This is a genomic window from Gilliamella sp. W8136 (assembly GCF_016101285.1).
GTDB lineage: Bacteria > Pseudomonadota > Gammaproteobacteria > Enterobacterales > Orbaceae > Gilliamella > Gilliamella apicola_N.
This window is the reverse complement of record NZ_JACFQU010000022.1, coordinates 1-46,462: the sequence shown is the minus strand read 5'-3', so window position 1 is coordinate 46,462 and position 46,462 is coordinate 1. Positions and strand designations below refer to the sequence as shown.

Annotated in this window: 38 protein-coding genes, 5 tRNA genes and 1 other RNA gene; 23 read left to right on the top strand and 21 right to left on the bottom strand. The window is 33.5% G+C overall.

What is annotated here, in order from left to right; translation table 11 throughout:
* Positions 1 to 2: 2 nt before the first annotated feature.
* From H3T96_RS13600 to H3T96_RS13560, 9 genes are all read right to left on the bottom strand, one after another.
* Positions 3 to 425: a hypothetical protein gene (locus H3T96_RS13600; RefSeq protein WP_144093545.1), complete on the bottom strand. Its 423-nt coding sequence runs from the start codon at positions 423 to 425 to the stop codon at positions 3 to 5.
* 387 nt (positions 426 to 812) lie between these two features.
* Positions 813 to 1,412 carry a hypothetical protein gene (locus H3T96_RS13595; protein WP_144093547.1) on the bottom strand — a complete coding sequence of 200 codons (600 nt, stop codon included), beginning with the start codon at positions 1,410 to 1,412 and terminating at the stop codon, positions 813 to 815.
* A 63-nt stretch (positions 1,413 to 1,475) separates the two neighbouring features.
* Entirely contained in the window at positions 1,476 to 2,114 is a 639-nt protein-coding gene (locus H3T96_RS13590; protein WP_144093549.1) for a hypothetical protein, read from the bottom strand.
* Positions 2,115 to 2,708: 594 nt separating this feature from the next.
* Positions 2,709 to 3,590 (bottom strand): hypothetical protein, encoded by an 882-nt coding sequence (locus H3T96_RS13585; RefSeq protein ID WP_144093551.1) that lies wholly within the window; start codon positions 3,588 to 3,590, stop codon positions 2,709 to 2,711.
* Between the two features lie 121 nt (positions 3,591 to 3,711).
* Complete coding sequence (locus tag H3T96_RS13580; RefSeq protein WP_144093553.1) at positions 3,712 to 4,197, bottom strand: hypothetical protein; 486 nt, start codon at positions 4,195 to 4,197, stop codon at positions 3,712 to 3,714.
* 121 nt (positions 4,198 to 4,318) lie between these two features.
* Positions 4,319 to 5,428: a hypothetical protein gene (locus H3T96_RS13575; protein ID WP_144093555.1), complete on the bottom strand. Its 1,110-nt coding sequence runs from the start codon at positions 5,426 to 5,428 to the stop codon at positions 4,319 to 4,321.
* Positions 5,429 to 5,554: 126 nt separating this feature from the next.
* Positions 5,555 to 6,427: a hypothetical protein gene (locus H3T96_RS13570; protein WP_144093557.1), complete on the bottom strand. Its 873-nt coding sequence runs from the start codon at positions 6,425 to 6,427 to the stop codon at positions 5,555 to 5,557.
* A gap of 439 nt (positions 6,428 to 6,866) precedes the next feature.
* Entirely contained in the window at positions 6,867 to 10,286 is a 3,420-nt protein-coding gene (locus H3T96_RS13565) for a hypothetical protein (protein WP_144093559.1), read from the bottom strand.
* Between the two features lie 25 nt (positions 10,287 to 10,311).
* Complete coding sequence (locus tag H3T96_RS13560) at positions 10,312 to 13,023, bottom strand: type VI secretion system Vgr family protein (protein ID WP_198248670.1); 2,712 nt, start codon at positions 13,021 to 13,023, stop codon at positions 10,312 to 10,314.
* Positions 13,024 to 13,857: 834 nt separating this feature from the next.
* Between H3T96_RS13560 and H3T96_RS13555 the strand changes: the two genes are divergently transcribed.
* Both H3T96_RS13555 and grxB read left to right on the top strand, forming a co-directional pair.
* Positions 13,858 to 14,478 (top strand): Pr6Pr family membrane protein, encoded by a 621-nt coding sequence (locus H3T96_RS13555; RefSeq protein ID WP_144093444.1) that lies wholly within the window; start codon positions 13,858 to 13,860, stop codon positions 14,476 to 14,478.
* Between the two features lies 1 nt (position 14,479).
* Positions 14,480 to 15,130 (top strand): glutaredoxin 2, encoded by a 651-nt coding sequence (grxB, locus tag H3T96_RS13550; RefSeq protein ID WP_144093442.1) that lies wholly within the window; start codon positions 14,480 to 14,482, stop codon positions 15,128 to 15,130.
* 160 nt (positions 15,131 to 15,290) lie between these two features.
* Here grxB and H3T96_RS13545 read toward each other — a convergent pair whose 3' ends face one another.
* The gene (locus tag H3T96_RS13545) at positions 15,291 to 16,325 is read right to left on the bottom strand and encodes a tagatose 1,6-diphosphate aldolase (RefSeq protein WP_172398385.1); all 1,035 of its coding nucleotides are present in this window, start codon (positions 16,323 to 16,325) and stop codon (positions 15,291 to 15,293) included.
* 245 nt (positions 16,326 to 16,570) lie between these two features.
* Between H3T96_RS13545 and H3T96_RS13540 the strand changes: the two genes are divergently transcribed.
* The 3 genes from H3T96_RS13540 (at position 16,571) to H3T96_RS13530 (ending at position 21,068) form a co-directional block, all read left to right on the top strand.
* Entirely contained in the window at positions 16,571 to 17,890 is a 1,320-nt protein-coding gene (locus H3T96_RS13540) for an MFS transporter (protein ID WP_144093440.1), read from the top strand.
* A gap of 499 nt (positions 17,891 to 18,389) precedes the next feature.
* Entirely contained in the window at positions 18,390 to 19,424 is a 1,035-nt protein-coding gene (gene adhP, locus H3T96_RS13535; RefSeq protein WP_086327346.1) for an alcohol dehydrogenase AdhP, read from the top strand.
* A gap of 195 nt (positions 19,425 to 19,619) precedes the next feature.
* On the top strand, positions 19,620 to 21,068 hold the full coding sequence (locus H3T96_RS13530; RefSeq protein ID WP_144093438.1) for an APC family permease: 1,449 nt from the start codon (positions 19,620 to 19,622) through the stop codon (positions 21,066 to 21,068).
* Between the two features lie 222 nt (positions 21,069 to 21,290).
* On the opposite strand, the gene rimL is transcribed toward H3T96_RS13530, so the two are convergent.
* The 4 genes from rimL to H3T96_RS13510 all read right to left on the bottom strand — a co-directional run bounded on the left by rimL (position 21,291) and on the right by H3T96_RS13510 (position 24,178).
* Positions 21,291 to 21,842, bottom strand: a complete 552-nt coding sequence (gene rimL, locus H3T96_RS13525) for a 50S ribosomal protein L7/L12-serine acetyltransferase (RefSeq protein ID WP_144093436.1) — start codon at positions 21,840 to 21,842, stop codon at positions 21,291 to 21,293.
* Positions 21,843 to 22,043: 201 nt separating this feature from the next.
* On the bottom strand, positions 22,044 to 23,411 hold the full coding sequence (locus H3T96_RS13520; RefSeq protein WP_086351371.1) for a PTS ascorbate transporter subunit IIC: 1,368 nt from the start codon (positions 23,409 to 23,411) through the stop codon (positions 22,044 to 22,046).
* Positions 23,412 to 23,431: 20 nt separating this feature from the next.
* Complete coding sequence (locus tag H3T96_RS13515) at positions 23,432 to 23,704, bottom strand: PTS sugar transporter subunit IIB (RefSeq protein WP_086326682.1); 273 nt, start codon at positions 23,702 to 23,704, stop codon at positions 23,432 to 23,434.
* 30 nt (positions 23,705 to 23,734) lie between these two features.
* Positions 23,735 to 24,178: a PTS sugar transporter subunit IIA gene (locus H3T96_RS13510; protein WP_144093434.1), complete on the bottom strand. Its 444-nt coding sequence runs from the start codon at positions 24,176 to 24,178 to the stop codon at positions 23,735 to 23,737.
* A gap of 328 nt (positions 24,179 to 24,506) precedes the next feature.
* Between H3T96_RS13510 and H3T96_RS13505 the strand changes: the two genes are divergently transcribed.
* Complete coding sequence (locus tag H3T96_RS13505) at positions 24,507 to 25,538, top strand: LacI family DNA-binding transcriptional regulator (RefSeq protein ID WP_086326684.1); 1,032 nt, start codon at positions 24,507 to 24,509, stop codon at positions 25,536 to 25,538.
* A gap of 125 nt (positions 25,539 to 25,663) precedes the next feature.
* On the opposite strand, the gene H3T96_RS13500 is transcribed toward H3T96_RS13505, so the two are convergent.
* From H3T96_RS13500 to tgt, 3 genes are all read right to left on the bottom strand, one after another.
* Positions 25,664 to 25,788, bottom strand: a non-coding RNA gene (locus tag H3T96_RS13500) — RtT sRNA.
* A gap of 40 nt (positions 25,789 to 25,828) precedes the next feature.
* A tRNA-Pro gene (locus H3T96_RS13495) sits at positions 25,829 to 25,905 on the bottom strand.
* A 60-nt stretch (positions 25,906 to 25,965) separates the two neighbouring features.
* A complete protein-coding gene (gene tgt, locus H3T96_RS13490; protein WP_086326685.1) occupies positions 25,966 to 27,114 on the bottom strand; it encodes a tRNA guanosine(34) transglycosylase Tgt in 1,149 nt (382 codons plus the stop codon).
* Positions 27,115 to 27,252: 138 nt separating this feature from the next.
* Between tgt and H3T96_RS13485 the strand changes: the two genes are divergently transcribed.
* Entirely contained in the window at positions 27,253 to 27,936 is a 684-nt protein-coding gene (locus H3T96_RS13485) for a M48 family metalloprotease (RefSeq protein WP_144093432.1), read from the top strand.
* An 89-nt stretch (positions 27,937 to 28,025) separates the two neighbouring features.
* Here H3T96_RS13485 and queA read toward each other — a convergent pair whose 3' ends face one another.
* Positions 28,026 to 29,069, bottom strand: coding sequence for a tRNA preQ1(34) S-adenosylmethionine ribosyltransferase-isomerase QueA (gene queA / locus H3T96_RS13480; RefSeq protein ID WP_086326687.1), 1,044 nt, complete (start codon positions 29,067 to 29,069; stop codon positions 28,026 to 28,028).
* Between the two features lie 186 nt (positions 29,070 to 29,255).
* Between queA and H3T96_RS13475 the strand changes: the two genes are divergently transcribed.
* Positions 29,256 to 30,011, top strand: coding sequence for a M48 family metalloprotease (locus H3T96_RS13475; RefSeq protein ID WP_144093430.1), 756 nt, complete (start codon positions 29,256 to 29,258; stop codon positions 30,009 to 30,011).
* Between the two features lie 376 nt (positions 30,012 to 30,387).
* On the opposite strand, the gene H3T96_RS13470 is transcribed toward H3T96_RS13475, so the two are convergent.
* Complete coding sequence (locus H3T96_RS13470) at positions 30,388 to 31,602, bottom strand: pyridoxal phosphate-dependent aminotransferase (RefSeq protein WP_144093428.1); 1,215 nt, start codon at positions 31,600 to 31,602, stop codon at positions 30,388 to 30,390.
* 145 nt (positions 31,603 to 31,747) lie between these two features.
* On the opposite strand from H3T96_RS13470, the gene H3T96_RS13465 reads away from it, so the two are divergent.
* The 7 genes from H3T96_RS13465 (at position 31,748) to H3T96_RS13435 (ending at position 38,725) form a co-directional block, all read left to right on the top strand.
* Positions 31,748 to 32,017 carry an ACT domain-containing protein gene (locus H3T96_RS13465; protein WP_086309053.1) on the top strand — a complete coding sequence of 90 codons (270 nt, stop codon included), beginning with the start codon at positions 31,748 to 31,750 and terminating at the stop codon, positions 32,015 to 32,017.
* Positions 32,018 to 32,054: 37 nt separating this feature from the next.
* Complete coding sequence (locus H3T96_RS13460) at positions 32,055 to 33,410, top strand: PFL family protein (RefSeq protein ID WP_144093426.1); 1,356 nt, start codon at positions 32,055 to 32,057, stop codon at positions 33,408 to 33,410.
* A 310-nt stretch (positions 33,411 to 33,720) separates the two neighbouring features.
* Entirely contained in the window at positions 33,721 to 34,197 is a 477-nt protein-coding gene (locus tag H3T96_RS13455; RefSeq protein ID WP_186279294.1) for a PTS sugar transporter subunit IIA, read from the top strand.
* A 9-nt stretch (positions 34,198 to 34,206) separates the two neighbouring features.
* A complete protein-coding gene (locus H3T96_RS13450; protein ID WP_086309056.1) occupies positions 34,207 to 34,485 on the top strand; it encodes a PTS sugar transporter subunit IIB in 279 nt (92 codons plus the stop codon).
* A 9-nt stretch (positions 34,486 to 34,494) separates the two neighbouring features.
* Positions 34,495 to 35,877, top strand: a complete 1,383-nt coding sequence (locus tag H3T96_RS13445) for a PTS galactitol transporter subunit IIC (RefSeq protein WP_144093422.1) — start codon at positions 34,495 to 34,497, stop codon at positions 35,875 to 35,877.
* A 93-nt stretch (positions 35,878 to 35,970) separates the two neighbouring features.
* On the top strand, positions 35,971 to 38,034 hold the full coding sequence (locus H3T96_RS13440) for a BglG family transcription antiterminator (protein ID WP_144093420.1): 2,064 nt from the start codon (positions 35,971 to 35,973) through the stop codon (positions 38,032 to 38,034).
* Between the two features lie 28 nt (positions 38,035 to 38,062).
* Positions 38,063 to 38,725, top strand: a complete 663-nt coding sequence (locus tag H3T96_RS13435) for a class II aldolase/adducin family protein (RefSeq protein ID WP_144093418.1) — start codon at positions 38,063 to 38,065, stop codon at positions 38,723 to 38,725.
* Positions 38,726 to 38,931: 206 nt separating this feature from the next.
* On the opposite strand, the gene dhaL is transcribed toward H3T96_RS13435, so the two are convergent.
* Positions 38,932 to 39,561 (bottom strand): dihydroxyacetone kinase subunit DhaL, encoded by a 630-nt coding sequence (dhaL, locus tag H3T96_RS13430; protein ID WP_086326828.1) that lies wholly within the window; start codon positions 39,559 to 39,561, stop codon positions 38,932 to 38,934.
* Between the two features lies 1 nt (position 39,562).
* Positions 39,563 to 40,567, bottom strand: a complete 1,005-nt coding sequence (locus H3T96_RS13425; protein WP_144093416.1) for a dihydroxyacetone kinase subunit DhaK — start codon at positions 40,565 to 40,567, stop codon at positions 39,563 to 39,565.
* 356 nt (positions 40,568 to 40,923) lie between these two features.
* Between H3T96_RS13425 and H3T96_RS13420 the strand changes: the two genes are divergently transcribed.
* The 8 genes from H3T96_RS13420 to H3T96_RS13385 form a co-directional block, all read left to right on the top strand.
* Positions 40,924 to 41,487, top strand: coding sequence for a hypothetical protein (locus H3T96_RS13420; RefSeq protein WP_144093414.1), 564 nt, complete (start codon positions 40,924 to 40,926; stop codon positions 41,485 to 41,487).
* Positions 41,488 to 41,765: 278 nt separating this feature from the next.
* The gene (tcdA, locus tag H3T96_RS13415; protein ID WP_144093412.1) at positions 41,766 to 42,569 is read left to right on the top strand and encodes a tRNA cyclic N6-threonylcarbamoyladenosine(37) synthase TcdA; all 804 of its coding nucleotides are present in this window, start codon (positions 41,766 to 41,768) and stop codon (positions 42,567 to 42,569) included.
* 313 nt (positions 42,570 to 42,882) lie between these two features.
* The gene (gene adhE, locus H3T96_RS13410) at positions 42,883 to 45,579 is read left to right on the top strand and encodes a bifunctional acetaldehyde-CoA/alcohol dehydrogenase (RefSeq protein WP_144093410.1); all 2,697 of its coding nucleotides are present in this window, start codon (positions 42,883 to 42,885) and stop codon (positions 45,577 to 45,579) included.
* A 153-nt stretch (positions 45,580 to 45,732) separates the two neighbouring features.
* Positions 45,733 to 45,808, top strand: a tRNA-Thr gene (locus tag H3T96_RS13405).
* Positions 45,809 to 45,841: 33 nt separating this feature from the next.
* Positions 45,842 to 45,926, top strand: a tRNA-Tyr gene (locus tag H3T96_RS13400).
* Between the two features lie 56 nt (positions 45,927 to 45,982).
* Positions 45,983 to 46,057, top strand: a tRNA-Gly gene (locus H3T96_RS13395).
* Between the two features lie 3 nt (positions 46,058 to 46,060).
* A tRNA-Thr gene (locus H3T96_RS13390) sits at positions 46,061 to 46,136 on the top strand.
* A 184-nt stretch (positions 46,137 to 46,320) separates the two neighbouring features.
* Positions 46,321 to 46,462: GTP-binding protein (locus tag H3T96_RS13385; protein ID WP_232356468.1), on the top strand; the 142-nt coding region annotated here is incomplete at its 3' end.

Genomic DNA, 46,462 nt, shown 5'->3' with positions numbered 1-46,462 from the left:
TATCACCTGAACAATATGAACAACAATATTACCAAAATGAAAAAATGATAGAGGTGGGCACTGTCTAATATTTTGGCGAGGATCACATTAAAACGATCTTTTTTGAGTTGATTATGCCCGATATAACCAATAAAATCACCACTTGAAATCGCAATCGGCGATTTTAATACCACAATGTCATTGAGTTTTTCAGGTTTAAACGTTAATGAAGTCAGTGAGGTTACCTTGACATAACCTTTATGTGGTGGGTCTGTACTGCCATTTTCTTTTACTAATAGGTTTGGAACGTCACAATCATTAATTTTACGAATTTTAGCGTATCCGTTTTCTTCTCCATCTAACTCAAATGTTGCCTTTGGTGGTAAATAAGTCAATTTTTGTTTGTCATCTGCAGCTTCGTATACCGCTATTCCCTTTACGTTCACTTTTAAAATGCCTTGTAATGACTTTTTTATAATTTTTCTATTTTTCAATGTGTTGAATTGATTATTGCGAATATAATGTGTTAACCAAATATTATGAAAGTCTTCTCTAATAGATGGTTATATAGAAAATCAGAAGACAAATATAATCTAAATTCCGCCTAGTAATAGAATTTTTATAAAAACTTAGAGCAATAGGGCAAGTTTACTTTTTTATAATACTTGAGTTCATTTTTAAAAGTATCTGCAATTGCATTGTTAATATTCTCTAACACAACCAAGCAACTAATTGGATAAATTAAGTCTTTTATGCTTTGATCTTTTTCATCCTATAAAATCATATATCGTAATAGCAATTAAGTTTTGAGTTGTTGATTTGATTTTTAATCATCATAACTTAATAAACTTTAAATTATCTTTATCTATTTTATAATGAATATTATTTATATCTTTAATATTTTCACCGTATTCTTTGAATGAAATTATGTAGATATCTCCGCTAGCATCAAAATAGTAGTATTGACTATTTAGGTAAAAAGCACGATCAGAATTATAAGAATAGCTTGCTAAACTTATCCTACTTTTAATTTCCTTTTTATAAACTAAAGATAAATTTATTTCATAAACTATGTCATGGATTGGATTATTATAATCATAAATTATTTTATTTTTTTTATCTGATTTTTGATGCTTTCTGTCCATAATAAGCTCAAAATCGCCATCACGATAGATGACTGTTTTTTTATCGATTAAATCATAGAGTTTATTAAAATTAAATTTAGTAGTATTTAAAGGGCAACGCTCTGCCTCCAATTTTCGTTCTTCATTTGTTAAATCTTGCCAATAATCATAATTAAAACCACATTCGGACATATCACCATCTTTCACAAATGGTGCACCTGTATATTTTTCATCAATAATATAGGTGTCACTATAACAAAATGATGTATATATTAATAATAACAAGCCTAAAGAATTAGATATTTTCATTGCATATTTCCCTAAAATCTTGATTAACTCTTTATTAATATTTAATTATTATATTCTTACGTTTTAATTATATCGGTCATAGATAATAGTTTCTTTGACCTTTTTAAAAATACCAGTTGAACTCATTTGATATATATTCTTTGTGAGAAAATGAATATCTCCATTCTTAAACTCCATATCATCATCAATAAGCATTTGCTCCATTTGATTGACTGTTATTTGTCCATTAGTAAGTATTTTAAAATCACTCCATCTTAATACCTCTCCCTCAGCTGAATATCTTTCATCTAACATAATTGCATCAATAAAATTACCTTTTTTATCATAACTATTTAATTGAAAATAAAATATTGGTTCATCATTATCGATATGTGTCATAAAGATAATACCTTTATAAGTAATATTTTTATAATTAAAATAAACAGCAGGAAAATAAAAAGAATATTTTAATGGGATTCTAACTAAGCTTGGTTTATAAGAGAACTCTTTAGCCGAAAATCTGAATGGCATTTTGGAGTTTGGTGATATATGTAATCCTCCTGCTTCATCTTCCCAATAATATTTAGTTATGTCATTAGAAGTGTAAGGTAGATCTATTTTTTTATAATGCTTGAGTTCATTTTTAAAAGTATCTGCAATTGCAATATTAACATTTCCTAACATAGCTAAGAAAAAAATAATGGGATAAATTAATGGTTTCATTCTTCGATTTCCTTAACTTTCTTCATATCATAATATTCAACATGTAAATGATGATCGTGATTTGTAGTTTCTTTTGGAATATGGTTTAAAAAGTATTTTTTTCCTTTTAAGGTATAACTCAAACCTAACATTTTTTATCACTTAATATTGAGTGACCTAACAAATTTAATTGTTGATTTAATCCTTTAACTGATAATAATCTGTTTTTTTACTAAAAAAGTAAATATTTTGTTTGGTCATAAAAATCATAAAATTTACTTTTTTATCAATTATGTATTTCCCCATTTTTATTAATGTAATAATAAATACCAAACCGCTTAATCTTAATCATATTTTATGCTTACACTGTTAAAATTATTATATATCATTTATAGTTATACTTTTTATTCACTACCAGATAATGATTAAAACTACAAATAGAATTGATTGTAGGTACTGAATAGTAAACAAAGTGGTACTAGATAATGTGAATATTTCATCTGTTAACCTTAATTATTTCCTTATTTTTGAAAAAGCTGCGTTTAAAATCACAACTTTTTCTCTGTAATCATTTAACTTTTTTATTATTTTATTCTTCCAAATCCAACTTCTTAGCTAGTGAGCAAGTTGTTTTTCTATATTGGTTATTTCTTGTTTATAATTTTGAATTAAACAAAACATAACTTTAGATAAATAAGGATCGGTATTTTCCCTATCACCAGAAACTGGAGGTGGTAATTCTAAACAATTTGAAGCCATGTTTTGCTGTAATTTTAAATAAGATTTTTTTATTGTATTGTTATTTTTATTCAATAAGTTAATTTTTTGTTTTAATCTACTATTGTAATGGTTATAAACATCTATATAGCAACTATAATATTCTTCTTTGTCATACTCATCTTCACATGATTTAAGTTCTTTGGGTTCGATTTTTGTGACTGGTTTATTCGAAATAATATTAAATTGATTTGGATAAATGATTTGATATTGTACACCATCTGTAACATTGACTAACATATCTTGAAGTACAAACTTCATTTTTTGATTATCAATTTTATAGTGTTTCCAAAACATTGGAGAAATACCTTCTTCATCCTCTATCAAATATAATGTATTTACCTCTCCCTCTGGGGATATAAAATAATGTTGGTAACCTACTGCAAGAAAATCATAATCAGGAAAAGAAATATGATTATTAGCCAAATAAATCCTATCTTTTACAATATTATCTTTAGCTATTGATAAAAATATATCACCTCCAAAAATAGTACTATCAGATTCAATATCATTACTTTTTGACATACTTAATGTCAGTTGAAAATCTTGTCCGTTATAGATAATTACCGGTTCTTTATAAATCAATTTATATAACTTTTTTAAATCAAATTTGAGATTAAATTTTCTAATAGGGCAAAGTTTATCTATTTTTTCTTGTTCTGATTCGCTCAATTGTCTATAATTTTCAGGATAAGTACAATCTTTATCTAATTTATTCATATCGATTTTTCTAAACAATGGGTCGCCACGATATTTGTCTTCTATTTGATAGTGCTGACTATAACAGTAAGTGCTAATTAATAAACATAATGATGCAAAATAATATGAGCATTTCATAATATTATTCCTCAATCTCTTTAATTTTGGTGAGTGAAAATTCTGCATGAAAATGACCGTCATGTAATCCTCCACCATTGGCAACGCCTTTTAATTTTCTAAATTCTTCAAAATGCACATTTTTGCCAACTAGAATTTTCTCAAAAAATAACCGCATCGCATTTAAAAAAGCTTCGTCATCTTTATATTGTTGAGAAGTATGTGGATGGTAATCACGCTCCCGAATTTTTTTACCGTTTATTTCGACTGTTTTGTACCCTTTATATGACTTGTAGGTAAAATCAATACTCATACCATTAATATGATTTATACTTGGAAAGCAAGAGCCCCACTTAAATGCACTCCCTGTGGTAGTAACGCTTTTATTATAAACCGCAATACTACCTAACATTGCAGCAAATAACCCAGGATTAGCATAACGACGTTGTGAGTCGCTAAAGCTATACTTAATATTGAAATTGTCAAATTGCTTATTTAGCGAATCGGGCATTTTAATCAGTTCAGTATCATTGGTTGTTGATTTAAATAATTGCTAACAATTTTCATGGTAACCAAAGTTAGAATGTAAAATTGAGATTTTTATAAATTCTATAGTTCTCTATATTCAAATTTTATTTACATTTCCAACTTGTTGGAGAATCACTACTAGGGCTATCATATTTATACTTGCATTCTATAGATTCAATTAATTTAAAATGTTTATTTTCATCAATTTGATAATGTTTCCAATAATCAATTTGTTTAACTTCATAAAAAGAGATTTCATTTGTTAGAGAACTATTTTCATACATTACAATTTGTAAAAGCCATAAATTTTGCAACTGATTATCAATATAATAATATTGAAATTTAGGTATCAATGTAGATCCACTTTCCTTGTATATAATAATGCTATCTATAACTTCACCTTTTTTTTCTATATTTAAAGTTATTTCAAGGTGATCAAGGTTATTTGAATCTGCTGGAATTTTTGATAATAAATAATATTCATAATCATTAACTCTATTTAGAGAAGATTTATATAATGGCGTTTTAACTTTCGAAAAAATATAAGGATAATAAACATACAGCTCATCGAAGGCACATTCTCCATATTTTAAAGATTTATCTTCATCAGCAAAAAAATTACAGTTTTTATTTATCTGATTGATAATACTTTTATCCTTAATCATTGGATGTCCAAATAAACTGAACGGTCGATGGCGTCCTTTATATTTACTTGATAACCGCTTTTTATCGGCTTGTTTTGAAAAAAATATTAAATATCCTTCGTTTGTTATGCTCACTAAATAATCATCAATTTTTATTAATTTGTTTAAAATTCCGGAACATGATTTATTCGATTCAGAAAAGTTAATAACATCTATTTTTTCCTTCAATGGTATGCTTTCTTTAATGAAAAGATTTTTATATAAATTTTTATTTTGACTTGATCCCCAATGATTTTTTGAACTAGTTGAATGAATAGAATATTCTGATAAACATTGATTATTAATTTTTAAATGACTATCTGTCAGCTCTATTATCGTATCGGCAAACTGTTCAATTATATCTTCTCTCTTCTGCAATAATTTATCTCTAGTTTCTTCTGTCTCTCCATAGACTGTACTTTTTGAAACTTTATAAAAATACCATGTTTCGGGCGGTTCGGTTGCATAGGCGATGTTGATTGATAAAAATAACACCGCAATAATTTTTAAAAAAATTTTTTTTAACTTCATAATGTTTCTTTCATTGGTAATCATTGATTAGGTATATTAAGTTTCATTTATGCCTATTTGCTTTTTAACTTATTAGTTGACGCCAATTTTTTAATTATTTTTATTCTTCCAAATCCAACTTCCTAGTTAGTGAGCGAGTTGTTTTTCAATATTGGTTATTTCTTGTTTATAATTTTGAATTAAACAAAACATAACTTTAGATAAATAAGGATCTGTCTCTCCTCTATTACCAGAAACTGGAGGTGGTAATTCTAAACAACTTGAAGCCATTTTTTTCTGTAATTTTAAATAAGATTTTTTTATTGTATTGTTATTTTTATTCAATAAGTTAATTTTTTGTTTTAATCTATTATGGTAATGTTTATAAACATCTACATAGCAACTATAATATTCTTCTTTATCATATTCATCTTCACATGATTTAAGTTCTTGTGAATCAATTTTTGTGACTGATTTATTCGAAATAACATTGAATTGATTTGGATAAACGATTTGATATCGTACCCCATTTTTAACATTGACCAACATATCTTGAAGTACAAATTTCATTTTTTGATTATCAATTTTATAGTGTTTCCAAAACATTGGAGAAATACCTTCTTCTACCTCTATCAAATATAATGTATTTATCTCTCCCTCTGAGGTTATAAAATAATGCTGGTAAGCAGCTGCAAAATCAGAAAGATTAATATAATTATTAGCCAAATAAATCCTATCTTTTACAATATTATCTTTAACTATTGATAGGAATATATCACCTTCATAAATAGTACCATCAGATTCGATATTATAATTTTCTGACATACTTAATGTCAGTTGAAAATTTTGTCCGTTATAGATAATTACCGGTTCTTTATAAATCAATTTATATAACTTTTTTAAATCAAATTTGAGATTAAATTTTCTAATAGGGCAAAGTTTATCTATTTTTTCTTGTTCTGATTCGCTCAATTGTCTATAATTTTCAGGATAAGTACAATCTTTATCTAATTTATTCATATCGATTTTTCTAAACAATGGGTCGCCACGATATTTGTCTTCTATTTGATAGTGCTGACTATAACAGTAGGAGCTAAATAGTAAACAAAGTGGTACTAGATAATGTGAGTATTTCATTTTTTAACCTTTTATCCTTTTCTTATTTTGAATAAGTTGCGTTTAAATAAATTGCAACTTTTCTCTTTGATATTTAAGTTATTTAATCATTTTCATTCTTGCAAATCCGACTTACTTGCTTGGAAGTAAGTTATATATTGCCATTATTTTTTACAAATTCTATTCACGGATAATACACAATTTTTACTTGTTATTAATTTTTCTCCAGAATATGAATTGGTTATTAAAATTTCTTTATTATTAGTCTGTGGCTCGACTGTTTCATGTTGCAATCAGTGAGTATTATAACTAATAGGATAATTAGTATATAATTGAAATTTTTTTATAATATTATTTCCTTTATAGAACCTGGTTTAAATTCTGAATGTAGATGAGTATTATGAAGATCCTTTTTTAAATCTTGTTTTGCATTATCAAATTTTTTCTTATTGTTACCTGTTATTTGTTCATTAAAATTAAATTTATGCATGGCATTAATAAATTTTTGTTCATCGTTATCATTTAAATAAAGAGTATCAATACTTTTTCCATTTACATGTTCAGAACTAGGAAAACAGGACCCTTCAGCAAAACAACTACCAGTAGTTGTTAACTGCAAACCTGTTTCAGCTAAAGCACCAATAAAACCAGCTAAAGGATCTGGTCCTGTATAGCGCCTTTTTGTATTGCTAAAGACATAACTAATTATTACATCGTCTTTAGTATAATTAATTTTATCTGGCATCCTAACTATTTCGATATTTTTATTTAATGCTTTATATCGTCGCCAAATCATGCCTAGATCACTATGTTTACCATATTCTGCAATATCTCCATTTTTAAATTTAACTCTTTTTTGGGTATCTCCTTCCTTTAAATTTTCTTTATATTCAATAATATTTGGATCTTTCCTATTCGGCGCACTTATTACTACACCATTTGCTTTTTCCTTAGTAGTATGCCAATCACAAATGCATATTTCATGTTCATTATTCTTTTCATCATGATAAACATACTTATATTTTTGCTCGTAGCCTTTCGATATTTCCAGTGGTATATGTTTTTCAATTTTTCCATCGTGGTAAATATGATATGTCACTATACCTGGACTTATAAATCTACCCATCACTGAGACTGGATGAATAAACCATGCTTTGCCATCAGCAGAAAGATTGCTTAGTGCGGGTGTTTGTGGTGTTTGGTTGTTTGATGATTGGGTTGCTTGAGATTGTGCTACTTCTCGCCACCAAAGGGAGGGTTTAATGCGTTGCTCTTTTTCCAGTTGCCAATGTATTTTGGTTTCCTCGTGTGCTTCATCGACACTGTTTAACGCTGAGTTTCGCTTAAAAGGCATCGTTATATTATTGTCATCTAACCATTTTTCAATTAATTTTTTCTGTTTCTGTGTTTCTTTCTCAAATAAACTATCTATTTCGTTCCATTTGGTTAGCGCTTCGTCTGCATGCCATTCACTTTCATATTTTATTATTAAGTGACCTATCATTTCGGCTATCCAACTGTTGCGTAAGCCATCTTTCAGAAATTCAACAGTAAAAGGTGGCAGTCCTTTTTTTCGCTGAACAGAATATAAAAGTGATTCAATTAAGATTTTATGCATAGCTTTCATTGAATCAGTATATTCTTTAATGTCCAATGTTCCTGCTCGGTTATCGTTTATTTTAGTATAAAATTCTCCCACACTAGCTTTTTCGATTACTGTCTCAAATCCTTGCCAATGCCAGGGACTGATTCGTTTAACGTGCTCTTGAGCATCTTTTTTGATGTTTACCCAACCTGTTATTGACCAACGCTCTTCATTTCCTGCGGTGACTTTTACCCAAATTGAATCCGTGCTTTCGTCTTCTATAGTGATTAAATTCTCATTACTTAATGAATCTAATGATACTGTCCGTGGAAAATGTACCGTGTTATCTTTAGTTGCAGGAGGTAAATTATCAAATGATAGCGGAAAATTATTCCAATAAGGAATTACGGTATTGAGTGTCCCATCTTGTCCAAATAAGTGAGAGACATCTTTTGACGCTATCCAATAATGTTTAGTATTCACACAAAAACGTATTTTGACAGATGAACTATTGTGATCAACTTCAACAAGTTCAACCTTATCCGGAATATCAGACTTGGTTAACTGCGGATAAGTTTCATTATATTTATTTTCTAACTGTTCTTTATTGTCGGCTGTTAAAGTAATTTCTATAGTCTTATTCGATAAGTCGTTATCATTTTCTTCAATTTTTTCATCAACTTTAGATTGTGCAGCCAGATTGTTATCAGCATAGTATTCCTTTGAATTTAAAGTATATTCCAGGTTAATTTTAACGTAATAATTATGTTTTTCACTGATAAACTTTATCCCTAATCCTGAATTTAAGTTTCCATCCGCTTTTGATGCTTGTATCAATCTTGCACCTTTTTCAACCAGAATTAAGTTTTTTTCACTTTCGGGTAAATTATTGGCTAAAGTACGGGTTTGGGTAATAAATGCTGATAAATCCTCACAGGTAAATAATTCAACATGTAACAAAGGCGGTAATTTTGTATCTGATGGTCGTTTTATTGTGGATATAGATGCTTGTGCAGGCTCATTAAAATGGTCTGTTTGCTGTTGATTATGTCCGATATAACCAATAAAATCACCACTTGAAATCGCAATCGGCGATTTTAATACCACAATGTCATTGAATTTTTCAGGTTTAAACGTTAATGAAGTCAGTGAGGTTACCTTGACATAACCTTTATGTGGTGCGTCTGTACTGCCATTTTCTTTTACTAATAGGTTTGGAACGTCACAATCATTAATCTTACGTATTTTAGCGTATCCGTTTTCTTCTCCATCTAACTCAAATGTTGCCTTTGGTGGTAAATAAGTCAATTTTTGTTTGTCATTTGCAGCTTCATATACCGTTATGCCCTTTACCTTCACATTTGACTTACCAACAGTGTTATTGTCTTCTTTTACAACTTCATAATCTTGATTGGTATCGGCTTTTTTTCCTGTTGGTTCGGGTGATACATCGCTATGCCAAACATAACCGGTAATAGTATCTAATTGCTGTTTAAATTCGGTTGAGGTGACCAATGTCCCTTCTGATATCGAAACAATTTTATACCAACCGGCTTTAGTTGCGTGTTTTTCACCTAAACGAATTTTGCTTCCTTTTAACAATAAGCCAACCGCTTTGGTTTTGCTGCCATTTTCTCTAATTACACTGCCGAAAACAGTATCCGCCTTATTTTCGTCAACTTTTCCTGAACCAAGTTGCCAATAGTGAGGATGCTGTGCTTTTGTTTGTTCATCTTTTATTTTTTCCTGATAGCCATACCAATCAAGCTGATGCATATACAAACTGTATAAGGTTATTGCCGGTTGCTCAGCTTTTGCATCCGTTGTTTTTGGCATTTGTAATAGGTGTCTTACTAATGTAAAACCAGTAGAAAAATAAGCAACATTTTTTAGAGAGCCTCGTAGTGCAGTAGGTACATTTTCGTCTGGATAGGTTATTTTAGGGTAGACTTCATTGATACGATAAGCTATGACTTCACCGTTAGCCATGCAACGTAATTGTTCATCATTACCAAGTTTGTTTAACACTTTTTTATCGAGATGAATTCCGCCATGCCATAAACCATTTTCTCCAAATGGATAAAAACCATGATTAGCTTCGGATAATGCCCTATAATAGGTATCTTGGTTTAATTCTTCATCACCAACCGGAAAAATGAATTTCGTTGTTTTTTTCATGGATATTTTATTATTCCTTTATAAATTATCCTGAAAAATTAACATAATGGCTGTTTATTAAACGTACTATAGCTACTTCAAGCATATTTTTTGTGAAACTTCGTTTCTCATTATCTAATGTACTAGGCCCCATTTTTTGTAGTGCACTACTTTTTATATAAACATTATCCGCGGTGCCCAGTTCAATCCCTGCACTGCTGATTTTGATGTATGAACCTCCGCACATTAACGTCAGCTCTTCACTTGCAGTGACCGTTAATTTTCCATCGACACTGTCTATTTTAATATCTTGCTTGGCAGCCATATTCAGGTTGGCATTTTGTGCCTGTACGTTAACATCACCTTGGTTGGCAAAGACTTTCATTCCCGATTTATGGGCAAACAGACCGATGGATTCACCGGATGAGACGGTTATGTTTTTTAACGCATTAATGTCAGTCTGGTTTTCACTGGTCACCGATACACTGTTTGACGTTGACAGTTGGATGTTTTCCGGACTGGTTAAAGCGATGCCCTCTTGTGCATAAGCAAGAATGCCACTTTGGGCTAATTGGGTTAATGTCGCTTTAAGTTGCTCTTGACTGTCGGTATCCGCACCATGGGCTTCAGAGGCAGTTGCTGCATTTTGCAGTGCTTTGGCAATTGATAACGCATTTTCAAGCTGAGTAATGGCACCTTGCATATCCAGTTGTTTACCCTGTGCCTTAGGCTCGGTCTGACTGGTCAGGTATAAACCTTTATTGGCAGCAATTGCTCCCCACTCATCGGTGCGCAGTTCAAATCCCTCACCACGCTGCTCTTTGTTTTGGTCAACTAAATGCCCGATGTTAAGCTGGGTTTTACCGTATTCGGTCGCTAACTTGATGTGCTCTTGTCCGCGCTTATCATCCATCCGCAGTTTGTTGTTAGCAGGGGTACGAATTACATTTCGGTGTTTGTTTATAGCGGTCACATGGTCAGGGTGAGTGCTGTCATGCATTGCATGTGCGATATAAGGTCGGTCCGGGTTACCGTTAGTAAACGCTACCGCAACTTCTGTGCCGTCAATCAGTGGAAAGTGAAAACCATAGGTACTGCCCGCATACGGTTTAGCCAGTCTTAACCATAAGCTCTCTTCACCGTTTCGCCACTCTTTTAAATCAAAGTTAAATTTAACCCGATAGCGCCCTTGTGTATCAATATAACCATAGGTGTCATTATTCGGACTGGTCACCCGTGCCGGTAAAGTGCCGTCAATAGTCGGAAAAGGAATCGGCTCCGGGCGGTAAGGTTTTAATGGCTGGTAAGGTATGGCGGTAAAGCTCAGTTCATAAGCCTCACTGCGGTTTCCTTGTCCTTGCACCGTTAATATCATTACCCCCTCATCTATTCCAGCAATCGCACTGCCTTTGATGCGGATATGTTGACCCGGAGCTAAATTGGCCTGATTGCTTTTACCCCGGATAACAATTTGACGGCTAATGGCATGTTCATGGCGAATGCGAGCATACCATTCTCCACTTTCAACACCATTACTCGCATTACCAGAATGAGTGCTAATATCACTGCTATTATCGTTATTATTGCCGTTACTGTCGTCGGTATCAATATCACCACTGTTTTCATCATCATTATTGTTGGTGTCACTATCAATTCCATTATTGCTGTCACCATTGCTACTTAACCCTTTATAGTGCTCATCATAACGGTAATCAGTACCGTAAGTGGTGTTATCTTTCTGTTGGCTGTTAACTTCACCCAGTAAATTCGCCTGCGCATCGCGATAGTTATAATCTTGTACTTGTACCGAAGATTCAACCATCTGACTGTGTAAGGTTATATCCCAGACACTTTCAACGCAGTTATCCAGTGTGCCGCTCGGTTGTTTGTACACAATATCAGCCACCTGCTGATAACCTTGTTCATAATCACTGATGACCATCACATCACAATTATGTTCACCATGCGTTTCAAACCGGAAATAGACCCCCACATCAGCAAGCAGTCTTTGAATAAACTCAAGGTCACTCTCCTGCCACTGGGTGATAAATTCACGTTCAGGGTATTGCTCTTTAAGGGCTAAACGATAATCAATCCCTGTATAACCATGACCACGCAAGACCTCTTCAACCACACTGATAACGCTTTGATTCTGAAAAATAGCACAGTTATGACTTAATGCCAGTTTGGCTAATTGCGATGACAAAACCACTTGATAACGAGCTTCATCGTTACTGACTGATAGTTGACTGAATTGAGTAACCACACCATAAAGAGTACGGGAGCCACCTTGAGATAATAGTGAGTTTAACGGATTAAGCGGATTAAACTGGGTTAAAGAGTTAAGTGAATCGAGTGGATTGGATTGTGTAAACTTATCTAACTGTTTTAATGGCCCAGACTGTTTTAATGCATCTAATGGATTAGCCGAAGTTAAGGAATTAAGTGCATTAAGTCCTTTGGCGGTAAAATCGCTTAAACTGCTAGAATTTGCAGGATTAAAACTCAAACGGGCATTTTGGTTAAGAAATGACTCAACAGAAAGTTGTTTATCCGAACTGGTGAAAGTAATCGTATAGTGCCAAGGCTGGTTAAGTTGCTCATTACCCTCAACCTGTAAGATTGAAACCTCAGCAGGCAAACCATCAATATTTAACGTATAACGATTATGTCCTGCTCCATTAACTAAACCTTGCTTTAAGCCACGACTTAAACCATTGCCCAACTGCTCCATCAAATTGGTTAATCTTTTATCCATGTTATCCTCGATATATTTCACGTGCACTGCAAATACAACTTTGTTTTATTGAATTATTTATTATTAATAATTTTTAGTATTATATTTTTAATAACAATTTGATTATTTGAAAATTTATTACAAATAAAACGCTTTTTTAATGAATTTAAGTTAAAAAATAATCTAAAAATGGTATAAATTACACTGTTTTGAATATTTTGCAATCTTTTTTTTACATTTCTTTAAATTTTAATTATGTATATAACTTACTGATATTATTAATAAATAAAATTAAATATCGTTAAAAGTTTGTCACCTAAACATGATCAAACAAGGACTAAAAGAATTTGGTTTTTGCGGATTTTTTATTGGATAATTTTTCACTGAATTTTATTAAGATTTATATACAATAATCATTTTTACTCAAACATAGCCATGACCTGAAACTTTTTGACAAAATAACTGATTGCACAGCGATAAAAAATAGTTTTTAAACTATCGATAGGATGTGAATAGGAGTTTAGTTTGAATAAATAATTGGGTAGAGTTTTATTTAAAAAATTAATTATATTAGTAAGTTATGATTTATTTTGTAAAAAATATTCAGGAGTCTATACCATTTCATAATAAAACATTCTAAATTTAAATTCTAAGCGCAATTTAACAGTGAACAGTGAGTAGAATTTAGGTTAAGATTTTATATCTAAAAAACGACTTTTATTAAAATACCCCAATAGGATAAAACGTTTTGACATTATTTTTATTAAAAATAACAAATTAATCTATTTTTATATTTTCTTTTTTTTAGGTTTACTGATATATACTGCAATACATTTTTTATTTTTTATGTTTGTTATGTTAAAACGAAATATTAATCTTTTTATCGCATTATATGTGCTGTTAGTTGTTGGAGTTGAAACTTATACTTATTGGCACATGCAGCTTCGAAGCTGGCAACCAGCAACATCAATAGGGCGTATGGTGTTTTATTATAGTTTTTTTACTGTATTATCTAACCTTATGTTGGCAATAAGTTGTTTATGGTTAGCTTTTAGTCCGAATTGTAATCGTTTTATTTTTCGAATTATTCGATTAAATGGGTTGGTAGGTGTAATTATAACAGCTATTGTGTATAACTCACTTTTACGTGGCATTCATGTTCCACCAAATATATTTATGCGATTCGCTAATGAAAGTTTACATGTTGTTATTCCTCTACTAGGCATATTGAGTTGGCTGATTTGGGGACCATTCCGACGCATTAGCTTTCGCGTCATTATAGGATCATTAACTACCATGTTAATTTATGCCGTTTATATTTTTGTACTAGGTTTTTTTACTCATTATTATCCGTATCCTTTTATCAATGTGACAAAAATCGGTTATCCACACGCATTGTTTAATGCGAGCGTTGTCATGCTGGTATTTATAGGGTTTGCCTATTTATTATGGGCTATTGATTGCTTAAGGAGGTAGAATGAAATTATATATTTATGAACACTGTCCTTTTTGTGTAAGGGCTAGAATGATTTTTGGTTTAAAAAATATCCCTGTTGAGCTACATGTCTTTTTGAGTGATGATTTTAAGTCTCCCGAAAGTATGATTGGTCAAAAGATGGCACCAATTTTACAAAAAGAGGATGGCAGTTATATGCCTGAAAGTCTGGATATTGTTGATTATGTCGATAATCATTATGGAGCAAAGCCTATCTTAATCGGCCCAAAATCGCCAAATATTGAAAAATTAATTAAACAATTACAGCGATATGATTATAAATTAGAGTGTCCACGTTATATCAAACTTGGCTTAGCAGAATTTGCAACTCAAAGTGCAATCAATTACTTTGTCACGAGTAAAACTAAAAAAATCGGCTCATTTGATGAATGTTTAGCACAAACTGATTCATTGGTATCTGAAATATTCAAGTTATTAAACGAGCTTGAACCATTGATTATCTCGCCACAAGCGTGTAATGGGCAATTATCTTTAGATGATATCTGTCTGTTTCCTGTTTTACGTAATTTGACTTGTGTAAAAGGATTACGTTTTCCGCCTAAAGTTAAGGATTATATCGAGTCAATGGCTAGATTAAGCAAAGTGAACTTATTTTTTGATAAAGCCATTTAAAATCATTCATGAAGTTTTAATTTAGTTTTTTTGGGTAGTCAATCTTGGCGATAAAATTTTTAGAGCTTTAAAAGAGAGTACAGGCAAATAGGATAAAACCCTGTACTCTATCTTTGCTTACTTATAATTTATAACTATTGGGAATAGGATTTGAGATTAATTAATCTCCTAATTTAATATCGATCACTTCTATGTTTTGTTCGCCACCATAAATATCGTACCAAGGTGTCGCATACTGTTTTAAAATTTTATTGAGGTGCTCAACATTTTCACGTCCAGTTTGGTCTAACCAGCGTTTTAAGCCTTCTTTACCTTCTTTGGCATACGCTGCAACACCTTCAAACCAAGTTGCACGTCCACCTAAAATACCACTGTATTTAGCGCCATTTTCACCCGCAAAAATTAATTCTTGATGGAAAGTTTTAGTTGGTACTCCGGCACTCAAATAGATAAATGGACGAGTTGCTACCTCACTGGCCTGTTTAAAGTAATCTGCTGCTTGTTTTTGGGTGTAAACAACAACATTATTATCATTAAATCCTTCAACATTTTTGAAAAGTACTGGAACTTCAACTTTTAGTACATCAATATAGTATTGATTTTTTGTGAACTCTTTAATGGTGTTAATGACTTTTTGAGGCTTTATTTTGGCAAATTCAGGGCTTTTATCATCAGTTATTACATTATCATAGACAATCGGCTCAACAAATAACGGGATATCTGCTGCTCTCGCTTCTGTACCGATACGTTCTAAAAATGCATGTTTTTTTTCTAGAATATCTTTTGGATCATCTGGATTATAATAAACCAAGACTTTTGCAGCATCGGCTCCTTTTTTTAATAACCGTTGTAGAGAGTCCTCTGGCAATACATCGGGTAGTCGACCTGGAGTATTGGCATCATATCCTGTTTTTTCATAAGATATAATTAATCCAGCATCTTTGTTTTTTTTAGTCATACCTTTAAAGCCATACTCTTCATCTAACAAGATTGCACTAACATATTTTGTTAATTCTTGTGAGACAAGCTCTTTAAATTCATACACCATATCTACATGATAGCGATCTTTACCGACTGCCGACTCCATCATTTTTACCATTGAACCGCGTTGGTCAATCGCTAATGCCGCAATAACGCCATCTTGGTTAGATAATTGTTGCATGCGTGTGAATTTACCTCGAGTAATACGTTTTATAGCCATTTTATAACTCTCCATTTAAAAAGATCTTTTGATTGTAGTTTTAATTTGTAAATATATATTAATCATTTAGTGCTGTTTATTTAATCAAATCGCTTATGTTTAAAAAAGTTTTTATCTAATGCCGATAATAAAATGTAGGTTATCGTTTTAATGGATATTATCTTTAAAAAAAAGTGGTGTTCAGGTATATTGATTCATTAAAATACACTATGTGTAAAAAATAATTTACAAGGAAGACCATGTCATATACAGCACCAATTACGCAAACGCGTACTTTAAATAAACAAGACTATAAAACATTAGCATTGTCTGCTTTAGGCGGGGCTTTAGAATTTTATGATTTTATTATATTTGTATTCTTTTCAATTACTATCGGCCATCTGTTTTTTCCAGATGATATGCCTGAATGGTTAAGTCAGGTACAAACATTCGGTATTTTCGCTGCAGGTTATTTAATTCGTCCTTTTGGCGGAATTATTATGGCACACTTTGGTGATCTGTTTGGTCGCAAACGAATGTTTACACTTAGTATTCTGCTTATGGCATTACCGACGTTATTTATCGGTTGTTTACCTACTTATACCCATATTGGAATTTTTGCACCTTTATTATTATTACTTATGCGATTATGTCAGGGATTGGCAGTAGGGGGCGAAGTACCTGGTGCTTGGACGTTTGTCGCTGAGCACGTACCAAAAGATAAAATTGGGTTAGCATGTGGAATTTTAACCAGTGGTTTAAGTTTAGGTATTTTATTCGGTTCATTGGTTTCAACTGTTATGAATAAAAGCGTCTCACCGGAACAATTAATCGATTGGGGATGGCGTATTCCTTTTATTATTGGTGGTATTTTTGGTTTGATCGCAATGTATTTGCGCCGTTGGTTAAAAGAAACCCCCATTTTTCTTGAAATTCAAAAACGTAAACAACAAGAATTATCAAATAAAATTCCTGTCGTTACCGTGATAACTCAATATTTACCACAGACAATATTATCAATGTTACTGACTTGGGTTTTGTCTGCCGGTATTATGGTAATTATGTTAATGACGCCTATTTTATTACAAAAATCATTTGATTATTCACCAATTGACGCACTACAAGGCAATACATTAGCAATAATAGGTCTGATTATAAGTTGTACTTTTTATGGCATGATGATGGATAAGTTTGCAATGGGTAAGGTCATATTGATTGGTTGTATTCTTGCAGCGCTTGCTATCGCTATTTTTTATTTATCATTAGATAATCATCAACTTTTATTTATCACTTATTCCCTAGCAGGGTTCTGCATCGGTATTGTTGGATCTTTTGCCTACGTTATGGTGAAAGTCTTTCCTACCCAAATTCGTTATAGTGGGGTGTCGTTTTCATTTAATATGGCGTACGCCATTGCAGGTGGATTAACACCATTACTCATATCGTTTTTGAGTGACTTTGTGAGCAAAATGGCACCGGCTATGTATGTGGTTGGGTTATTCGCACTTGGTGCATTAATTGGACTATTTTTATTGATAAATAATAATAGTCAAAAATACATTGCAAAAGATATTGGTTAACCATAATTTTTTTTATGTTAAATAAGGAACGAGTATTCAGGCTCGTTCCTTTAAAATATAAAAACACTTTCCTGTCCTTTATCCTCTATTTATTTCATGACTGAATTTTACAAAAAGCCTTATACCATCGTTAATTGCTCTAAAAATATTCATAATATGAATGTAAAATCGAGTTAAATACTATCGATTATCAATATCTAACTTACTTATAGTTAACAATTTATTTAGTCAAATCCCAATCAAGTTTATTGATATGGTTTATTGTTAAACTGGATAAAATAAAAAGTAGAGCAAGCAATCAATGAAGTTAATTAAAGACCTTTTTTAGGAATTCATAATTTGTTGTCAAAAAGTTTGAGGTTATATGTACGTTTCAATCGAGATTATTAAATAATCAATGTTTTTAATAATTTTGTGAAATAACTCATTTTTTTTAAGAATAGTTAGGATAAAATAAACCAAGTTATATTTTATTTTGAAATTATCTAGGAGAAAAAAAATGAAGGCAGCAGTTGTTAGACAAGAGTGCGATGGTCAAGTTGAAATTAAAGATATTCCTCTCCGTCCATTGGAAGCAGGCGAAGCTTTAGTTGAAGTTGAATATTGTGGTCTTTGTCATACGGATCTTCATGTCGCGGCAGGTGACTTTGGTAAAAAACCTGGTCGTGTTATTGGACATGAGGGAGTAGGGATCGTTACTAAAATTGCTCCAGATGTAAAAAGCTTAAAAATTGGTGATCGTGTTAGTATTGCTTGGTTCCATGCTGGTTGTGGTTCATGTGAATATTGTATTTCGGGTCAGGAAACCTTTTGCCGTAATGTTTTAAATTCTGGATATAGTGTCGATGGTGGTATGGCAGAACAGTGTATTGTCAAAGCAGATTACGCAGTTAAAGTGCCAGAGGGATTAGATCCGGCTCAAGCAACCAGCGTAACTTGTGCTGGAGTAACAACTTACAAAGGCATCAAAGTTGCAGACACTAAACCTGGTCAATGGCTTGCGGTATTTGGTATTGGCGGTTTAGGCACTTTGGCTATTGAATATGGCAAAAAAGTGTTTAACAATAAAGTAGTGGCAATTAGTAATAGTGACAGCCAATTAGAACTATGTAAAGAGCTTGGCGCCGACTTGGTTGTTAACCCTAAAAAAGTGGCAGACGTAGGTGCTTATATTAAAGAACATACAGGTGGTGGTGTGCATGGTGCGGTGGTAACATCAGTAACTAAAACTGCTTTTAATCAAGCAATTGAGTCTGTTCGTCCTTTAGGTAGAGTTGTCGCTTTAGGTTTACCTTCTGAAACGATGGATTTAAGTATTCCTAAAACAGTATTAGATGGTATTCAAGTTTTAGGTTCATTGGTTGGTACGCGTCAAGATTTAGCCGAAGCATTCCAATTTAGTGCTGAAGGTAAAGTTGTACCAATTGTTGAAAAACGTCCATTAGAAGATATCAATGATATGATTAACGAAATGAGAGAAGGTAAAATTCGTGGTCGTATGGTTGTTGATATGAAAATGAAAAAACAGAAATAATTGTTTCTCCATTTAAGTTAAAAACCAATAAAAGCTGGCTTGATGCCGGCTTTTTTCTTGATCAAATATTAATTTATCACTTTTACTTTCGCTACCTTTACTATTAATAATATTAATCTTTCTTGTATTTTATTAATAAATCCCTATCATAAATCAATTTTGCTCGCTAATTTAATATGTTTTAAGAGGACCTATATGGAAGATCACAATTTAGAAAATAATTTACGGAAAGATCTTGGTTTAGTTTCTGCATTGTCGTTGGTTGTTGGTATGGTTTTAGGGGCTGGTGCATTTATGAAACCACCTGCCGTATTAGAAGTTGCCGGTGATTATAACTATGCATTGTTAGCGTGGATCATTGGTGGTGTTTTTTCTATTTGTGGTGGATTAACGCTTTGTGAATTAGGTGTTATGTTTCCACGTACGGGCGGTATGTTGGTTTATCTGGAAAAAATTTACGGCTCAAAAGTTTCTCATCTTTATGGTTGGATGATTACCGTGCTTTTTGCTCCATCATTAGTTGGAGCATTGGTAGGATATTTTAGTTCGGTATTTTGTCTGTTATTTGGCATTGATGATTCTTATAAAATGGCAGTAAGTGCTGGCGTTTTAGGATTTATTGCTGTTATTAACGCTATTGGCGTTAAGCAAGCAGGTTATTTGCAAACCATAGCTACTGCTTGTAAGCTTATTCCTATTTTATTGTTAGCCATATTTGGACTATGGAAAGGTAATGGTCAAGTAGCATTATTTAGTGCTAGTGGTCAAGGGATTGAAACTTATGCTCCATTTGCTGTAGCTATTTTAGCTACTTTATTTGCTTATGATGGTTGGGCTCAAGTTGCCTCTGTTGCTGGTGAAATTCATAATCCCGCAAAAGTACTACCTAAAGCAATTATTTTGGGTATCATATTTTTAGTGGTTGTTTATGCCTGTATCAATATTGCATTGTTCAAAATTTTCCCTGTCCAAGAGATGGTATCACTTGGTCATGATGCTTCGGCCGTTGCCTCACAACGTATGTTTGGCAATTTGGGAGGTAATTTAGTTGCGGTTGGCATTATGATCTCAATTTTAGGTGGGATTAATGGTTATATTATGACGTTATCTCGTACAATTTTCAGTATGGCAGAACGAGGAACCATCATTGGAGCGCGTTATTTAAGTACAATCGATGATGATAGCCGCTCACCCGTTAATGCTATATGTGTATTAGTGATATTTTCTTTTTTATATTCAATTTTACTGGATGCTGATCGTTTATCTGAAATCTCAATGTTTTCAATTTGGGTATTTTATTTATTAACATTTATTGGTGTAATCATTGCTCGTAAAAAATATGCAGATATCCCAAGATCTTATAAAGTTATTGGTTATCCAATCATTCCAATTATCGCAATTTTGGGAGCTATGTATGTTATTTATGGTATGCTTGTTTATCAAACTTTTAATGGTATTGCGTCAATAGTTCTAACTTTAATCGGTTTACCTTTATATTATTATTACCACAGAAAGAATAAGAATAAAGAGCTTTCACTTGGTGAAATGAAAAAATATAAAGTGAAAATGCAATATACCATCGCAGTTTCTACAATGATCATCGTTGCTCTGTTAGCTCTTTATGGTAACGTGTTTAGTAAATAATCAGAGAATATATTTAACTTATTTTGAAATGAATCATTTCAACGTTATAAAAGTAAAAACCGACATTATGAAGTGACCCCATACAGTTGGACACTTTTATTAAGCTGCTTGTAAGGCCTGATTTCGATATTCAACCGGAGTCAGGCCTTTTAATTTAATCAGTAATAAAATATTTAATATAAAGTTAGTGAGTAATTATTTTGTTACAGTTTGGTGAAAATTTTAAATATATGTTGAAATTAGACCATAAATATTTTGATCATGAAAAATTCCATTCAAATATTCAGCCTGTTTAAGTGTTCCTTCATAACTAAAACCACATCGCTTAGCAACCGCATTACTTTTAGGATTATCCACTGAGCATTTAATAACAAATCGTTTAATTATTTTTTGTGATGCATAGTAGTGAGTGAGTGCTTGGATTGCTTGCGTCATAACACCTTTGCCTTCTGCTTGGCTATCGAGCCAATAACCAATATAGGCAGTCTTATTGTTTTTATCTATTCGATTAAAAGACAATAAGCCGACAGGGTTATTATCCAGTAAAATTACATAGGTTTTGGTAATATCTTTTTGATGTTCAATTGAACAATTATCTAAAAAATTTGATGTATCTGCTTCATTACTGACAAACTTAGGCCAAGCCATAAATTGACTAAAATTATCACGATTAACATCAATAATATTGTATAACTTAGATGAATATTGTCGATCCGATGGCACTAAATGAATATGTTCATTGACAATGATGCTTTGTTGATTGGTATTTGTCATTAATTATTCCTTTAAGAGCATAAGCAATTTTCAGTCAGTATAAATATAAATTAAAGAATAATATCAACGTTACTAATTTAATTGATTATATTTTTATCGTTATCGTTATCGTTATCGTTATCGTTATCGTTATCGTTAATTATAAAAACTACCAGATCATTTGATCTGGTAATTTTACTGTTTGAATTAATTAGAAAAATTTTACGCTTCATTATTTACATTTTGCTTTGGTTTAACCATGTAATTTTGAATAACTAATAAAGCAAAGATAGCGACAACAATGCCCATTATTATTTCTTTATTAAACCATTTAGCCATTTTACCCAAAATAATACCAATCTCACAAAAGTCAATATCGGAGAAAGTTGTATTGGCAAAACCAAGCGAACCTAAAACAGGTAATAAAAGGACAGGTAAAAATGTGACTAATAAACCATTAGCAAATCCACCAAACATGGCGCCTCGACGTCCTCCCATAGCATTACCGAAAACACCAGCAGTCGCACCACAGAAGAAATGAGGAACTACGCCAGGTAAAATTAGTACAGCATTTAATTGACCCAACACAAATAGACCAATTAATCCACCAAGAAAACTAAATAAGAAACCAATTAATACCGCGTTCGGTGCATATGGGAAAACAACTGGACAATCTAAGGCTGGTTTGGCATTCGGCACGAGTTTTTCTGAAAAACCTGTAAATGCTGGAACAATTTCAGCAAGAATTAATCGTACACCTTGTAGAATAATAAATACCCCAGCTGCAAAGGTAATTGCTTCGATAATTGCATAAACTAAGTAATTATCCCCCTTACTTAAATTTGTTTGGACATAATCAGGTCCTGCAAAAACGGCAAGAACTAAATAGATAATCATCATTGTTAATGAAATTGAAATTGAGCTATCACGCAAGAAACTTATATTTTTGGGTAAATTCATCTCTTCCGTTGAGCGAGAGTTTTTACCAACTAATTCACCAATCGCTCCAGCCAATACATAACCTAAAGTACCAAAATGACCAAATGCTACATCATTATTTCCTGTTATTTTACTCATATATGGTTGAGCAATTGCAGGGAAAAACGCCATAATTAGCCCAAGTACTAGGGCTCCGGTAAAGACTAATTGCCAACCTTTAAAACCTGCAACTGTTAGAATAATGCTGATCATGCACGCCATATAAAAGGTATGATGTCCAGTTAAAAAGATAAATTTTAAACGTGTAAAACGCGCAACTACAATATTAGCAATCATTCCAAACGCCATGATTAATGCTGTTGCTGCACCATAATCATTTAATGCCATAGATACGATAGCTTCATTATTTGGGACAATACCTTGTAGTTTAAAGGCCTCTTCAAACATCATGCCTAATGGTGTAATCGCACTAATAAGTACAGTTGCGCCACCACCCAATACTAAAAATCCTAAAATAGTTTTAATTGTTCCTTTTACCGTATCAGCAAAGGATTTGCGTTGGGCTATTAACCCAACCATAGCAATCATACCAACGAGTACGGCCGGTACTTTTAAAATATCAACGAAAAATTTAACAACTTCTTGAATCATCGCAACACCTCATTATCAGACTATTGCTTATCAAAATGTTCAACGAGTTTGGACTCCAAATCATTGATATCAATTATATTATTTAGAACTACCAGTTTATCGCTAGGAATGCCAGAACTGTCTGCTAAATCTTTAGTCATAACAAATAAATCAGCTTGTTCTGGTGTTGCTGATGCAAGATCTGCATGCGTTACTTCTGCATCAATATTTAATTTTTTTAGAACTTTTTTGATATTCATTTCAACCATAAAACTGCTACCAAGACCTGAACCACAAACTGCCATAATTTTCATTTTATTTATCCTTTTTTAATTTTATTAAATTTAATAACGATTGATCACAGCTAATATTTGATCACTATTTTGTGCCTTAAAAATTGTCTGCATATCGTTTGATTCACTAAACAGCTCAGCTAATTGAGTTAACATTTCAATATGGCTGGAACTATCACTGGCCGCTAATAAAGTAATTAAATATACGGGGTCGTTTTCTGTTGAATTAAATTTCACTCCTTGTTTGACCAGTAACATAGATAAGCCCAGTTGATTGACACCTTGCTCTGGTCTAGCATGCGGCATAGCGATACCCGGTGCCAATACATAGTAAGGTCCAATTGATTCATGTAATTGAAAAATTGCTTGGACATAATTTGGCGAAATGGCATTATTTTCTAATAATGGTTTTGCGCAAATTTGTATTGCTTCTTTCCAATTTTCAACAGAATCAACAACATTGACTGTTTGGCTGGTTAACCATTTACCTAACATTTTTCCTCCATTAAACCTGATATCATCAATTGTTAGTTTAAAAAATAACATACTAAATAAGAATAGAAATAAAAAAATATTAGAAATGTGATAGCGCTATCAAACTTGATGAAAATTTTTCTCATTTTGTGATGAAATTAACATTTTTGATATAACGATTATAAAATAGTTATTTAGACGTAATAATATTATAGAAATGAGAGTGATTTTGAAGTGATTGTATCACACTTTTTTATTATTGATTGTCTATTATCGATTTTTCTGCTTTGCTACTATTAATATAAGATTTATTTGAAAAAATTTAGATTAAACTCAATCGGAATGAAAGATGCAAGAAATAAAGAAGCGTAAAACTACTGGACAGATTACTTTATTTGATGTCGCTAGATATGCGGGTGTCGGAACAATGACCGTATCTAGAGCTTTACGAACCCCAGATCGAGTTTCAGATAAACTTCGTCAAAAAATCCAAATTGCTGTCGATGCTTTAGGATATAAACCAAATGTTGCTGCAAGTTTGCTAGCCTCTGCATCGGCAAATCGAGTCATTGCAGTTATCACGCCAAAAATATACGATCATTGCGCTCAACTATGGTTAAATTCGCTTCAAACACACTTAGCAAAAGAGGGGTACACAACCTTACTTATTGAATCTTATCATTATTATAAATTAGAATCACAAATGTTAGATGCTTTATATAGTCATAACCTTGAGGCAATATTACTATTTCAAGTTGAAGATGAGAGCTTTATTAAGCAAATTCTGCAAAATAAAATTGTTCCTATTTTGAATATTGGTAAAGATTATGATGGATTAACTAATATGAATGTTGGAATAGATGATAGTTTGGCTATGTATATGCTCACTGAACATGTCATTAAAAAAGGTTATCAACACATTGGGTTACTCTGTGCTAATCAAGAATATCAAATTTTTCAACAACGTTTACACGGATGGCATAAAGCCATGTTAGCTTATCATCTCCCTACACATCGAGTTATTAATGCTGCTAAACCAGCCAATTTTAGTACTGGAAGTGAGTTATTACCCGATATGTTATTAAATTGGCCAGAACTAGACGCATTAATTTGTACAACTGATGAATTAGCTTGTGGAGTCCTATATGAATGTCAGCGTCGACATATTCGAGTACCTTATCAATTAGCTGTAACTGGCTTTGGTGATAATGAGTTTAGCCAAGTGAGCTTTCCCGCATTAACAACGGTCGCTTTACCGTATAAAGAAATCGGTGAATATTCAGCCTCTCTGCTGTTGGATAATTTAAAAAATAAAAAAGTAACACATGAAACAGATTTATCAGCGTTAGCACCAGTCGTACGATTGCGGGCGAGTGTTTAATTAGCTTTTTTAAGAAAGATGATTAGAATTATTAAGATCGGCTCGAACCTCTGGTTGGTTCTCATCCTCTTAAAATGCAGATAATAAAAAAGCCTACTCAATGAGTAAGCTCTTTTATCTAAAATTGGTCGGCGAGAGAGGATTACTCGCATTTCATGCTCGCCCTGCGGGTCGTTGCTAAAGCAACGTTGTCTCGCTGCGCTCGGCTCGAACCTCTGGTCGGTTCTCATCCTTTCAAAATGCAGATAATAAAAAAGCCTACTCAATGAGTAAGCTTTTTTATCTAAAATTGGTCGGCGAGAGAGGATTCGAACCTCCGACCCACTGGTCCCAAACCAGTTGCGCTACCAAGCTGCGCTACTCGCCGTTAGGAAGCGCATAATACTGCGCTAACTAAAAAGTGTCAATACTTACCTAAAAAAATATACTAGTTATTTTCAGATTTTGCGAATGGGGCAGGTTTTTTACCAATACGTTGATAAAATTCGATAACAAATTCTTCATAACGTTTATTTGCCACAGCTTCACGAATCTCTGCCATTAGGCGTTGGTAATAACGCAAATTATGAATAGTATTTAATCGTGCACCTAAAATTTCCCCACATTTATCTAAGTGATGTAGATAAGATTTTGTATAATTTTTACATGTGTAACAATCACAATGAGGATCCAGCGGTGTTGTATCATCTTTATATTTGGCATTACGAATTTTGATTACACCATCAGTTACAAATAGGTGACCATTGCGTGCGTTACGAGTTGGCATTACACAGTCAAACATATCGATGCCACGACGCACACCTTCCACTAAATCCTCTGGTTTTCCAACGCCCATCAAATAACGTGGTTTATCAGCTGGTAATTGTGGGCATGTACCTTCTAAAATACGATGCATATCCTCTTTAGGTTCGCCAACGGCAAGGCCACCAACAGCATAACCATCAAACCCAATTTCTGTTAATCCTTTAATTGATATGTCACGTAATTCTTGATGTATACCACCTTGAACAATACCAAATAAGGCATTTTTATTGCCTAATTCATCAAAGCGTTTTCTGCTGCGTTTGGCCCAACGTAGTGACATCTCCATTGATTTTTTGACATAATCCCAGTCGGCAGGAAATGGTGCACATTCGTCAAATATCATGACGATGTCAGAACCAAGATCATATTGGATTTCCATAGAAATTTCGGGTGATAAAAAGATTTTATCTCCATTGATTGGATTTCTAAAATAGACACCTTCTTCTTTAATTTTTCGAATATCACCTAAACTAAATACCTGAAAACCACCTGAATCCGTTAAGATTGGACCATGCCATTGCATGAAATCATGCAGATCACCATGTTTACGCATAATTTCTTGACCAGGTCTTAACCATAAATGGAAAGTATTGCCTAATAAGATTTGAGCTCCTGTTGCGGCTACTTCTTCCGGCGTCATACCTTTTACCGTTCCATAAGTTCCGACAGGCATAAATGCAGGGGTTTCTACCGTATATTCGACTCCACGACGATCAAATTTCATACGACCACGACGAGCTAAGCCGTCGGTATTATCTAATTCAAATTTCATTTATTTATTTACCTCTTGCGACCAAATAAACAGTTTGGCGCGAATTATTGATATAATGCGTTGTGTACTATTACATTGCGGCGCCTAGTTTATCGTGCTTGACTTGAATTAACAACTTTTGAAAGGATTTTAAGAATTGTGAACTATGTTATATTGATATTTTCATTATTATTGATATTTTTGTCGACCGCATGTCAAAATCATACAAACATTCGTACAGCTAAACGGATACCGTCTGAAGCAGTAAAATTTTTATCCGAACAAGACATACTAGCTATTAGTCAGCAAGCGTGTAATGAAATGGATCATAGGGCGACAATTCCAGCCAATAATCATGCTTTAAGTAAACGCTTAAATAAAATCGCTAAAACATTGCCTAACAATATTAATAATAACGAGATAAATTATAAGGTTTATTTGAATATGGAACCCAATGCTTGGTCAACTGCAAATGGATGTATTCGAGTGAACAGTGGATTGATTAAATTATTAACGGATAATGAATTGCAAGCCGTATTGGCGCATGAACAAGGACATATTGCACTTAAACATGCTATAAAATCATTTCGACAGGCTCCTTATATTGAAATTACCGATAAAGCCAATGAAATTATTATTATGGTAAAACAAGAGATTGCGCAACAGTATGAAGTTGAGGCAGATGAATATGCTTTGAATCTTTTATTAAAGGAAAAAATTGATCCCATAGGTTTGGTAAATATGTTATCTAAAATGCCCATTCATGCATCAGAATATCCGACATCTCATCCATCAAATTTGCATCGCAAGAATAATATTTTAGATAAATTAAAGAATAAATAGCTAATTAAAATGGTTAAATGGAAAAGTTACCAACCAAATTTGCCATATCAGCTTGATTAAGCAACTTTCCATTAAATGTTGATAAAATTTTAGAGTGATTCATTCGATTGTTTAGTGATAAACATTGCATCACCATAACTAAAAAATCGATATTGTTGCTTAACCGCTTCTTGATAAGCATTCATCGTATTTTCATATCCTGCAAATGCTGATACAAGCATAATTAATGTTGATTCGGGTAGATGAAAATTTGTGATCAGTGAATCAATGACATTAAAGTGGTAGCCTGGGTAAATAAATATCTGTGTATCAGCAAAAAAAGGAGCAATTTCCCCGGTTTTTTGTGCTGCGCTTTCAAGAGCCCTAACCGAGGTAGTTCCCACTGCGATGACTTTATTACCTCTGGCTTTGCAGGCTAATACCGCTTTAACAACTTCCTCTGGAACCTCCGCATACTCTGCGTGCATAACATGCGTTTCGATATTCTCAACTCTTACTGGTTGAAATGTCCCTGCACCAACATGTAAAGTGACAAAAGCCATTTCAACGCCTTTTTGTTTCAGTTTTTCTAATAAGCTTTCATCAAAATGAAGTCCAGCTGTAGGTGCTGCAACCGCTCCCGGTACTTTATTGTATACGGTTTGATAAACTTCACGATCTTGGTCATCATCAGGTCTGTCAATATAAGGTGGTAAAGGTATATGACCGATTTTATTTAAAATAGTAAGTACATCGTCCGGAAATTGTAATTCAAAAAGGCTATCATGACGAGCGACCATCGTTACAGTAACCGATGAGTCTTCTCCTAATATTAATTCAGCGCCTTCTTTAGGCGATTTTGACGCTTTTACATGTGCAAGTGCACGATTCCCATCTAATAATCGTTCAATAAGTATTTCAATTTTACCGCCAGATGATTTTTTTCCATAAACGCGAGCAGGTATGACTCTAGTGTTATTAAAAATAAGCAAATCGCCTGGATTAATTTTGTCGACAATGTCAGTAAAAAAACCATGGTTAGTGTTACCTGTGTTTCCATCAAGCGATAAAAGTCGGCATGCACTTCTCGTTTCTGCTGGATATTTGGCAATGAGTTCTTTAGGAAGTGTAAAATCGAAATCAGATAATTGCATAAATTTGTACCTTAAAAAATGGGTGATTAGTCTAAATCTCATATACTGAGTAATCAAGTAATTATTTTCTAAGTGTTAAAACAAGCAATTATTTATTGATTATTATTAAAGTTAGTTTAAAATTTCTGCGTCTAACTTAACTTAGTTTAGATGGATATAAATAATGATTTAAATAAGGAAAATATTATGAAAAAACATCAAAAAACATTATTAGTCGCTTTACCTTTAGTTGCAGCTATGTCTTTAACTGGTTGTAATATGAATCCAGATGATTTAGCTAACCTAGGAATGAAAGGTCTTAAAGCTGCAACATTGAGTGACGATGAAGTTAAACAATTAAGTAAAGATGCTTGTGCACAAATGGATGCTGAGTCAAAAATTGCTTCTGCAAATAGTGCTTATACTAAAAGATTAAAGAAAATCGTCAAAGGTTTGGGTAACAAAATTGATGGTACACCAGTTAATTATAAAGTATATATCACTAAAGATGTTAATGCTTGGGCAATGGCGAACGGTTGTGTACGTGTCTATAGTGGTTTAATGGACTTGATGACAGATAATGAAATTCAAGGTGTTTTAGGTCATGAGTTAGGTCATGTTGCTTTAGGTCATAGTAAAAAAGCAATGCAGATCGCTTATGCAACCGAAATTGCTCAAGATGCTGCTGCTGCGTCTGGTAATGCTGCAATCGCTTCAATTTCTAAATCTAAATTAGGAGCTTTAGCATCAGCAGTTATTAATTCTCAATTCTCACAAAAACAAGAACAAGATGCTGATAACTATTCATTTGATTTCTTAGTTAAGAAAAAAATTAATCCAGCAGGACTTGCTACTGCATTTGATAAATTAGGTGGTGGAGATTCTTCAATATTGAGTAGTCACCCATCTTCTAAATCAAGAGCAGCAAATATTCGCAAGAAACTTGCAGAAATAAAAAAATAAAAACGACCTAACATTAAAAAGCGCCATTCATGGCGTTTTTTTATATAACTTTTATGTAATTACACTTCTAAATTAGTACGAAATTATCGTCAGTAACCTTATCCCTTTTCTTCTAACCTATTAAGTAATATATGGCCCTTTTCTGAAATTCAGTATACTCAAGATGAGTATGACGAAAGTAATATGGTGGAAATAATTAGTCATTACTCAATGACAACAAAATAAATTTTATTTATAAAAATCTACTAACAGTATTAAGATTTAATATTGGACAAGTAGAAAACAAGAAAACACTTTAAAAGTTTGATGTGGTTTATAACTGAATTTAAAATATTTCTATCATTAACCCCAGTGAGGACTGGGGTTATTATGTATTTTATTGTTTATAGGTAGATAGGAATTTAGCGAATCTTTCAATCGCATCTTCAAGTTCACCTGTATGAGGTAAGGCGACAATCCTAACATGATCGGGTTGATGCCAGTTAAATCCAGTTCCTTGTACCAGTAATACTTTTTGTTGTAACAAAAAGTCTAAAACTAATTTTTGGTCGTTATGAATATTAAATTTTTTCTGATCAAGTTTTGGGAATAAATATAAAGCACCTTGTGGTTTAGTGCATGATACGCCAGGGATATCATTGAGTAATCGCCATGCCAGCATACATTGATCATAGAGTCGTCCGCCGGGTACGATAAACTCATTAATACTTTGGTAACCCCCTAAAGCCGCTTGAATGGCATGTTGCAGTGGCACATTTGCACATAAACGCATTGAAGCTAGCATGTTTAAACCTTCAACATAGCCTTTCACGTGCTGTTTTGGTCCACAAAGTGCCATCCATCCTTGTCTAAATCCTGCTGCTCGATACGTTTTTGATAAACCGCTCATGGTTATGACAAAAAGATCGGGTGCTAGAGCTGCGATTGAATGATGAACAGCATCATCAAATAAAATTTTATCGTAAATTTCATCAGCAAAAATAATCAAATTATTCTGTCGAGCAATTTCGGCAATCTCAAGTAATACCTCTTTACTGTAAACTGCACCGGTTGGATTGTTAGGATTAATAATCACAATTCCTTTTGTTTTGGAAGTGATTTTACGCTTAATATCTTCTAGATCGGGCGACCAATTAGCCTCTTCATCACATAGATAGTGAACCGCATTACCTCCAGATAGACTAATTGAGGCTGTCCATAATGGATAATCAGGCATCGGAACCAAAACTTCATCTCCACTATTAAGTAGTGCTTGCATGGATTGAACGATTAATTCTGAAACACCATTTCCGATATAGATATCTTCCACATCTAAATCAGTAATTCCTCTGGATTGATAATATTGCATAACCGCTTTACGGGCAGAGTAGAGACCTTTTGAATCACAATATCCTTGTGAAGTAGGTAGATTGCGGATGACATCCACTAATAATTCATCTGGAGCAGTAAAGCCAAACGGGGCAGGATTTCCAATATTGAGTTTGAGGATAGTTTGACCTTCTTCTTCAAGACGTTTTGCATGTTCAAGAATTGGTCCACGTATATCGTAACAAACATGATCCAATTTATTGGATTTTTGGAAATTTACCATGATTCTGCCCTTTCTATTTATTGTGTTAGTTTTTATTTTTTAATTAAAAAAACAATCTACTCCTATTTAGATAATTTTTGAAGATGTTATTATACTTAGCCTAAGAAATATCTTTTGATTGTGTGAAATTTGTGCGGAGAGTGTTATGAAAACTATTTTAACGGTAATTGGAAAAGATCAAACGGGGATTATTGCAGGTATCAGTCAGAAATTATATGAGTTAAATATTAATATTTTAGATGTGAGTCAAACGATTATGGGGGAATATTTCACCATGATTATGCTATTAGATTTATCTAAAATTAATATGTCATTTGATGATGTTAAGACTGCATTGACTCAGACTGGTGACAAACTAAAAGTAAAAGTGAATATTCAACGGGAAGAAATTTTTGATGCGATGCATCGTTTATAATCTAAATTTTGTACTTTATTATTAAAGGATAATACTTATGGAAACTAAACAAATCCTCGAAACGATTAAAATGATTGAGGAAGAAAAACTTGATATCCGCACAATTACCATGGGTATTTCTCTTCTGGATTGTATAGACAGTGATGGTGAAAAAGCTCGTCAAAAAATCTATGAAAAAATTACGCGATTAGCGAAAGATCTTGTCAAAGTTGGGGATGAGATTACCTCAGAATTTGGTATTCCAATTATTAATAAACGTATTTCAGTTACCCCTATCTCGCTGATTGCTGGTGCGAGTGACGATAAAGATTACGTTGAGTTCGCTAAAACACTTGATGCCGCAGCTAAAGCAGTGGGTGTTAACTTTATTGGTGGTTTTTCGGCATTAGTACAAAAAGGGTGCCATAAAGGCGATGAAATTTTAATTAAATCAATTCCTCAAGCATTAGCACAAACGGAAAGAGTCTGCTCATCGGTTAATGTTGGCTCCACACAAACAGGCATCAACATGAATGCTGTAAAACTAATGGGGCAGATCATTAAAGAAGCCGCGGCATTAACGGCAGATAATAGCAGTATGGCATGTGCCAAATTAGTGGTGTTTGCTAATGCAGTTGAAGACAATCCGTTTATGGCTGGGGCATTTCACGGTGTCGGTGAGGCCGATTGTGTTATTAATGTGGGGGTCAGTGGTCCTGGCGTTGTAAAACGAGCGCTTGAAAAAGTGAAAGGTGAATCGTTTGATGTTGTTGCTGAAACGATCAAAAAAACCGCATTTAAAATTACTCGAATGGGACAGCTTGTTGGTAAAGAGGCATCAGAGCGTTTAGGGGTGAAATTCGGTATTGTTGATCTATCCTTAGCACCAACTCCAGCTATTGGTGATTCAGTTGCACATATTTTAGAGGAAATGGGTTTAGAAGCCGTTGGTACCCATGGAACAACGGCGGCACTTGCCATGTTAAATGATGCCGTTAAAAAAGGTGGTGTAATGGCTTGTGGACATGTGGGTGGCTTAAGCGGTGCCTTTATTCCTGTATCAGAAGATGCGGGGATGATTGATGCAGTAAATAATGGCGCATTAAATTTGGAAAAACTTGAAGCAATGACCTGTGTTTGCTCAGTAGGGCTTGATATGATAGCCATTCCGGGCGATACCCCAGCAGAAACTATTTCGGCAATTATTGCTGATGAAGCTGCAATTGGCGTCATTAATCACAAAACTACTGCGGTGCGAATTATTCCAGCTGTTGGTTTAAAAGTAGGGGATAATATTGAATTCGGTGGGTTACTTGGACATGCGCCAGTGATGTCAGTAAATAAATTCTCCTCTTGTGATTTTATCAATCGTGGTGGACGAATTCCGGCTCCAATTCATTCATTCAAAAACTAATTAATTAGTCATAAATTGGTTATCTTTCATATTCCGTCTGTGGAAAGCAGACGGATATCAATCTATTTATCTTTTATTTTTCCTCAAAAATGTATTTATAAAACTCTGCTCAGTAAAATTGTTGTTACTGGTGTTATAACGCTCCCTATGATGAGCAATACCATGGCGACTATTTGGTATCAAATCCATTAGTTTCTTTTATATTTATTTCCTAAAATCAATCACATCTAAACAATGCTAATTTAATTCTAGCAGTAGCAAATGACTAATATTTTAAAAATTTGCTGATCACATAATGATGGAGGATGAAATGGGGAATGAATCTAACGAGCAAATGTTTTTTGAAGATTTAATTCTTTTAGATAAAGACTTCCAAAATACTAATCAATTTTTTGAGTTCACATTTTCTGTTTTAAGAAAGAAAGGATATGTTAATGACTCTTTCTTAGAAGCAATTAAAAAAAGAGAATCTTCATTCCCAACCGCTCTACCTACGGAACCTTATGTAGTTGCTATGCCTCATACTGACATTGAACATGTGATTAAACCATTTATCTTTTTTACTCGAGTTAAAGGAACCATTCCATGGTGCGAAATGGCAAATAATGACCATGTTTTAAATGCAAATTTCGTTTTTTTACTCGGGTTTAACGAAAAAAATGGACATATTGATTTGTTGCAAAAATTAATGTCCTGCTTTGTGAATTCATGTTTTTTAGAGTCGCTTTTCCATGCAAAAAACAAACATGAAGTTTTTACACTACTCACGTCGAATATTAATTTATAAGGAGGCATTATGAAAAAAGTTATTGTTGCATGTGGCAGTGGAGTTGCTACATCTCAAACAGTTGCAAGTAAGGTTACACGTTTATTAAAAGAACGAAATCTTGATGACATAAAGGTCGAAGTTGTTGATCTGAAATCGGTTGATTCTCATATCAAAAGTAGCGTGGCATACATAGCGATAACCAAAATTGAAAAACAATATCCTATCCCAGTGATTAATGGCATTGCATTTTTAACGGGAATAAATATGGAAACTGAATTACAAAAAATTATCGATGCCTGTAAATAGGAGTGCATTATGGACTTTCTTGGAACAATTATAAATTATATTTTAAATTTAGGTGCTCCAGTTTTTGTACCTTTCATTATGCTCATTGCGGGTTTAATTGTCCGAATGAAATTTAGAGATGGTGCATCAGCCGCTATTACATTAGGTGTTGCATTTGTTGGTATGAGTATGTTGATCGGTTTTATGGTAAGCGCCATTGGCTCAGCAGCACAAACTATGATGGAACGCACAGGCATAGAACTTAGTATTGTTGATGGCGGTTGGACAACTATGGCAAACGTATCTTGGGCTTGGCCGTATGCTTTTCTTATGTTTCCTTTACAAGTGGGCGTCAATATTTTAATGCTCGTTTTAAAAAAGACAGATACATTTAACGCTGATTTATGGAATGTATGGGGAAAAATTTTTACAGCTTTTATTGTTGTCGCCGTTGCTACACCAATTTTAGGCTCTATTGTGGCATTGGCTCTTGCTTTTATTGTTGCTACATTACAAATCATATTGGAACTTAATTCTGGTGATATTAATCAACATCGTATTGAAAAATTAACCGGTATACCAGGCGTTACATGTACTCACCGAATGTTATTTTTCAGTGCAATTTATTATCCTTTTGATCTATTACTTCGCAAAATTCCTATTTTAAATAAACCCATGGATGCAGCAACATTACGTGCCAAAATTGGTATTTTTGCTGAAAATCATGTGATTGGTTTTTTATTGGGTGTGACCTTTGGAATTATTGCCGGTTATGATGTGGCAGCCATCTTAATGTTAGGTGTGCAAGCTGCTACTGCATTGATGTTATTTCCAATGATTTCTAAATTATTTATGCAGGCACTTTCGCCAATTTCTGAAGCAATCAGTGATTACATGAATAAGCGTTTTGCTGGACGTAAATTGTTTGTCGGTTTGGACTGGCCATTTATGGGAGGAGCCAGTGAGATTTGGTTTACTATAATTGTTGCTATTCCTTTTACTTTAATTTGGGCTGTTATTTTACCGGGTAATAAACTTTTACCATTTGCTGGCATTATCAACATTGCTCTTATTGTTCCTGCTTATATTTTAACTAAAGGTAATACTTTGAGAATGGTGATTTTAGCAATCATAGGTGTGCCATTTTTCTTATTTGTTGGTACCCAATTTGCGCCTATTATCACAGATTTAGGATTATCAACTAAAGCAATTGATATTCCAGCCAATCAATTAATTTCAAATAGTTCTATTGATGCACCGGTTTTTACCTATGCGTTTTCTTTTATTTGGCAATGTTTGCAAGGTTATTTTGTACCCTTAATTTTTGCAGTCTATTGGTGTGTAGGATATTTCTTTTATGCCCGTGAACTGCGCAGGGAAACAGTACAAGATTTAGCTGAAAGTAATGGATAAATGAGCATTTAAACATTCGTTGAAAATAGTGTTTAGTATCTCTGATGGTAATGATAATTACCATCAGACAACGAACAAAAAGGTAATTGTTATATGGTTGTTGATAAGAGAATTCATACTGTTCTAAATGCCTTGATTCAAAATCCAAGTGTTAGTGGCGTAGAACTTCAAGCTGAATTTGGGTTAACACGCAAACAACTTAGTTATACATTTAAGAAAATTAATGATTTCCTTGAGTCTTCTAATCTTGAATTAATTAAACGTTTTAAAACAGGAAAATTTAGTGTACCAAAACATGTCATTGAAACATTTAGGGATGAACCTGTTTCAAAGGCTATCGGACGTTATATATATTCAGAAGATGAGCGAGTCCATTTGCTTTTGTTCTTTTTATTAACTCGGACCGAAAGATTTTCATTAATACATTTATCTTCCGCGCTGACTGTTAGCCAAAATACTGTTATTAATGATATTAAAAAAGTACAACTCATGATAGTGCAATATCATCTACAAATAAGTTATGACCGTGAAAATGGTTACAGAATTATTGGTAACGAAATTGACAAGCGGTATTTATTGCTGAAATTGATTCGTAGAATTATCAGTATGCCCGTTGCGGATAAAATATTTAAAGAAAACGATATTATTACCCAAGGTGGATTAGAACAAGTAGGGCAAGTATTTAGTGAAATAGAGAAAAAATTAAAAATTATTTTTACCGATGAGCAGTTACAAGAACTGACCTACTTTATCTGTTTTATGTTACAGCGCATTGAAACCGATAAGAAAATTGAGCGCTTACCTGAAAATTATGCTGAAGTTGCCAATAGTCGTGATTTTCAATTGATGAAAAAGTTGATTGAAAAATTTGGTATTACCGATCTTAATGAACAAATTTTTTTAACGATTCTAGTGCAAAGTTCAAATATCCAAACTTTATCAGACAAATATTTCCACTTAGATACAGTATTATTGGAAAGTGCGGTTGATGTTATTAATAATTTTGAGCAGATTAGTTGTATTACTTTTAAGGATAAAAGTGAACTCATTGAACGCATCTATCAACATTGGAAACCCGCCTATTATCGAATTCGTTATCATATTACCAATATTAATAGTGTCTATGACATAGTATTACAAGAGTTTGGTCATTTACATGAAATGGTACGAAAAGCCATTGCACCGTTTGAAAAAATTTTACATTGTAATATGCCTGATGAAGAAGTCGCTTTTATAACCGTTTTATTTGGCGGTTGGTTAACTCGTGAAGGTTTGATAAATCAAATCAAAACAAAAAAAATTGCGATTGTTGTCTGTGAAAATAGTGCAACGGTTTCAACTTATCTTTATTTAACTTTGCAGGTCTTACTACCCGAATTGCATTTTTCCGATGCGATGTCTAAACGTGAGTTTGAAAAATATAATCATTATTACGATATTGTGTTTTCAACATCCTATTTATCGACGGATAAACTTTTATTTATTGTTAATCCATCCGTTAATAATTTTCATAAAAATGCTTTTCGTAATCAGGTGATCGGTACTTTACAAGGAATTGATCCAAGCATAATTCAAGTTGAAGAACTGATGTTAATTATTGAAAAGTTCAGTAATATAAAAGAGAGAAAAGCCTTACAAAAAGAGTTAACCGCCTATCTGTATAACGATGAAGTAAATGACAACCCTTTACGTATTACCCAACAGGAAATTCCATCACTTGCCGATTTAATGCAACCAGAACATATCAATATTGCGCAATCAGCCGATATTTCATGGCAAGATGCACTCGAATTAGCTGCAAAACCACTTTTAAGTAATCAATCCATAGAGCGTTATTATCTTGAAAGAATGGTTAATAAAATTCAATTTGAACAACCTTATATTATGTTAGTTGATGGTTTAATCATTGCTCATGCTGGTATTGATGATGGTGTGAATAAAGTTGCGATGTCTTTACTTAAATTTCCTAAAAAAATTGATATTTGTGGTTACATGCAAGCAGATTTAATCGTTGTTCTTGCTACCAATAATCCACAAAAACATCTTAAAGCTTTAGCTCAATTAAATGAATTATTAGAGCTTCATGAAGGAGCTGCAAATATACGAAAAGCAAACAATAACCACGAAATTTGGAAATTGTTTGCAAACTATCAATGAATATTTTGCCAAAAATAGGAGTTATAAAATGTTAGAGATTCAAAAGCAGTATGTTGTCGATATGGCACAAAAATCCAGCGAATGGGGATTATGTAAACATAAAGCGGGTAACTCAAGTGTTAGAGATAAACAAACAGGGTATGTGCTTGTAACGCCAACTACAATTGATAAAAAATTATTAACAATTCGGGATATTGTGGTCATGGATCTTGACGCTAATGTTATTGAAGCTGATTCAGGATTAAGACCTACCAGTGAATGTTTAATGCATCTTGAAATTTATAAGGCGCGTGAGGATGTTTTTGCTATTTCACATACGCACTCTATTTTTGCCACTTCATTTGCCGTACTCGCAAGGCCTATACCTGCCGTAGTTTATGAATGCGCCATCCTTAATTTGAAAGATGGTGTTATTCCTGTTGCCCCTTATGGCAGACCAGGAACAACGGAACTTTCACATAGTGTGATTGAACCAATTAAGCGTGCTGATGCGATTTTAATGGAAAAACACGGCGCTATAGCTGTTGATAAAGATCCTTATGAGGCCGTATTAAAAGCAGCCTATATTGAAGAAATGGCCGAAATTTATTATCACGCATTACTTATTAATGATGGTAAAGATCCTGGCGGTTTTCCACCCGAAGAGTTGCAAAGTTGGGCGTATCCTTCACAAATTAAATTTAAACACTAATGTTTCATGTTCTCTAATTTTATAACGTAATAACTTAACATTACGTTATAAAATGCAGATGTTTTAATTTATTTTAATAATATTAATTTAAGAAATTTTTTTTGTGTTTTTTAATAGGGGGGATTGATAGACTGTTTTTGGATCTCCATGCGCTTGTAGAAATCCGCCGATGACCAGCGGATTTTATTCTTTATTACATTTGAATTTTATTGCATATGAATATAGTCATTCATGTATTTTAAAATAAATGCCATTGAAACTGCGCCAGGATCCATATGTCCAATAGTCCGATCACCTAAATTTTTGGCACGCCCAAATACTGCAATCATTTGTTTGGTTTTTTCTGCACCTTCCATCGCTGATTTAGCAATTATTGGCAACGCTTCATTGAGTGGAAGCGTGGTTAATTCATTGGCTGATTTTGACGCTGCTGATAATGCATCAACCATCGTTTTATCGCCTGGCTCCGCATTACCGCGTTGATATACCCCTTGCCAACCGTCGTTAAGAAATTTTGCGAAGACTTCAGAATTCAATTCCATTGTGCCAACAATACTTTTTCCGCCAGTTCTAAATAATGTTCCAAATATAGCGCCCGAAGCACCACCCATACTGGTCATTAATTTTGTGCCAATCTTAATAAAAAAATCACCTATATCAGTAGGTTGAAATTTTTCATCTTGTAGCAACTCAATAATAGATGAAAATCCTCGTTTCATCCCAATCCCATGATCTCCATCACCAACAATCTGATCTAACGCTGTTAATTCGGGTTCGCTTTCGACCATTTTTTGAGCGGTAAATAACATCATTTTACGTACTTGTAATAAATTCATTTTATTTTCTCCATCCAAGCGTTTGACAAGGTAGATCATAAAGACGTTGCAATTCATCATCTAACTTCATTAGTGTGATTGAAAAACCTGACATTTCAAGTGATGTACAAAAATGTCCGACAGCAATATCGTGACTGACAATACCTCGATTATTAAGTTCAATGCCGACTTTGCGTGTTATCACTAATAGTTCTGTATTACTAAGAGCGCCTAAATTGTTAATCAGTACGCACACACGGTCACCTGTTTGGAAAGGTAAATCATCACATAGGCGATCTATCATCTCTTTGACAACTTCATCACTTGATGTCATTGCTTGTCGACGTAATCCAGCCTCACCATGAATACCTATCCCAATTTCGATCTCATTTTCATCCAATTCAAAATTAAAATTATTTGACTGAGGTAAGGCACATCCATCAAGCGCAACACCTATAGTGCGAACATTAGCGTTAGCTTTTGCAACAACTTGATAAAGATTTTCAAGATTGTATTTTTCAAATTGAGAAGCTGCGCCTGCAATTTTATATAAAAACATAATACCAGCTACACCACGTCGGTCGGACAGTTTGGATAAAGGGGCTGAGGCAATATCATCGGTTGCTCGAATAGTTTTAGTGGCGATGTTTTCTTCCGCTAATATTTCGGCTGAAATATCAAAATTCATTCCATCACCTGAATAGTTACCATATAAAAAAAGCACACCATTACCCTTTTCAGTCGCTTTGGTAAGTTCAATTATTTGGTCTGGTGATGGTGAAGTGAAAACTTCTCCTAATGCACAACCATCAATGCCTCCTTCACCGATAAAACCAGCAAAAGTTGGTTCATGACCACTACCACCCCCCGAAATAACTACGACTTGATCGTTTGATATATGGTTACCATAAACAGCACAATAATCTGCAATAGCTGTTAATTTACCATTATAGGCATATACCAATCCTTGCATGACTTCTTGTCTTACGTTATTTGGATCGTTAAGTAATTTTTTGGGTTTACGCATTGATTTTTCCTCTTTATTAATCATATTAACGACATTTATTGTAGGTAAAACTAAAAAGTCAAACGAATACATTTAATGACAAATAATATCCCTTTGATTGCTCATCATAGGGAGCAATCGCTTTCAGTTAATCATTTAGCAAAATATAAATTAGCTTGTAAAAAAGTTTCAGGTTATGGGTATGTTTCAGTAAAAATCATATTATGAATTCAATAAGATAAAGGCTATTTAAACCCTTTAGTTTGGTATTAGAAAAATTTTTGTTAAGAGATTCTGATATAAATTGCTAACTTACATAATAAGGTTATAATCGACTTTAACGCATGATGATTTAATGAATAAATAGAGTAGAGAGTATGAAAAAACTTGGAGCGATCTTTACTGCATGCATTTTAATAAACATGCCAATTAATCAAGTATTATCTGCACCTAAAACGGATAAAATTTCAATTCAATCATCTGATGAAGCCTCGCCACAATTTCAGTTACCAGAGCAAAGTCGATTTCTTTCTGTCGATTTTAAGAAAACCGAATCGTTTACTTCTAATCATATCCAAAATTTCACTGATAATTATGTCGCACTTTATAGTAATGACTTGAATGGCGCACGAATTTTAATTATTAATGAAGTTGTTGCCAATGAACAAGAGGCCATGCAAATATTTCTTGGACAAGCTAAAACACGAGGTAATCAAAAACCAGAAATCAAGCTTTATAATAATGTGAAATATATTGATGGCATTGATTCCAAATTAAACCGGCGTTATATCCTGATTCAACAATTTGATAAGGCTAACAGTTTAGTAACAATAAAATCCTTAGTTTATCTATTAAATGCTAACAATAGTGATTTTTGTAAAATTGTAAATCTTATTGAACCACAGCAACTGGTTGGTGAATTAATAAATTTTGCTAAATAATAATTAATGTTGGCATTAGTATTTTGACGAGAATTAACCACAATATTGGTTAAATTTCCTTATATTTATTAATGATGTCGTTTTTTAATAAAAATCATTGATAACTTTAAAAGACATTTGGTGAGTTATAACAAATACCAAAAATTATTAGAATTAAAAATTTATTTATGATTTTTGCTTATTTAAATAATAACCATTTATGGAGATTGGTTAACATATTGCGCTTGTATTTGTGCGCTGTTAGTATGCTGGCATAATTTGATAGATGAATGGTACTTATGCAAAACACATTTTCAGATTCTTATTTTCAACGTTTTAGCGGAATTGCACGGTTATATGGTGAGTCTGCATTAACTTCTTTTTCTCAAGCACATGTTTGTGTAATTGGTATTGGTGGAGTAGGTTCTTGGGTTGCTGAATCACTCGCGCGTAGTGGTATAGGGCAAATTACCTTAATTGATATGGATGATGTATGTGTAACCAATACTAATCGTCAGATTCACGCCTTAAAATCTAATATTGGCAAACCTAAAACATCCGTCATGGCCGAACGAATTTTGCAAATTAATCCCGAATGTATTGTTAATGAAATCGATGATTTTATTAATATTAATAATGTTAGCCAATATTTGGGAACTAAACAAAATCCTCGTTATAATTATATTGTCGATGCGATCGATAGCGTTCGTGATAAAGCGGCTGTTCTTGCTTATTGTAAGCGTCAAAAATTAAAAATTATTACAATAGGGGGAGCAGGGGGGCAAAAAGATCCTACGCAAATAAAAATTGCGGACTTAGCAAAAACCATTCAAGATCCTTTAGCTGCTAAATTACGCGAAAAGTTAAAAAATGATTATAAGCTAAATAAAGACAGTAAAGGTAAATATTCCATTCCGTGTGTATTTTCTACTGAACAACTGACTTATCCAACCCAAAATGGTCAGATTTGTTTTGCTAAAAATCAAGCAGACAGTAATAAAAAAATGGACTGTGAATCGGGATTCGGAGCGATAACAACAGTAACCGCAACGTTTGGTTTTGTTGCTGTTAGTTATGTATTGAACAAATTGTGTAACGGATGATTATCTCACTTTAAATTAAAAGAATTTCTATTTTTCTAAAATAAATACCGCCAAAAGACAATTAAGATTTGACTAAAGTAATTGTCTTTTGGGTTCCTATTGCAAATATTCTTCTTAATTTACATTCTAAAATGCCTAAATATATCTATTGATTAAAAAAAACAATCTTTTTTTGCGCATATATTATTGTATAAAGCGCAAATCTGATTTAGGATAATGCCAATTTCGTTTTGTATTATGTCTAAGCACTAAAAAGTTTCAAGGAAGAGGCCAAACGATCCCAATTTATTTTTTATATTTCAAGGAGAAATCTATGGCAGTAACTAATATGAATGAGTTAAATGAGTTAATGGCTCGTGTGAAGAAAGCACAAGAAACTTATTCAAATTATACTCAAGAGCAAGTCGACAAAATCTTCGTAGCGGCAGCGACAGCCGCAGCCGCAGCTCGAATTCCTCTCGCACAACAAGCGGTTGCAGAGTCAGGAATGGGAATTGTTGAAGATAAAGTTATAAAAAATCTTTTTGCTGCAGAGTATATCTTAAATAAATATCGTCACGATAAAACTTGTGGCGTAGTGGCTGAAAATGAACCATATGGTACAATTACTTTAGCCGAACCTTTAGGGATCATTTGTGGAATCGTGCCAACCACTAACCCAACCTCTACGGCGATTTTTAAATCGTTAATCAGTTTAAAAACTCGTAATGCAATTGTCTTTTCACCTCACCCAAGAGCTAAAAAATCCACTATTGAAGCCGCTAGAATTGTATTAAATGCTGCAATTAAAGCGGGTGCACCAAAAGATATTATTGGTTGGATTGATGAGCCATCTATCGAATTATCTAATGCATTAATGCATCATGATGATGTTGCAGCTATTTTAGCGACAGGTGGACCAGGTATGGTAAAAGCCGCATACAGCTCTGGTAAACCAGCACTAGGTGTTGGGGCAGGTAATACACCAGTAATTATTGATGAAACTGCTGATTTAAAACGCGCGGTTGCTTCAGTACTGATGTCTAAAACTTTTGATAACGGTATGATTTGTGCGTCAGAACAAGCGATCGTTGTGGTTGACTCTGTTTATGATGAAGTGCGTAGTTTATTATCTGAATATGGTGCATATGTTTTAAATGCTAAAGAAACCAAAGCGGTACAAGGCATCATCTTAAACGATAAAGGTGCTTTAAATGCTAATATCGTTGGTCAACCAGCAGTTAAAATTGCAGAGTTAGCAGGATTTAAAGCTCCAGCAGGTTCAAAAGTACTTGTTGGTGAAGTAACTAAAGTTGATTTATCTGAACCATTTGCTCATGAAAAACTTTCTCCTACTTTAGCAATGTTTAGAGCAAAAGATTTTGCTGAAGCGGTTGAAAAAGCTGAAAAATTAGTAGAAATGGGTGGTATGGGTCATACCTCTGTACTTTATACAGATCAAGATAGCAACCGTGACCGTATTGATTATTTCGGTAGTAAAATGAAAACTTGCCGTATTTTAATCAATCAACCTGCAGCCCATGGTGGTATTGGTGATTTGTATAACTTCGATTTAGCGCCATCTTTAACATTAGGTTGTGGTTCTTGGGGTGGAAACTCGGTATCTGAAAATGTTGGACCGAAACACTTATTAAACAAAAAAACCATCGCTAAGAGAGCAGAAAACATGTTATGGCACAAATTACCAAGTTCTATCTATTTTAAACGAGGCTCACTTCCAGTTGCTTTAAATGAGGTTGTTGAACAAGGCGCAAAACGAGTCTTTTTAGTAACTGATAAATTCTTATTTAACAATGGTTACTCAAAACAAATTACTGACCAATTAGAATCACAAGGCGTTATCTGCGAAACATTTTATGATGTTGAAGCCGATCCAACTTTAAGTGTGGTTCGAAAAGGTACTGAATCAATGACATCATTCCAACCTGATACTGTTATTGCTTTAGGTGGTGGTTCTCCAATGGATGCGGCTAAAATCATGTGGGTTCTTTATGAACACCCTGAAACAAAATTCGATGAGCTAGCATTGCGCTTTATGGATATCCGTAAACGTACCTGTCATTTCCCTAATATGGGTAAAAAGGCGAAACTAATTTGCGTTACAACCACTTCTGGTACAGGTTCTGAAGTGACACCATTTGCTGTGGTTACTGATGATGCAACTGGTCAAAAATATCCTTTAGCTGATTATGCAATTACGCCAAACATGGCTATTGTTGATGCTAACTTAGTAATGAATATGCCAAAATCACTTTGTGCTGCTGGTGGTTATGATGCGGTAACTCATGCTTTAGAAGCTTATGTTTCAATTATGGCAACTGAGTTTTCTGATGGACAAGCGTTACAAGCGTTAAGCATGCTTAAAGCTTATTTACCGGCAAGCTATAAAGAAGGCGCTAAAAACCCACAAGCACGTGAAAAAGTGCATAGTGCTGCAACATTAGCTGGTGTCGCTTTTGCACAAGCATTTCTAGGTGTTTGTCACTCAATGGCGCATAAGATTGGTGCTGCATTCCATATTCCTCATGGGGTGGCAAATGCAATGCTAATTAGTAATGTAGTGCGTTTTAATGCAACCAATAAACCGACTAAACAAGGTACCTTTAGCCAATATGGTTATCCTCAAGCTGTTAGCCGTTATGCAGAGGTAGCCGATCATTTAGGTTTAACTGCTGCAGCTGACAAAGATGAGAAGAAAGTTGAGAAATTAATTGGTTGGTTAGATCAATTAAGAAAAGAACTTGATATTCCATTCTCAATTAAAGAGTTTGGCGTGGATGAGAAAGCTTTCTTGGCACAAGTGGACCAACTTGCTGTTGATGCCTTTGATGACCAATGTACTGGCGCTAACCCGCGTTATCCGCTCATTGCTGAATTAAAACAAATCCTACTTGATACATACTATGGTCGTGCATATCAAGATAAAGGGGATATTAGCGAAGATGTTGCTGTACATACAGCAGCCAAAGGCGTAGCAGCTACTAAGAAAAAAGCACCAAAAAAGAAATAATCTAACACATTATTTTTGATTCAAAAAAAGCCTGAAATAGCCTATATTTCAGGCTTTTTTGTGTTTTTTGACTTTTTTTTAAGCAAACAAAATAAAATTTGTTTTTTTTGCTTGCAAGGTTAAATGTTCTAGTACATAATGCGCAGCACTTAGGCCGGCTTAGCTCAGTAGGTAGAGCAACTGACTTGTAATCAGTAGGTCGCCAGTTCGATTCCGGCAGCCGGCACCATTTTCCTAAGTAGACAAATTAATAAAGATTCGGGGTGGGGTTCCCGAGCGGCCAAAGGGAGCAGACTGTAAATCTGCCGTGTCACACTTCGAAGGTTCGAATCCTTCCCCCACCACCATTAATCTAATATTAGCAATAGCTAATCGAAGCATTTAGGTAGCCGAGTTTGAACATGCGGGCATCGTATAATGGCTATTACCTCAGCCTTCCAAGCTGATGATGCGGGTTCGATTCCCGCTGCCCGCTCCAATTGCTGATATAGCTCAGTTGGTAGAGCGCACCCTTGGTAAGGGTGAGGTCGGCAGTTCAAATCTGCCTATCAGCACCATTCTTGTTATTCTCCTAAACTTCTAAAAATATCGAATTTGCCTGCTTTAAAGCTTGTCACTATACAGCTTTATCTGTTATTATTCAGAGCTAATTTTAAGTTAGTATTATGTTGATAATTAAATATGATACTTGGTTAATGTGGTGAATAACCACCGATTTGTATTACATTTGAGGGACAATCGATGTCTAAAGAAAAATTTGAACGTACAAAACCCCACGTTAACGTTGGTACAATCGGCCACGTTGACCATGGTAAAACAACTTTAACTGCAGCTATTACTTCTGTACTTTCTAAAAAATACGGCGGTCAAGCTCGTGCATTCG

Excerpts from the sequence above, each read along its gene's own strand:
- H3T96_RS13595 (WP_144093547.1), bottom strand. The coding sequence starts at position 1,412 with ATGAAAATATCTAATTCTTTAGGCTTGTTATTATTAATATATACATCA.
- H3T96_RS13590 (WP_144093549.1), bottom strand. The coding sequence starts at position 2,114 with ATGAAACCATTAATTTATCCCATTATTTTTTTCTTAGCTATGTTAGGA.
- H3T96_RS13585 (WP_144093551.1), bottom strand. The coding sequence starts at position 3,590 with ATGAATAAATTAGATAAAGATTGTACTTATCCTGAAAATTATAGACAA.
- H3T96_RS13580 (WP_144093553.1), bottom strand. The coding sequence starts at position 4,197 with ATGCCCGATTCGCTAAATAAGCAATTTGACAATTTCAATATTAAGTAT.
- H3T96_RS13575 (WP_144093555.1), bottom strand. The coding sequence starts at position 5,428 with ATGAAGTTAAAAAAAATTTTTTTAAAAATTATTGCGGTGTTATTTTTA.
- H3T96_RS13570 (WP_144093557.1), bottom strand. The coding sequence starts at position 6,427 with ATGAATAAATTAGATAAAGATTGTACTTATCCTGAAAATTATAGACAA.
- H3T96_RS13565 (WP_144093559.1), bottom strand. The coding sequence starts at position 10,286 with ATGAAAAAAACAACGAAATTCATTTTTCCGGTTGGTGATGAAGAATTA.
- H3T96_RS13560 (WP_198248670.1), bottom strand. The coding sequence starts at position 13,023 with ATGGATAAAAGATTAACCAATTTGATGGAGCAGTTGGGCAATGGTTTA.
- H3T96_RS13555 (WP_144093444.1), top strand. The coding sequence starts at position 13,858 with ATGTTAAAACGAAATATTAATCTTTTTATCGCATTATATGTGCTGTTA.
- grxB (WP_144093442.1), top strand. The coding sequence starts at position 14,480 with ATGAAATTATATATTTATGAACACTGTCCTTTTTGTGTAAGGGCTAGA.
- H3T96_RS13540 (WP_144093440.1), top strand. The coding sequence starts at position 16,571 with ATGTCATATACAGCACCAATTACGCAAACGCGTACTTTAAATAAACAA.
- adhP (WP_086327346.1), top strand. The coding sequence starts at position 18,390 with ATGAAGGCAGCAGTTGTTAGACAAGAGTGCGATGGTCAAGTTGAAATT.
- H3T96_RS13530 (WP_144093438.1), top strand. The coding sequence starts at position 19,620 with ATGGAAGATCACAATTTAGAAAATAATTTACGGAAAGATCTTGGTTTA.
- rimL (WP_144093436.1), bottom strand. The coding sequence starts at position 21,842 with ATGACAAATACCAATCAACAAAGCATCATTGTCAATGAACATATTCAT.
- H3T96_RS13520 (WP_086351371.1), bottom strand. The coding sequence starts at position 23,411 with ATGATTCAAGAAGTTGTTAAATTTTTCGTTGATATTTTAAAAGTACCG.
- H3T96_RS13515 (WP_086326682.1), bottom strand. The coding sequence starts at position 23,704 with ATGAAAATTATGGCAGTTTGTGGTTCAGGTCTTGGTAGCAGTTTTATG.
- H3T96_RS13510 (WP_144093434.1), bottom strand. The coding sequence starts at position 24,178 with ATGTTAGGTAAATGGTTAACCAGCCAAACAGTCAATGTTGTTGATTCT.
- H3T96_RS13505 (WP_086326684.1), top strand. The coding sequence starts at position 24,507 with ATGCAAGAAATAAAGAAGCGTAAAACTACTGGACAGATTACTTTATTT.
- tgt (WP_086326685.1), bottom strand. The coding sequence starts at position 27,114 with ATGAAATTTGAATTAGATAATACCGACGGCTTAGCTCGTCGTGGTCGT.
- queA (WP_086326687.1), bottom strand. The coding sequence starts at position 29,069 with ATGCAATTATCTGATTTCGATTTTACACTTCCTAAAGAACTCATTGCC.
- H3T96_RS13475 (WP_144093430.1), top strand. The coding sequence starts at position 29,256 with ATGAAAAAACATCAAAAAACATTATTAGTCGCTTTACCTTTAGTTGCA.
- H3T96_RS13470 (WP_144093428.1), bottom strand. The coding sequence starts at position 31,602 with ATGGTAAATTTCCAAAAATCCAATAAATTGGATCATGTTTGTTACGAT.
- H3T96_RS13465 (WP_086309053.1), top strand. The coding sequence starts at position 31,748 with ATGAAAACTATTTTAACGGTAATTGGAAAAGATCAAACGGGGATTATT.
- H3T96_RS13460 (WP_144093426.1), top strand. The coding sequence starts at position 32,055 with ATGGAAACTAAACAAATCCTCGAAACGATTAAAATGATTGAGGAAGAA.
- H3T96_RS13455 (WP_186279294.1), top strand. The coding sequence starts at position 33,721 with ATGGGGAATGAATCTAACGAGCAAATGTTTTTTGAAGATTTAATTCTT.
- H3T96_RS13450 (WP_086309056.1), top strand. The coding sequence starts at position 34,207 with ATGAAAAAAGTTATTGTTGCATGTGGCAGTGGAGTTGCTACATCTCAA.
- H3T96_RS13445 (WP_144093422.1), top strand. The coding sequence starts at position 34,495 with ATGGACTTTCTTGGAACAATTATAAATTATATTTTAAATTTAGGTGCT.
- H3T96_RS13440 (WP_144093420.1), top strand. The coding sequence starts at position 35,971 with ATGGTTGTTGATAAGAGAATTCATACTGTTCTAAATGCCTTGATTCAA.
- H3T96_RS13435 (WP_144093418.1), top strand. The coding sequence starts at position 38,063 with ATGTTAGAGATTCAAAAGCAGTATGTTGTCGATATGGCACAAAAATCC.
- dhaL (WP_086326828.1), bottom strand. The coding sequence starts at position 39,561 with ATGAATTTATTACAAGTACGTAAAATGATGTTATTTACCGCTCAAAAA.
- H3T96_RS13425 (WP_144093416.1), bottom strand. The coding sequence starts at position 40,567 with ATGCGTAAACCCAAAAAATTACTTAACGATCCAAATAACGTAAGACAA.
- H3T96_RS13420 (WP_144093414.1), top strand. The coding sequence starts at position 40,924 with ATGAAAAAACTTGGAGCGATCTTTACTGCATGCATTTTAATAAACATG.
- tcdA (WP_144093412.1), top strand. The coding sequence starts at position 41,766 with ATGCAAAACACATTTTCAGATTCTTATTTTCAACGTTTTAGCGGAATT.
- adhE (WP_144093410.1), top strand. The coding sequence starts at position 42,883 with ATGGCAGTAACTAATATGAATGAGTTAAATGAGTTAATGGCTCGTGTG.